At 66.2% G+C, this 56216-nt stretch carries 54 protein-coding genes and 2 tRNA genes (2 of these 56 running past the window's edge); 21 read left to right on the top strand and 35 right to left on the bottom strand.

Annotated features, from left to right (window positions below):
• The 4 genes from DWA33_RS15655 to DWA33_RS15640 all read left to right on the top strand — a co-directional run.
• Positions 1-728 carry the 3' portion of an SDR family NAD(P)-dependent oxidoreductase gene (locus DWA33_RS15655; protein ID WP_114358997.1) on the top strand. Its footprint begins 52 nt before the window's first position, so the window shows 728 of its 780 coding nt (coding positions 53-780); the start codon falls outside the window, past its left edge; it ends in the stop codon at positions 726-728.
• A gap of 134 nt (positions 729-862) precedes the next feature.
• Complete coding sequence (locus tag DWA33_RS15650) at positions 863-1660, top strand: glutamine amidotransferase (RefSeq protein WP_114358996.1); 798 nt, start codon at positions 863-865, stop codon at positions 1658-1660.
• 103 nt (positions 1661-1763) lie between these two features.
• On the top strand, positions 1764-2264 hold the full coding sequence (locus tag DWA33_RS15645; protein WP_114358995.1) for a nuclear transport factor 2 family protein: 501 nt from the start codon (positions 1764-1766) through the stop codon (positions 2262-2264).
• An 80-nt stretch (positions 2265-2344) separates the two neighbouring features.
• A complete protein-coding gene (locus DWA33_RS15640) occupies positions 2345-3157 on the top strand; it encodes an enoyl-CoA hydratase (protein WP_114359060.1) in 813 nt (270 codons plus the stop codon).
• A gap of 190 nt (positions 3158-3347) precedes the next feature.
• On the opposite strand, the gene DWA33_RS15635 is transcribed toward DWA33_RS15640, so the two are convergent.
• Positions 3348-3423 (bottom strand) — tRNA-Ala (locus DWA33_RS15635).
• 200 nt (positions 3424-3623) lie between these two features.
• Between DWA33_RS15635 and DWA33_RS15630 the strand changes: the two genes are divergently transcribed.
• The 3 genes from DWA33_RS15630 to folD all read left to right on the top strand — a co-directional run bounded on the left by DWA33_RS15630 (position 3624) and on the right by folD (position 5266).
• Positions 3624-3914 (top strand): YggT family protein, encoded by a 291-nt coding sequence (locus tag DWA33_RS15630; RefSeq protein ID WP_012494137.1) that lies wholly within the window; start codon positions 3624-3626, stop codon positions 3912-3914.
• A 31-nt stretch (positions 3915-3945) separates the two neighbouring features.
• Positions 3946-4272 carry a DUF167 domain-containing protein gene (locus DWA33_RS15625; protein ID WP_114358994.1) on the top strand — a complete coding sequence of 109 codons (327 nt, stop codon included), beginning with the start codon at positions 3946-3948 and terminating at the stop codon, positions 4270-4272.
• 106 nt (positions 4273-4378) lie between these two features.
• Positions 4379-5266: a bifunctional methylenetetrahydrofolate dehydrogenase/methenyltetrahydrofolate cyclohydrolase FolD gene (folD, locus tag DWA33_RS15620; RefSeq protein ID WP_114358993.1), complete on the top strand. Its 888-nt coding sequence runs from the start codon at positions 4379-4381 to the stop codon at positions 5264-5266.
• 371 nt (positions 5267-5637) lie between these two features.
• On the opposite strand, the gene DWA33_RS15615 is transcribed toward folD, so the two are convergent.
• From DWA33_RS15615 to murJ, 15 genes are all read right to left on the bottom strand, one after another.
• Complete coding sequence (locus DWA33_RS15615; protein ID WP_430707898.1) at positions 5638-6318, bottom strand: tRNA (guanine(46)-N(7))-methyltransferase TrmB; 681 nt, start codon at positions 6316-6318, stop codon at positions 5638-5640.
• 198 nt (positions 6319-6516) lie between these two features.
• On the bottom strand, positions 6517-6936 hold the full coding sequence (locus DWA33_RS15610; RefSeq protein WP_011156011.1) for a helix-turn-helix domain-containing protein: 420 nt from the start codon (positions 6934-6936) through the stop codon (positions 6517-6519).
• Between the two features lie 200 nt (positions 6937-7136).
• Complete coding sequence (lnt, locus tag DWA33_RS15605) at positions 7137-8747, bottom strand: apolipoprotein N-acyltransferase (protein ID WP_114358991.1); 1611 nt, start codon at positions 8745-8747, stop codon at positions 7137-7139.
• Positions 8744-9886 carry a hemolysin family protein gene (locus tag DWA33_RS15600; RefSeq protein ID WP_114358990.1) on the bottom strand — a complete coding sequence of 381 codons (1143 nt, stop codon included), beginning with the start codon at positions 9884-9886 and terminating at the stop codon, positions 8744-8746. The genes lnt and DWA33_RS15600 overlap by 4 nt, the downstream gene beginning before the upstream one ends.
• Before the next feature lies 1 nt (position 9887).
• On the bottom strand, positions 9888-10391 hold the full coding sequence (ybeY, locus tag DWA33_RS15595) for an rRNA maturation RNase YbeY (RefSeq protein ID WP_167443220.1): 504 nt from the start codon (positions 10389-10391) through the stop codon (positions 9888-9890).
• A gap of 68 nt (positions 10392-10459) precedes the next feature.
• Positions 10460-11518 (bottom strand): PhoH family protein, encoded by a 1059-nt coding sequence (locus tag DWA33_RS15590; RefSeq protein ID WP_114358988.1) that lies wholly within the window; start codon positions 11516-11518, stop codon positions 10460-10462.
• Between the two features lie 6 nt (positions 11519-11524).
• Positions 11525-12916 (bottom strand): tRNA (N6-isopentenyl adenosine(37)-C2)-methylthiotransferase MiaB, encoded by a 1392-nt coding sequence (gene miaB, locus DWA33_RS15585; protein ID WP_114358987.1) that lies wholly within the window; start codon positions 12914-12916, stop codon positions 11525-11527.
• 89 nt (positions 12917-13005) lie between these two features.
• Complete coding sequence (locus tag DWA33_RS15580; RefSeq protein ID WP_114359057.1) at positions 13006-13692, bottom strand: HAD family hydrolase; 687 nt, start codon at positions 13690-13692, stop codon at positions 13006-13008.
• Positions 13693-13777: 85 nt separating this feature from the next.
• On the bottom strand, positions 13778-14209 hold the full coding sequence (locus tag DWA33_RS15575) for a Fur family transcriptional regulator (protein ID WP_114358986.1): 432 nt from the start codon (positions 14207-14209) through the stop codon (positions 13778-13780).
• A gap of 62 nt (positions 14210-14271) precedes the next feature.
• Positions 14272-14757: a ribosomal protein S18-alanine N-acetyltransferase gene (gene rimI / locus DWA33_RS15570; protein ID WP_114358985.1), complete on the bottom strand. Its 486-nt coding sequence runs from the start codon at positions 14755-14757 to the stop codon at positions 14272-14274.
• A 22-nt stretch (positions 14758-14779) separates the two neighbouring features.
• The gene (gene tsaB, locus DWA33_RS15565; RefSeq protein ID WP_114358984.1) at positions 14780-15475 is read right to left on the bottom strand and encodes a tRNA (adenosine(37)-N6)-threonylcarbamoyltransferase complex dimerization subunit type 1 TsaB; all 696 of its coding nucleotides are present in this window, start codon (positions 15473-15475) and stop codon (positions 14780-14782) included.
• A gap of 133 nt (positions 15476-15608) precedes the next feature.
• A complete protein-coding gene (locus tag DWA33_RS15560; RefSeq protein WP_114358983.1) occupies positions 15609-16175 on the bottom strand; it encodes a NifU family protein in 567 nt (188 codons plus the stop codon).
• Positions 16176-16324: 149 nt separating this feature from the next.
• Positions 16325-16819: a universal stress protein gene (locus DWA33_RS15555; RefSeq protein WP_114358982.1), complete on the bottom strand. Its 495-nt coding sequence runs from the start codon at positions 16817-16819 to the stop codon at positions 16325-16327.
• A gap of 198 nt (positions 16820-17017) precedes the next feature.
• Positions 17018-18070 (bottom strand): tryptophan--tRNA ligase, encoded by a 1053-nt coding sequence (gene trpS, locus DWA33_RS15550; protein WP_114358981.1) that lies wholly within the window; start codon positions 18068-18070, stop codon positions 17018-17020.
• Positions 18071-18124: 54 nt separating this feature from the next.
• Positions 18125-19678 (bottom strand): murein biosynthesis integral membrane protein MurJ, encoded by a 1554-nt coding sequence (gene murJ / locus DWA33_RS15545; protein WP_114359056.1) that lies wholly within the window; start codon positions 19676-19678, stop codon positions 18125-18127.
• 279 nt (positions 19679-19957) lie between these two features.
• On the opposite strand from murJ, the gene DWA33_RS15540 reads away from it, so the two are divergent.
• Positions 19958-20959 (top strand): adenosine kinase, encoded by a 1002-nt coding sequence (locus tag DWA33_RS15540; protein WP_114358980.1) that lies wholly within the window; start codon positions 19958-19960, stop codon positions 20957-20959.
• 210 nt (positions 20960-21169) lie between these two features.
• On the opposite strand, the gene DWA33_RS15535 is transcribed toward DWA33_RS15540, so the two are convergent.
• Positions 21170-22864: an AMP-binding protein gene (locus DWA33_RS15535; RefSeq protein WP_114358979.1), complete on the bottom strand. Its 1695-nt coding sequence runs from the start codon at positions 22862-22864 to the stop codon at positions 21170-21172.
• Between the two features lie 133 nt (positions 22865-22997).
• Entirely contained in the window at positions 22998-24185 is a 1188-nt protein-coding gene (locus DWA33_RS15530; protein ID WP_114358978.1) for a serine hydrolase domain-containing protein, read from the bottom strand.
• 242 nt (positions 24186-24427) lie between these two features.
• Here DWA33_RS15530 and DWA33_RS15525 point away from each other — a divergent pair, with 242 nt between their 5' ends.
• Together DWA33_RS15525 and DWA33_RS15520 are read left to right on the top strand one after the other, a co-directional pair.
• Complete coding sequence (locus DWA33_RS15525) at positions 24428-24754, top strand: hypothetical protein (RefSeq protein WP_114358977.1); 327 nt, start codon at positions 24428-24430, stop codon at positions 24752-24754.
• 161 nt (positions 24755-24915) lie between these two features.
• A complete protein-coding gene (locus DWA33_RS15520) occupies positions 24916-26409 on the top strand; it encodes an NAD-dependent succinate-semialdehyde dehydrogenase (RefSeq protein WP_114358976.1) in 1494 nt (497 codons plus the stop codon).
• A gap of 55 nt (positions 26410-26464) precedes the next feature.
• On the opposite strand, the gene DWA33_RS15515 is transcribed toward DWA33_RS15520, so the two are convergent.
• The 6 genes from DWA33_RS15515 to DWA33_RS15490 form a co-directional block, all read right to left on the bottom strand.
• A complete protein-coding gene (locus DWA33_RS15515) occupies positions 26465-27895 on the bottom strand; it encodes a DUF1254 domain-containing protein (RefSeq protein ID WP_114358975.1) in 1431 nt (476 codons plus the stop codon).
• Positions 27896-28030: 135 nt separating this feature from the next.
• Positions 28031-28714: a protease inhibitor Inh/omp19 family protein gene (locus tag DWA33_RS15510; protein ID WP_114358974.1), complete on the bottom strand. Its 684-nt coding sequence runs from the start codon at positions 28712-28714 to the stop codon at positions 28031-28033.
• A gap of 2 nt (positions 28715-28716) precedes the next feature.
• On the bottom strand, positions 28717-29703 hold the full coding sequence (locus DWA33_RS15505; RefSeq protein WP_114358973.1) for a 2-hydroxyacid dehydrogenase: 987 nt from the start codon (positions 29701-29703) through the stop codon (positions 28717-28719).
• Positions 29703-30527, bottom strand: a complete 825-nt coding sequence (locus tag DWA33_RS15500) for an ABC transporter permease (RefSeq protein WP_114358972.1) — start codon at positions 30525-30527, stop codon at positions 29703-29705. The genes DWA33_RS15505 and DWA33_RS15500 overlap by 1 nt, the downstream gene beginning before the upstream one ends.
• The gene (locus DWA33_RS15495) at positions 30524-31348 is read right to left on the bottom strand and encodes an ABC transporter ATP-binding protein (protein ID WP_114358971.1); all 825 of its coding nucleotides are present in this window, start codon (positions 31346-31348) and stop codon (positions 30524-30526) included. The genes DWA33_RS15500 and DWA33_RS15495 overlap by 4 nt, the downstream gene beginning before the upstream one ends.
• A gap of 3 nt (positions 31349-31351) precedes the next feature.
• Positions 31352-32482, bottom strand: coding sequence for an ABC transporter substrate-binding protein (locus DWA33_RS15490; protein ID WP_114358970.1), 1131 nt, complete (start codon positions 32480-32482; stop codon positions 31352-31354).
• 130 nt (positions 32483-32612) lie between these two features.
• On the opposite strand from DWA33_RS15490, the gene DWA33_RS15485 reads away from it, so the two are divergent.
• Positions 32613-33425 carry a creatininase family protein gene (locus DWA33_RS15485; RefSeq protein WP_114358969.1) on the top strand — a complete coding sequence of 271 codons (813 nt, stop codon included), beginning with the start codon at positions 32613-32615 and terminating at the stop codon, positions 33423-33425.
• 86 nt (positions 33426-33511) lie between these two features.
• Here the strand turns inward: DWA33_RS15485 and DWA33_RS15480 are convergent, their stop codons facing one another.
• Positions 33512-35143 carry an FMN-binding glutamate synthase family protein gene (locus DWA33_RS15480; protein ID WP_114358968.1) on the bottom strand — a complete coding sequence of 544 codons (1632 nt, stop codon included), beginning with the start codon at positions 35141-35143 and terminating at the stop codon, positions 33512-33514.
• Between the two features lie 280 nt (positions 35144-35423).
• Here DWA33_RS15480 and DWA33_RS15475 point away from each other — a divergent pair, with 280 nt between their 5' ends.
• Positions 35424-36374 (top strand): ATP-grasp domain-containing protein, encoded by a 951-nt coding sequence (locus DWA33_RS15475; RefSeq protein ID WP_114358967.1) that lies wholly within the window; start codon positions 35424-35426, stop codon positions 36372-36374.
• 91 nt (positions 36375-36465) lie between these two features.
• Positions 36466-37467, top strand: a complete 1002-nt coding sequence (locus DWA33_RS15470; protein ID WP_114358966.1) for an NADP-dependent oxidoreductase — start codon at positions 36466-36468, stop codon at positions 37465-37467.
• A gap of 58 nt (positions 37468-37525) precedes the next feature.
• Here DWA33_RS15470 and DWA33_RS15465 read toward each other — a convergent pair.
• A tRNA-Arg gene (locus DWA33_RS15465) sits at positions 37526-37602 on the bottom strand.
• A gap of 209 nt (positions 37603-37811) precedes the next feature.
• Between DWA33_RS15465 and DWA33_RS15460 the strand changes: the two genes are divergently transcribed.
• The 3 genes from DWA33_RS15460 (at position 37812) to DWA33_RS15450 (ending at position 40203) form a co-directional block, all read left to right on the top strand.
• Positions 37812-39143, top strand: coding sequence for a TadE/TadG family type IV pilus assembly protein (locus DWA33_RS15460; RefSeq protein ID WP_114358965.1), 1332 nt, complete (start codon positions 37812-37814; stop codon positions 39141-39143).
• Between the two features lie 137 nt (positions 39144-39280).
• Positions 39281-39841, top strand: a complete 561-nt coding sequence (locus DWA33_RS15455) for a YidB family protein (RefSeq protein WP_114359054.1) — start codon at positions 39281-39283, stop codon at positions 39839-39841.
• A gap of 65 nt (positions 39842-39906) precedes the next feature.
• Positions 39907-40203 (top strand): GlsB/YeaQ/YmgE family stress response membrane protein, encoded by a 297-nt coding sequence (locus tag DWA33_RS15450; protein WP_114358964.1) that lies wholly within the window; start codon positions 39907-39909, stop codon positions 40201-40203.
• Positions 40204-40271: 68 nt separating this feature from the next.
• Here DWA33_RS15450 and DWA33_RS15445 read toward each other — a convergent pair whose 3' ends face one another.
• Positions 40272-41054, bottom strand: coding sequence for an SDR family NAD(P)-dependent oxidoreductase (locus DWA33_RS15445; protein WP_114358963.1), 783 nt, complete (start codon positions 41052-41054; stop codon positions 40272-40274).
• 260 nt (positions 41055-41314) lie between these two features.
• Here DWA33_RS15445 and DWA33_RS15435 point away from each other — a divergent pair, with 260 nt between their 5' ends.
• The 3 genes from DWA33_RS15435 to DWA33_RS15425 are packed head-to-tail and all read left to right on the top strand — an operon-like array spanning position 41315 to position 44406.
• The gene (locus DWA33_RS15435) at positions 41315-42379 is read left to right on the top strand and encodes an acyl-CoA dehydrogenase family protein (protein WP_114358961.1); all 1065 of its coding nucleotides are present in this window, start codon (positions 41315-41317) and stop codon (positions 42377-42379) included.
• Between the two features lie 26 nt (positions 42380-42405).
• Positions 42406-43566, top strand: a complete 1161-nt coding sequence (locus tag DWA33_RS15430) for an acyl-CoA dehydrogenase family protein (protein WP_114358960.1) — start codon at positions 42406-42408, stop codon at positions 43564-43566.
• Between the two features lie 33 nt (positions 43567-43599).
• A complete protein-coding gene (locus DWA33_RS15425) occupies positions 43600-44406 on the top strand; it encodes an enoyl-CoA hydratase/isomerase family protein (RefSeq protein WP_114358959.1) in 807 nt (268 codons plus the stop codon).
• A gap of 150 nt (positions 44407-44556) precedes the next feature.
• On the opposite strand, the gene DWA33_RS15420 is transcribed toward DWA33_RS15425, so the two are convergent.
• From DWA33_RS15420 to DWA33_RS15410, 3 genes are all read right to left on the bottom strand, one after another.
• Positions 44557-45321, bottom strand: a complete 765-nt coding sequence (locus DWA33_RS15420) for a VOC family protein (protein WP_114359052.1) — start codon at positions 45319-45321, stop codon at positions 44557-44559.
• A gap of 2 nt (positions 45322-45323) precedes the next feature.
• The gene (locus DWA33_RS15415) at positions 45324-46112 is read right to left on the bottom strand and encodes an enoyl-CoA hydratase (RefSeq protein ID WP_114358958.1); all 789 of its coding nucleotides are present in this window, start codon (positions 46110-46112) and stop codon (positions 45324-45326) included.
• A gap of 181 nt (positions 46113-46293) precedes the next feature.
• Positions 46294-47499, bottom strand: coding sequence for an ABC transporter substrate-binding protein (locus DWA33_RS15410; RefSeq protein ID WP_114358957.1), 1206 nt, complete (start codon positions 47497-47499; stop codon positions 46294-46296).
• Between the two features lie 389 nt (positions 47500-47888).
• On the opposite strand from DWA33_RS15410, the gene DWA33_RS15405 reads away from it, so the two are divergent.
• Together DWA33_RS15405 and DWA33_RS15400 are read left to right on the top strand one after the other, a co-directional pair.
• Positions 47889-48677: a thermonuclease family protein gene (locus DWA33_RS15405; RefSeq protein WP_244601313.1), complete on the top strand. Its 789-nt coding sequence runs from the start codon at positions 47889-47891 to the stop codon at positions 48675-48677.
• 70 nt (positions 48678-48747) lie between these two features.
• Positions 48748-50205 (top strand): M48 family metalloprotease, encoded by a 1458-nt coding sequence (locus DWA33_RS15400; RefSeq protein WP_114358955.1) that lies wholly within the window; start codon positions 48748-48750, stop codon positions 50203-50205.
• A 160-nt stretch (positions 50206-50365) separates the two neighbouring features.
• Here the strand turns inward: DWA33_RS15400 and DWA33_RS15395 are convergent, their stop codons facing one another.
• From DWA33_RS15395 to DWA33_RS15370, 5 genes are all read right to left on the bottom strand, one after another.
• Positions 50366-51478: a CarD family transcriptional regulator gene (locus tag DWA33_RS15395; RefSeq protein WP_430707897.1), complete on the bottom strand. Its 1113-nt coding sequence runs from the start codon at positions 51476-51478 to the stop codon at positions 50366-50368.
• A 229-nt stretch (positions 51479-51707) separates the two neighbouring features.
• Positions 51708-52046 carry a ferredoxin FdxA gene (gene fdxA / locus DWA33_RS15385; RefSeq protein WP_114358952.1) on the bottom strand — a complete coding sequence of 113 codons (339 nt, stop codon included), beginning with the start codon at positions 52044-52046 and terminating at the stop codon, positions 51708-51710.
• A 74-nt stretch (positions 52047-52120) separates the two neighbouring features.
• A complete protein-coding gene (locus DWA33_RS15380; protein WP_114358951.1) occupies positions 52121-52390 on the bottom strand; it encodes an RNA-binding S4 domain-containing protein in 270 nt (89 codons plus the stop codon).
• A 29-nt stretch (positions 52391-52419) separates the two neighbouring features.
• The gene (locus DWA33_RS15375; RefSeq protein ID WP_114358950.1) at positions 52420-55734 is read right to left on the bottom strand and encodes a helicase-related protein; all 3315 of its coding nucleotides are present in this window, start codon (positions 55732-55734) and stop codon (positions 52420-52422) included.
• A 292-nt stretch (positions 55735-56026) separates the two neighbouring features.
• A protein-coding gene (locus DWA33_RS15370; protein WP_430707900.1) for a DUF3108 domain-containing protein crosses the window boundary here: on the bottom strand, positions 56027-56216 show its 3' end. It continues 644 nt past the right edge of the window; the window shows 190 of its 834 coding nt (coding positions 645-834); the start codon falls outside the window, past its right edge; the stop codon is at positions 56027-56029.

The raw sequence follows: 56216 nt of genomic DNA, 5'->3' as shown, positions 1-56216 counted from the left end.
ATTTGGCGCGAATTTTTGCAGATAATGCCCATCGGGTAGCCTTGGTGGCGCGACGTGGCGAGAGGCTCGAGGCGTTGGCCGCCGAGATCCGCAGCAAGGGCGGTCGCGATCCGATCGTGATCGCCTGCGACCTCGGCAGGCCGGACGCCGCCGAGCAGATCGTCGCGGCCCTCGCCGAGGCCGGCGTGGAGGTCGAGTATCTCGTCAACAATGCCGGCTACGGACTGTTCGGCCGGGCGGCGGAGATGGACCGCGAGGGACAGCTCGGCATCATCGACGTCAACATCCGGGCTTTGACCGACCTGACACTGCGGTTCGCAGACAGCGTCGCCCGCCTGCGCGGCGGCATTCTGAACGTCGCCTCGATCGCCGGATTCCTGCCTGGACCGGGCATGGCGGTGTACTACGCCTCCAAGGCGTTCGTCCTGTCGTTCACCGAAGCGTTGCATCAGGAGCTCGGTGCCAAGGGCGTTCGTGTCACCGCGCTGTGCCCGGGACCGGTACCGACTGAATTCCAGGAGCGGGCTGGCTTCGAGCCGGGCTTCGATTCGGCGGTACTCAACGTCTCCCCGGCGGAGGTCGCACGGCAGGCCTATCAGGGACTGATGAACAACAAGCGGCTGGTGCTGCCGGGCGTGGGCGTCAAGATCGTGCCGTTCCTGCTGCGGCTGTTCCCGCGCGGGTTCATTGCCGCCGCGGTGGGTGGTTTTCAGCTGCGCCGCCGCTGAACCCTCGTGCGCCTGGTCGGCGCGGGGGCCACATTCTGGCCCGGAGCTTGCTTTACTGAATTGTCATCTTGTGTCGAACAACTTGTTCGGCGGTGTGACAATCCTGTTCGGCGTAGCTCTGGACTGACCCTTCCATGCATCTGCGACTGACCGATTTCGAACGGGTGGCCTCGCCCGCCCTTCAGCCCGCCAATACCAACGATCCGAGGCCGGTGCTGATCGTTCTGCACCAGGAAACTTCGACCCCCGGCCGGGTCGGCAATGCCCTCCGTTCGCTCGGCCATTCGCTGGACGTACGCCGCCCGCGGTTCGGCGACCCGCTTCCCGATTCGCTCGACGACCATGCCGGCGCAGTGCTGTTCGGCGGTCCGATGAGCGCCAACGATCCGGACGACTACATCCGGCGCGAAATCGACTGGATCGCCGTGCCGCTGAAGGAGCGGCGGCCGTTTCTCGGCATCTGCCTCGGCGCCCAGATGCTGGCGAAGCAGCTCGGCGCCCGGGTCGCGCCGCATGCCCACGGCCGCGCCGAAGTGGGTTATTACGACATCCATCCCACGGCCGCAGGCCGGGCGATGTGCGCGCAGTGGCCGCGCCAAGTCTATCACTGGCACGTCGAGGGCTTCGAGCTGCCGGCCGGCGCCGAACTGCTGGCGGAAGGCGGCGACTTCCCGGTCCAGGCGATCCGCAGCGACACCGCCTACGGCTTCCAGTTTCACCCCGACGTCACCTGGGCGATGATGCATCGCTGGACCACCAAGGGCCACGAGCGGCTGGAATTGCCCGGCGCACGGCCGCGGCGCGAGCATTTCGCCGACCGCGCGGTGCACGATCTGGCCGAGCGGATCTGGCTGGCGCATTTCCTCGACCACTGGCTGGCGCGCGCACCGCTCGGCGAGCCGGTCACGGCGTTGCGCGAGGCCGCCGAATAGCGGTTGCGGTCATGCCGCAAACCCGCTTCCCTCGCAGCCGATCCGATTGCTAATCTCGCCGTCAAGCTTCGGCAGCCACGACCGGAGCAGCAAGGGAGAGGGCATGACCAGCGAGGAATTCGCGCGGCTGCTGGAGAGTTTCACCCGCGCCGCGGAATCCGGCGACGGCGCACGGTTCGCCAGCCATTTCACCGAAGACGCGGTGTATCACGACTACATCTACGGCCCGCACACCGGCCGCGCAGCGATCGCCGAGATGATGCAGGAGCTGTTTCATCGCGACGCCGCCGATTATCGGTGGGAGATGTTCGATCCGGTCTGCAACGGCGACCTCGGCTACGCCTGGTCGCTGTCGAGCTTCACATCCACCGTTCCCGAGTTCAAAGGCCAGCGCGTGGTGATCGACGGCATGAGCCGTTTCGTGCTGCGCGGCGGGCTGATCGCGGAGTACCGCGAATCTGTCAATGGCGGCGTGGCGATGGCGCAGCTCGGCGTCGCGCCCGAGCGGATGGCCAAAGTGTTCCGCAAATGGAGCGGCTGGCTGCAGCAGCGACCCGAAACCCAGGACTATCTGGCCCGGCCCAGGGGCTCGGGCCGCACCTGAGATCGGTCGCCCACGGCGGGCGACAACGCGCCCGACGCTAGTCGCGCGCCAAACAACAATCAACAATGGGAGAAACGCCGTTGAGCTACCAGGACATCCTCTATGACGTCGCCGACCGGATCGCGACCATCACGCTGAACCGGCCGGACCGCATGAATGCATGGACGCCGGTGATGGAGCGCGAGGTCCGAGCCGCGATGCAGCAGGCGGCCGAGGACGGCGAGGTCCGCGTCATCGTGCTGACCGGCGCGGGCCGCGGATTCTGCGCCGGCGCCGACATGCAGGTGCTGCAGAACATCGATCCCTCCGACGTCCGCCGCGCCGCCGACCTGCCGCCGTTCGACATGAACCGCCGCGCCGACTGGCAGACCCGCTACGCGTTCTATCCGTCGATTCCCAAGCCGATCATCGGCATGCTCAACGGCGCCACCGCCGGCATCGGGCTGGTGCACGCGCTGTATTGCGACGTCCGCTTCGCCGCCGACTCCGCGGTGTTCACCACCGCCTTCGCGCGCCGCGGCCTGATCGCCGAGCACGGCATTTCCTGGATGCTGCCGCGGATCGTCGGCCATGCCAATGCGCTCGATCTATTGCTGTCGGCGCGACGGGTTTCGGCCGACGAAGCACTGCGGATGGGGCTGGTGAACCGGCTGTATCCGGCCGATCAGCTCCGCGAGCAGACCTACGCTTACGCCCGCGACCTCGCCGACAATGTCGCGCCGAAGTCGATGCAGGTGATCAAGCGGCAGCTCTACGAGGTGCCGTTCCAGACCCTGGCGGAAGCGACGATCGAGGCCAATCGCGAGATGGCGATTTCGCTCGCCAGCGCCGATTTCAAGGAAGGCGTCGCCAGCTTCGTCGAAAAGCGCCCGCCGCGTTTCAGCAGCGTGTGATCGTCAGGAAAGGCCGGGCGTCCCCAGGGGCGCTCGGCAGCCAACCTCATATGGCGGGCGTCTGACCAAAGACGAGGCGCAGAAAATCAGCAGCGGTCCTCGCGAAGACCGCTTGTTCGTCCGAATTTCTTGGAAAACTACTGGGACCGTGTCGCGAAGGTCGCCAACTTCCGTCTTGGTTTCGGGAAGTTGGTGGAGCCAGGCGGGATCGAACCGCCGACCTCATCATTGCGAACGATGCGCTCTCCCAGCTGAGCTATGGCCCCTTGCGCGGTCAGGACAAGTCGTCCCGGCCAGCGAACGCCGCCATTTACAGTGCAGGTTGTGGCCAAGTCAAGAACGACAGGACGGATCGAAATCGGCCCGCCGCGGCTTTATTGCCGCCGAGTTCCCTTGTTTGGACGGGGGTGAACCGATATCTACGGCTCGAGCCTTCCGCGACCGAAACCGCGAGTTTTCCCCCGTCATGCGCGCCATTCTCGACATCGTTCTCATCATCCTCGATCTCTACATCTGGCTGCTGATCGCCTCCGCGATCCTGTCCTGGCTGATCGCCTTCAACGTTGTGAACACGCGCAACCAGTTCGTCGGCGCGGTGTCCGAGTTCCTGTACCGAATCACCGAGCCGCTTCTGGCGCCGATCCGCAATCTGCTGCCGTCGCTCGGCGGCCTCGATATCTCGCCGATCATCCTGATCCTGCTGATCATGTTCCTGCAGCGGGTGATCACCTATTACATCTACCCGGCGGTGTTCTGACTGCGCTGACGCAGCGGCGGGGGCGCCCGGCATGGCGGAGGCTTGGCGGTATTCGGCTCAGGGCGTCGCGGTGGCGGTGCGGGTCACCCCACGCGGCGGCCGTGACGACATTGATGGGCTGGAAACGCTGTCGGACGGCCGGCCGGTGGTCAAAGTGCGGGTTCGGGCCATCGCCGATGGCGGCGAGGCCAACCGGGCGGTGACGGAGCTGCTGGCCAGGGCGGTCGGCGTGCCGAAGCGCAATGTGAGGCTGCTGTCGGGCGCGACCTCGCGGCAGAAGCAGATCGCGATCGACGGCGATCCAAAACAGCTCGGCGAAACATTGCGCCGCCTGGTTGCGGCCAAACCCGCCGAATGAACAAGCAGGGAGGCCCGCGAGGGCGATCCACCATTCGCCTCTCCGTTCGGGGAGGCGTTGTCATTTCGATGCGGACGCATCGGCTGGGACAGGCAAAGAGGACGACATGACAGCCCGGATCATCGATGGAAAAATCATCTCGGCCGAGCTACGCGCCCGCGTCGCCGCGGAAGTCGCGCGGCTGAAGACCGAGCACGGCATCACGCCGGGCCTGGCGGTGGTGCTGGTCGGCAACGACCCCGCCTCCGAGGTCTATGTCCGCAGTAAGCACAAGCAGACCCAGGAGGCCGGCATGGCCTCGTTCGAGCACCGGCTGCCCGCCGACGTGCCGCAGGCCGAGCTGATGGCGTTGATCGCAAAGCTCAATGCCGATCCGGCGGTGCACGGCATTCTGGTGCAATTGCCGCTGCCCAAGGGCCTCGACAGCAACGCGGTGATCGACGCCATCGATCCAGCCAAGGATGTCGACGGCCTCAACCCGACCAATGCGGGCCGGCTCGCCTCCGGCCTGTTCGCGCTGACGCCGTGCACCCCGCTCGGCAGCATCATCATGGCCAAAACCGTGCACGCCTCGCTCGAGGGCATGAACGCGCTGGTGATCGGCCGGTCCAATCTGGTCGGCAAGCCGCTGGTGCAGTTGCTGCTGAACGAGAACGCCACGGTGACGATCGCGCATTCGCGCACCCGCGACCTGCCGGCGCTGTGCCGCCAGGCCGATCTGGTGTTCGCCGCGGTCGGCAAGGCCGAGATGGTGAAGGGCGACTGGATCAAGCCGGGCGCCACAGTGATCGACGTCGGCATCAACCGGACCCCGGGCAAGGACGGCGGCAAGGACAAGCTGCTCGGCGACGTCGCGTTCGCCGAGGCCAAGGAGGTCGCCGGCGCGATTACGCCGGTCCCCGGCGGCGTCGGCCTGATGACGGTCGCCTGCCTTTTGGTCAACACCGTCCGCGCCGCCTGCGCGATCCACGGCCTGCCCAAGCCGGCGGTTTAATTCACCACCGTCGTCATGCTGAGGTGCTCGCCCGAAGGGCGAGCCTCGAAGGATGACGTCGCGCGGGTGGTTAGTCGTCCGTGAGTTTTCGCGGCTCGGATTGACTTAGGCATATTGGGCCGCGCCGATGCCGCGACAGCATCACCAGCAGGGCATCACCAGCAGGGCATCGCCGTTGCCGAAGCGGCTGATCGCCGGGCTTGCCGCACCGTTGCCGATGCGGCCCAATCTAACCGACTCGTTCAGTTCTCACGCAGCCTGCTCGCGCCGGCCTTCCCGCAAAATCGAATACTTGCCCGTGACTGATCTAATCGCAAATCATGGGCTTCCGAACGGTTCACGGACGACTGGGTTAGTCTAATCGTCGCCGTTCACAGTCGTTCGAAACGCAGATAGTTGGCGCGCCGTCCCTCGCGCTCGGCTTTGCGGCCGTAGCGCGTCATCGTGTAGTTCGGCCACGGCTTGCGCCAATCGTCGGCCCGCTCGGCCAACCAGTCGAAACCGGGCGCGCGGAGCAGATGCGCCAGGGTCCATGCGTTGTAGCCGTCGATGTCGCTGACGAAACGGAATTCGCCGTGTGGCGCCAACGCGCGGGCCATCGCCGAAACGGTGGCGTCCTGGACGAAGCGGCGCTTCCAGTGCCGTCGCTTCGGCCATGGATCGGGATGGATCAGATCGATCCGCGCCAGCGAGCCGGCCGGCACCCAGGCCAGCAGTTCGGATGCGTCGCCGGCGAACAGACGGATGTTGCCGATGTTCTCCGCCTCGATCCGTGCCAGGATCTTGGCCATCCCGTTGACGTAAGGTTCGGCGCCGATGAACCCGGTGTTCGGATGCGCCAGGGCTTCGGCAAGCAGATGCTCGCCGCCGCCGAACCCGATTTCGAGACGAACGAGCTCGACCGCCGAGTCAAACAGCGTAGTAAGCGAGTCGGGAGCCGGACCGTCGATCCGCAGCGACAGATGCGGCAGCAGGTGCTCGATCAGGTCGGCCTGATGAGCACGCAGCTTGTGGCCCTTGCGACGGCCGAAGAACGATCCTTGGCGGTGCATCGCGACGTCACCATCGCGATCATCGGAATCCGGCGCAGAGTCAGGGTGATCAATATTGAACATCAAGCGACGGCGCTCATGCTTCCTCGGCCGGTGTCCTGCCGAAGACAGGACTGCCATTGTCAGACCGTGAACGAAAAACCGGCCTCGCCTCGAGAAGCTATCACAGCGGAAGCCGGCGCGACGAAGGCCGATCGATCAGTTGGTCTCGTCCGCTTCGCGTGCGGCGATCCGTTCGACGAGATCGACGATGCTGCGACGGAGCTTGGCATCGGTGATCTTGGTGAAGGCGCGGGTAAGCGCCAGACCTTCGGAAGTCGCGAGGAAGTCGGACACGTATGAGGGCGACGGCGCCTCACTGAAGCCGTTGCCGTTGGCGAGGCCGCCGCTCGGGCCGCCTTCGAACAAGAAGGACACCGGGACCTGCAGGACTTCAGCGATCTGCTGAATGCGGCTGGCGCCGACGCGGTTGGTGCCCTTTTCGTATTTCTGCACTTGCTGAAAAGTCAGACCCAGCGCTTCGCCGAGTTTTTCCTGACTCATGCCCAGCATGATGCGTCGCATGCGCACACGGCTGCCGACGTATTTGTCAACAGGATTGGGCGCTTTAGTCGACATCTCACTCACTCCTCAGGCACGTGCATACGCCAACAGTTAGCGTATGAGGGTTGGAATACGCCTCAAATATCGGAGTCGTCAAATGTCTTTGGAATCCGACGCGGATTCGGCGTTAATTTACGCCGAGAGAAATTCGCCGGCTCTACGAGTGCGAATTTTCTCCAACTTAATCTCTGGTTGCGTCGCTGAGTCGCGTATTATCACGAGCCCGGCTGGCGCTTTCGTAATAGTACAAGCATCATCACTAACGCAACCAGCACGGCCGCGGGAAGCTCGCCGACCCGCGCATAGACGGTCGGCGAGACCGGCGTCGGCAGCCCCGAATCCAGCACCCCTTCGACACCGAGCCCGAGCTCCGCAACCACGCGACCGAGCGGGTCGATGACCGCCGAAATGCCGGTGTTCGCTGCGCGAACGAGGGGCAGGCCCTGCTCGACCGCGCGCATCCGCGCCTGCTGCAGATGTTGGTACGGACCGCTGGATATGCCGAACCAGCCGTCGTTTGTGAGATTCAGCATCCAGCCGGGACGGTTGTTGCCGATCGCGATCTCGTCGGGAAAGATCGCCTCGTAGCAGATCAGCGGCAGCACCGGGGGCGCATTGGGAAGGTCCAGATTGCGGCGTGCGACGCCGGACAAAAATCCGCCCTGCACCTTGGTGAGCTGGACGAAGCCGAGCTTCTCCATCAGATTCTGGTACGGCAGAAATTCGCCGAATGGGACCAGATGCAGTTTGTCGTAGACCGCCAGAATGCTGCCATCATCGTCGATCGCATAGATCGAATTGTAGGCGCGGGTAATTCGGCGGCCGGGCGGTAACTCCGGAGGCCGGACTGCTCCGGTCAGAAGAATCGTACCCTTCGGAAGCAGATCGGCGATCTGCGCCATCGCGTCCGCTTCACGCGTCAGGAAGAACGGAAACGCCGATTCCGGCCAGATCAGCAGCGATACGTCGCGCACACCGGTCGACTTCGGTCCGGTCGAGCGGTCCGACAACGACAGGTATTTCTGCATCACGTCCGCTTTGGCGGAATAGTTGAAGCGGGCGTCCTGCGGCAGGTTGGGCTGCATGATCCGCAGCCGGACATTGTCGACCAGCTTGGTCGGCGACAATTTGAGTCGAATGCCGCCATAAACCGCCATGACGGCCAGGACTGCCAGCGCGGCCACAGGCGCGGCCCACCGCTGACGCGCCTCGATGCCGCCATCGGCCAGCACCGCGGGTGAGGCGAAGATCGCCACCGCCAGCAGCGTCAGGCCCCAGATCCCGATCAGCGAGATGCTCTGCGCCAGCGCCAGCGGTTCAGTCAGCGCGTAGCCGAAGGCATTCCAGGGGAAGCCGGTCAGCAAATGACCCCGCAGCCATTCACTGATCGTCAGGCCGAGGGCGAGCGACAGCACGCGCAGACTGTCGGGGCGCCACAGCAGCCGCGCCAATGCGAAACCGAGCGCGGTGAACAGTGCCAGATAGGCCGGCAGCCCACATACCGCGACCGGCAGCAGCCAGCCGAAGGTGTCGGCGTCGACCAGAAATGCGTAGCCGATCCAATACAGGCCGGGGACGAAATAGCCGAAGCCGAACCACCAGCCGGCCATCGCAGCAGCCGGCACGCCGCGCCGCTTGCCGGCCGCCGCGCCGTCGATCAGCCATACCGCGACCGGGAAGGTGACGAACAGGATGGGCCAGACGTTGAACGGCGCCATCGCCAGCGAGGACAGCGCGCCGGCCACCAGCGCGATCGCCGCACGCTTCCAGCCCCACGCCAGGATGATGCCCGAGGCGATCCGGTTCAGAACACCCCGACGGTTCACGGCGAACCGGTCCCGTCGCCGGCCGATGAAGGAGGATTGGAGCCGGTTCCATCCACCGCGGAGGCGGCCGAATCCGGCGACGGTTCGCGGCGCCGGCTGTCGCGCGTGCGCGGCGCCGGGCGCTCCTTGCGCGGGCCGATCCGGAGCCGCTTCACGCGCCGTGGATCGGCGTCGAGCACTTCGAATTCGAACGTACCGGGTCCGGCGATCACTTCACCGCGCACCGGCAGCCGGCCGACGTGGTTGACGAGATAGCCGCCGAGCGTCTCGACGTCTTCGCCGGCCTCGCCGGTGACGAATTGATCACCGATCATCGCCCGGACGTCCTCAAGGCTGGCCTTCGCGTCGGCGATGAACGAGCCGTCGGCCTGGCGGACGATCGCCGGTGGTTCGGTGGAGTCGTGTTCGTCGTCGATCTCGCCGACGATCTGTTCGACGATGTCCTCGATCGATACCAGCCCGTCGGTGCCGCCGTACTCGTCGACCACCAGCGCCAGATGGATACGCGCCGCCTGCATCTGCGCGAGCAGATCGATGGCGCGCATCGACGGTGGCACGTACAGCAGCTTGCGGATGATGCCGGTTTCGGTCAGCGGCATCTTCAGATCGATGGCGCGTAGATCGAGCCCGGCCGGCAACGCCTTCTTGCGCTTGGCGACGGTGGCCGGCGGCACCTTGGCCTTGGCGGTCATGAACGCCACGAGATCGCGGATGTGGACGATGCCGACCGGATCATCGAGCGTCTCGTTGTAGACGACCAGCCGCGAATGCGCCGCGTCCTGAAACAGGCTGAGCAGTTCGCCGAGCTGAATGTCCTGCTTGATCGCGACGATGTCGGCGCGGTGCACCATCACGTCGGCGATGCGGCGATCGTGCAGCCCGAGGATGTTGCGCAGCATCGTGCGCTCGAGCGTCGAGAAGCCGGTATCGTCGGGCCGGCTGGTGTCGAGCACGACCTGCAGATCGTCGCGTACCGAGCCGGGCTTCCAGCCGAACAGCGAACGGATCGCGCGGATCAGCCAGTTGGTGCCGTGCGGCTGCAGCACTTCGCCCTGATGCACGACCGCGGGCAATTGGTTGCGCGCGGAGTCCGGCAACGAGGCTTGCGAACCGGTCTGCGATCTGTCGCCGTCGGGCATGTCAGCTCACCCGATCCTGGCCGGCATACGGATCCGGAATCCCGAGCCGCGCCAGAATTGCGCGCTCGGCGTCTTCCATCTCGTCGGCTTCCTGATCGGTTTCGTGGTCGTAGCCGACCAGATGCAGGAAGCCGTGTACGGCGAGGTGACTGAGGTGGTGATCGAACGATTTGCCTTCGTCGTCGGCCTCGCGGCGGACGGTCTGGTACGCGATCGCGATGTCGCCGAGCATCTTCGGCGCGCCAGCCGCCTGCGCCTCGGGTTGTGCGGCCGGAAACGACAGCACGTTGGTCGGCTTGTCCTTGCCGCGGAACGAGGCATTCAGCAGACGGATGTGATCGTCGTCGGTCAGCATCACCGCCAGCTCGGCGCCGCCGGTATCGGCATCGATCGCATCGGCGGCGGTTTCGATCGCGCGCAGCACGGTTGCTTCGGCCGATGCCTCGGCCTGCCAGCAATCGGCTTCGATAACGACTTCGGTGAAGGGACGAGCGGTGCGGGTCATCGGAGCAAAATTACTTCCTGGGGCCGCCCCGTTGCAATCAGGGCGACGCCCAGGGCGGGGCTGCGACATCACGACTTACCATTCGCCGGCGGTTGCGGCGCTCCTTCGTAGGCGGCGACGATCCGCGCAACCAGTTCGTGGCGGATCACATCCTCGGCTCTGAACTGTACCTGGGCAATGCCTTCGACCCCGGACAACAGCCGGACCGCTTCGGACAGCCCGGAAGTCTGGCCGTTCGGCAGGTCGACCTGGCTGGGATCGCCGGTGATGATCATCCGGCTGTTCTCGCCGAGCCTGGTGAGAAACATTTTCATCTGCATCGACGTGGTGTTCTGCGCCTCGTCGAGGATGATCGCCGCATTGGTCAGGGTGCGGCCGCGCATGAACGCCAGCGGCGCGATCTCGATTTCGCCGGACTGCAGCGCGCGTTCGACGATTCGCGCATCCATCAGATCGTACAGCGCGTCGTAGATCGGCCGTAAGTAAGGATCGACCTTCTCGCGCAGATCGCCGGGCAGAAAGCCGAGCCGTTCGCCGGCTTCGACCGCGGGCCGCGACAGGATGATGCGGTCGACTTCCTTGCGCTCGAACAGCTGCGCCGCATGCGCCACCGCCAGCCAGGTCTTGCCGGTGCCGGCCGGGCCGACGCCAAACACCAGCTCGTGGCGCTTCAGCGCGCGGATGTAGGAGTCCTGCGCGGCGGTGCGGGCGCGGACCGGGCGCTTGCGCAGGTTGATCGCCTCGAACGCGGTGGCAGACGGCTGCTTGGTGTCGAATTCGAACAGCGAGCCCTGGGCGATCACGGCGCGGATCGCGCCTTCGACGTCGCCCTGCACCAGATCGTGGCCCGACACTGCCTGGGCATACAGCGTTTCCAGCACGCGCCGCGCTGCGTCGCAGCCCTCGCGCGAGCCGCCGATGGTGATGTGGTTGCCGCGCGAATCCACCACCACGCTGAGCCTGCGCTCGATCTGAGCGAGGTTCTGGCCGTAGGGACCGACCAGAGCGGAGGCGGCACGGTTGTCGTCGAAATCGATGACGACCTGGGTTTCAGGCGGGTTCAAGCTGTCGCGATCGGGTTTGCGGCGGGAAACGAACGAAGACGATTCCGGTGCGCTTTTGACCAAGGGGGCTCAGGCTCCTGTGGCGGCCATCGCATCGGCCGGCCGGGAGGTTGCGGATGCGAGTTCGCCGAGCAGGCTGTAGCGTTCGAGGCTGTCGACGCGGACCGGCAGCACCTGTCCGATGATGCTGTCGGGCGCCATCACATGGGCGGGCTGCAGATAAGCGGTGCGGCCGACGATCTGGCCGGGCTTGCGGCCGGCGCGCTCGAACAGGACCTCCACGGTCCGGCCGATCGCGGCCTTGTTGAAGGCCGATTGCTGCTGGTCGATCAATTGCTGGAGCCGCTCCAACCGCTCGTCCATGACCGCTGCAGGCACCATCTCCGGCATGTCCGCCGCGGGCGTGCCGGGCCGCGGGGAGTATTTGAACGAATACGCCCCAGCGTAGCCGATTTGTGCGACAAGCGCGAGAGTCGCGGAAAAATCGCGTTCGGTTTCACCCGGGAAACCGACGATGAAGTCCGACGAGAAAGCGATCACTGCGGAAGCAGACCGGAACCGGTCGATCACGCGGCGATAATCGTCGGCGGTGTGCTTGCGGTTCATCGCCGCCAGGATCCGGTCCGAGCCGGACTGCACCGGCAGATGCACGAACGGCATCAGTGCCGGCAGATCCCGGTGCGCGGCGAGCAGGTCCTCGTCGACGTCGTTCGGATGGCTGGTCGAGTAGCGCAGCCGGACGATCCCCGGAATCTCGGCCAGTCGCCGCACCAGGCGCCCGAGCGACCAGGCGCGCCCGTCCGGCCCGTCGCCGTGATAAGCATTGACGTTCTGACCGATCAGCGTGATTTCGCGGACGCCGTTCTCGGCGAGCCGTTTGACGTCCTCGACGATCGCCGCCACCGGACGCGACATCTCGGCGCCGCGGGTGTAGGGCACCACGCAGAAGGTGCAGAATTTGTCGCAGCCTTCCTGGGCAGTGACGAATGCCGAAATTCCGCGGGCGCGGATGGCGTCCGGTGCCGGTTGCGGCAGCACGCCGAATTTGTCGTCGATCGGGAACTCGGTCTCCAGCGCGCGGCCGTCGCGGTCCGCCCGCGCCAGCAATTGCGGCAGGTTATGATAGCTCTGCGGGCCCACCACGACGTCGACTACCGGCGCACGGCGGATGATCTCCTCGCCCTCCGCCTGCGCCACGCAGCCCGCGACCGCAATCTGCATCCGCCGGCCGTGGCTGGCAGCCTCGTCGCGGGCGACGCGCAGCCGGCCGAGCTCGGAATAGACCTTCTCGGACGCCTTTTCGCGAATGTGGCAGGTGTTCAGGATCACCAGATCGGCATCGTCCACGTTCGCCGTCTCGACGAAGCCTTCCGGCGTCAGCGCATCCACCATGCGCTGGGCATCGTAGACATTCATCTGACAGCCGTATGACTTGATGTGCAGCTTGCGCGGCGGAGACATCGTGTGCGGGAGCCCGGAACAAAAAATGCGCGTCTGGCGCGCGCTGCTGACTTATAGGCGAAACCCGCCGAAATCCAGCCGGCGCCCGGTCAACTCTCTGGTGACGCCGTCGATTCATGTATTTCGCCAATGATTTCAGTTAATTGCCGCATATCGGCGAAGCACCGGAGGGCGCCGGCGCTGCGCAGCCGCGTGGCGACCTGAGGATCGCAATGGCTGCCGCCGTGAAAACCGAGCACGGTCATTCCCGCCGCCACCGCCCCCGTCACTCCCGGCACGCTGTCTTCGATCACGATGCAGCGCTCCGGTGCAGTGCCCATCCGTGCTGCAGCGTACAGAAAAAGGTCGGGGGCCGGTTTTCCGTGAGCGACCTGCTCGGCCGAGAACAGATTCGGTGCGAACCGGTCGAGCAGCCCGGCATGAGTCAGCGCCACCCTGATACGGTCCAGCGTGCCGCTCGACGCGACGCAGAATGGCCGATTCAACGAGTCGAGCGCATCGGCCACGAATGGAATCGGCTGCAGCGTGCCGGCGAAGCTGCGCAGCAGATCTTCGAGCAATTGGGTTTCGAGATCGTCGGCGAACCGCCGGCCGAGCTCGGCTTCGATTTCGCGTCGCGCCTCGCGGCCCGAGCGGCCCAGAAAGCGCGCGGCGACCTGCTCGGTGGTGATCGGATAGCCGAAGCGCGTCAGTGTCTCGGCATGGACGCGGCAGGAAATCAGTTCGCTGTCGACCAGAACGCCGTCGCAATCGAAGATGACGAGCTCGAAGGTCACATCCGCGGCCGGCTTGGAGTCCAACTAACAACGCCGCGAGCGGGACGGCTCGCGGCGGATCGGTGGCGGCAGGAGCGGCTGCGGCTCAGGACTTTTCGTCTTCGAGCGGTACGCAATACAACTCGAGCCGATGATCGACCAGCTTGTAGCCGAGCCGGCGGGCGATCTCCGCCTGCAGCTTCTCGATCTCTTCGTTGGTGAATTCGATCACCTTGCCGTCGCGCAGGTTGATCAGATGGTCGTGGTGGCTGTCGCGCATCTGCTCGTAGCGGGCGCGGCCTTCACGGAAGTCGTGGCGCTCGATGATGCCGGCGTCCTCAAACAGCTTCACGGTTCGGTACACCGTCGAGATCGAGATCTTGTCATCGATCGCGACGCAGCGCGTGTACAGCTCCTCGACGTCGGGGTGATCCTGCGACTCCGCGAGAACACGTGCGATGACGCGGCGCTGCTCCGTCATGCGCATGCCGGTGGCGGCACAGCGGGCTTCGATTTCGGTTGCCTTGGGTTCTGACATCGGCGTCAACGCGTTTGCTGGTGAATGACATTCTTAGGCATTGTTCTGCCACCGCGGGACGATCAGGACAAGTCGCGACGCATTATCAATGCGTTCAATTGTTCCCCGTTCGGCTGTCGGTAGTAGCGCTCGCGCCGCCCCACCACCTGAAAGCCGGTACGATCGTAGAGTCGTCGGGCCGGCTGGTTGTTCTCTTCCACTTCGAGAAACGCCGTGGCGACACCACGGCCGGCGAGATGGCCGAGGTGAGTGAGCAGCATTTCACGTGACAGACCGCGACCGCGATACGAGGCGGCGACCGCAATAGACAGGATTTCGGCTTCGTCCGCGCCGATCCGCGACGCAACAAAGCCGATGATTCGCCTGCCGACCCTTAGTCGGTGCACCAGGGTGTTACGCTCGCTGAGCAGGTCGGCGAGTTCCTGCTCGTCCCAGCCGCGATGAAACGACGCGGCATGCAACTCGGCGAGCTTCGGGGCGTCGCGCAGCGTCGCCGGCTCGACCACGGCGTCGGCGTAGCCCCAGAATTCGGCCAGCCAAGTCATCATTGATGGCACATACGGCAGCGCATCATGCGGCGGGCTGCGCCGATTGAGCGATCGGATCGATCTTGGGCTTGGCATCCGGCGGCCGCAGATAGAACGGTTTGGCGGGCGCGGCCTCCGGCGTTGCCGCTGCCCCGAGCCAGGCCAACCAGCCGATATCCGGGGCGGGCCGCTGATCGACCGCGAGCGGGGGCGGCGTCATAGCTGGCCAGCGCTCGGCGACGAGCTGCGCCGCGTTGCCGACCAGACGCAGCGCGCCATAGCGCGCAGCTTCCAGCGCTTCGGCGATCGGCGCCACCCGCGGCCGCACGATCATCGTGCCGTTGCCGCTGACGAGCTGATAGTAGACGTGGTCGTGACGCGCATCGATCGCCGACAGGATCGGTGTCTCGTCGGTTTCGCTGACCAGCGGCGCCGCGAAGGCCGACAGCGTGGTCAGCCCGACGACCGGCTTGGCGGCGGCGAGCGCAATGCCGCGGGCGGCCGATAGCCCGACCCGCAGCCCCGTGAAACTACCAGGGCCGGTGGTTACTGCGATGCGGTCGATGTCGAGGAAGCCGATTCCGGAGGCATCCATCACCCGGCCGAGCAGCGGCATCAGGGCTTCGGCATGGCCGCGCTGCATCGCCTGCGATTCGCCGGCGAGCAGCCGGTTGGCGTCGGTGTCCAGCACCGCCGCAGCGCAGGCATCGAGGGCGGTGTCGATGGCGAGGATCAGCATCTTGATAGCATATCAGCAGTGCGGTGCTTGCGTCATGTCCCGGCGAACCGGTCGACGGCTGTTCGAAGGAGGCGGCGTGGCGCGTGCGCCATGCCTAGTTTCGATGCGTGCCTGGCAGAGAGGCAGTCGCGCCTCAGGTCACCGGGCGAACCTCGACCACCTCGGGCACGAAGTGCTTCAACAGGTTCTGGATGCCGTGCTGCAACGTGGCGGTCGATGACGGGCAGCCGGCGCAGGCGCCGCGCATGTTGAGATAGACGATGCCGTCCTTGAAGCCGCGGAAGGTGATATCGCCGCCGTCATTGGCGACCGCCGGGCGCACCCGCGTCTCGATCAGATCCTTGATGATCTCGACCGTCTCGGCATCGTCGTCGGCGAAGAACTCGTCATCGTCGCCGTCGTCGCCGTCCGACTTGCCGTCGGCCAGGATCGGCGCCCCCGACATGTAGTGCTCCATGATGGCGCCGAGGATCGCGGGCTTAAGATGTTGCCACTCGCCCTTGTCCTTGGTGACGGTGACGAAGTCGGTGCCGTAGAACACCCCGCTGACGCCGTCGATATCGAACAGCCGCGCCGCGAGCGGCGAGCGCGCCGCTTCGGCCGGGCCGGTGAATTCCAGCGTCCCGCTGTCGAGCACGGTGCGGCCGGGAATGAACTTCAACGTGGCCGGATTGGGGGTCGGTTCGGTCTGAATGAACATCGAATATCTCCATCGTCGCCGGTTCAAGGCCGGTGCGCAGGGTGTCTCCTAGCAAATAGCCCCCGAAAACGCACGGTCAACCCGCGGCGTCTTCCGGAGGACGCCGAAGGTCTCTGACAACGCTCACGTTTTCGAGGGCGGCGGCTCGCTCATGCGAGCGCGTCGATGTCGTCGTCGGTCAGGTTGGACGCCACCATCATCACCGGCACCGGAAACGTGCCGAGATGGCGCACCATCGCCGACACGATCGGACCGGGGCCTTCGGGCCCGTCGCTGGCGGCGAGCACCAGCATGACGATGTCGACGTCCTGCTCGATCACTTTACGCACCTGGGCAATGGTGTCGCCCTCGCGGATCACCCGCTCCGGCGTGATCCCGGCGACGCCGTTGGCGCGGCCCGAGGCCCGGTCGAGCGCAAGCTCGGCGGTCTCGATCGCTTCGGCGCGCATCACGTCGGCGACGCCGAGCCATTGCTGATTCTTGTCGAGGATCTCGATCACCCGCAGCATCACCACGCCGCCGCCGACCCGCACCGCCCAGCGGCTGCCGTAATACACCGCGCGATCCCATTCGGCGGTGTCGTCGACGATCACCAGACATTTCGGCTTGTGGCCGGATTCGTAGCTCCGTCGCTGGCTGCTCAATGGTGCCCCCGGGTTCCCACGCGCGCGCCCGCGCCAACACGTCATGCTGCCATGGCGACAGCGGGGAGGACAAGGTGCCGCCACAGGCAAAGCCGTCATGCGCGGGCTTGACCCGCGCATCCATCCAATCTTGCAAGAGTCCTTTGAAGAAGATGGATGGCCGGGTCGAGCCCGGCCATGACGGGAGCGTGCGAAGCCTCAGCCCTTCTTGCGCACCATGCCCATGATGTCCTTCACGGCCATCATGGTTTCGGCGGCGATCGCGCGGGCGCGGTCGCTGCCGTCGGCGAGCACGGAATCCACGTAAGCGTGGTCGGCGGAGAGCCGCTTCATCTCGCCGGCGATCGGCGACAGCTTGGCGACGGCGAGATCGACCAGGCTGGATTTGAAAGACGAGAACTGCGCACCGCCGAACTCGGTCAGTATGTCGCCCTTGGGCTTACCGGCGAGCGCTGCGTAGATGCCGACCAGGTTATCGGCTTCGGGCCGGGCCTCCAGGCCCTTTTCTTCGCTCGGCAGCGGCTCCGGATCGGTCTTGGCCTTCTTGATCTTCTGCGCGATCGCGTCGGCATCGTCGGTCAGGTTGATGCGCGAGTAGTCCGACGGATCCGACTTCGACATCTTCTTGGTGCCGTCGCGCAGACTCATCACCCGGGTCGCCGGGCCGGTGATCACCGGCTCGGGCAGCGGGAAGTAACCATCGCCAAAGCCCTGCGCCGCGATCGAGGCCGCGAAGTCGTTGTTGAACTTCTGGGCGATGTCACGGGTCAGTTCGACGTGCTGCTTCTGATCCTCGCCGACCGGAACGTGGGTGGCGCGATACACCAGAATGTCCGCCGCCATCAGCACCGGATAGTCGTAAAGCCCGACCGAGACGTTCTCACGATCCTTGCCGGCCTTTTCTTTGAACTGGGTCATGCGGTTCAGCCAGCCGAGCCGCGCGATGCAGTTCAGCACCCAGGCCAGTTCCGAATGTTCCGCGACCTGGCTCTGGTTGAAGATGATCTGCTTCTTCGGGTCGATGCCGGACGCGATGAACGCCGCCGTCACCTCGCGGATGTTCTTGCGCAGTTCGTCCGGTCCGCCCCAGACCGCGACTGGGACGGTGATGGCGTGCAGGTCGACGACGCAGTAAACGCAATTGTGCGTCTCCTGCATCTTCACGAAGTTCACGATCGCGCCGAGGTAGTTGCCGAGATGCAGATTGCCGGTCGGCTGGATGCCGGAGAATACCCGCTGCGTGATGGCCATGATCGTGATTCCCGCACTTGGTCTGGAAAGGCGCCGTGAAGTGGCACAGCTCCGCTAGTCGCGCAAGCCGCGTGGCCGCCGCAGTGCGCGGAGCGCCCCGGCAGGGCGAATGACGCCCGCCAGCATCAAAATTGCGCCATAGACGATCAGGCCGCCGGCGATCAGCACAGCCAGCGCCGCGGCTTGGACCAAAGTGGCGCCTGCTGCCGTCGTCAGCACCAGACCGGCCGTCAGCCACAGCAGGGCGCCCATCGTTCCGGCGGCGAGCACGATCAGCACCAGTCGGCGCCGCGCCGGCGCATCGATGCTGATACCGAACCGCTGCGTGCCGCGCCCCAGCAGCAGAGCTGCGTTGCTCCAGGCGCCGAGGCTGATCGCAGCCGCCACGCCGGCGGCGCCGAACAGTCGGCCGAGCAGCACCGCGGTGGCAAGCGCGACCGCGATCGAGATCAGAGTCGCCATCAGTGGGGTACGGGTGTCCTCGCGGGCGAAGAACGCGGCCGACCAGTTCTTTGCCAGCACCTGCGCCGGCAGGCCGGCCGCCAGCACCGCCAGCGCCTGGGCGGTCGCGGCTGAATCCGCGGCGCTGAACGCGCCATGCTCGAACAACAGCCGCACGATCGGTTCTGCGAGCACGATCAGTCCGAAAGTCGCAGGCAGCGCCACCCCGACCGCCAGTTCCAGTCCGCGCGAGGCGGCGTCCGACAGCGCCGCGGCGTCGCCGCCGCGCACCGCGCGCGACAGTTCCGGCACCAGCACCGCGCCCATCGCGACGCCGACGATGCCGAGCGGCAGTTCGATCAGGCGGTTGGCGAAATACAGCCACGACACCGCCGCCGGCTGCGCGGAGGCGATGATCGCGCCGGCGACGATCAATAGTTGCGGGCCGGAATTGGCGACCATGCCGGGGATCGCCTTGGCAAGGAATGCCCGCATCGCGGCGTCGAACCCCGCCCGCAGCGGTGTCGCCAGCCGTTCGCCGCGGCCGTTGATCGCCAGGATCGAAAGCTGCAGCAGCCCGGCAACGCCGACCGTGGCCGACAGGATCAGGGCTGCGGTGGTGGGGTTGTCATGGCCGAGCAGCAGCACCGCGGTGACCACGATCAGCGACACGTTGAAGAGCAGCGGCGAGAACGCGGTGAGGCCGACTTTGCCCTGCGCGTTGAACAACCCCATCATCACCGCGACCGGCCCGGCGAACGCCAGATACGGCAGCATCAGCCGGGCGTCGCGCGTTGCCATCAGCAGCGCCGGCTGACCGACGAAACCCGGCGCCAGCATGGCGATCAGCAGCGGCATGAACACGCCGAGCAGGATCGCCAGCGCCAGTGTCGCCAGCGTGATGGTGCCGAGCAGCCGCCCGGCGAACGCTGCGGCCGCGGCAGCACCGTTGTGTTCGCGCACTTTCAGCCAGGCCGGCACCAGCGCGGCGTTGAGCGCGCCTTCGGTGAGCAGCCGCCGCGTCACATTGACGAGCTGAAACGCCAGCAGGAACGCATCCGCCACCACGCCGGCGCCGAGCAACGCCGCGACCAGCGCGTCGCGAACGAATCCCAACAAGCGTGACGACAGAGTCCCTGCGGAGACGGTGAGCAGCGGGCGGATCATCCCGGCCTTATAGCCGGATTGCCGGCGCAACGGCCTGGTGCGGCTCGGTTTAGTGGCCGATTGGTAAAAGGGGTGGCCCTGTTGGCCGGGAAGCGTCCTTACTCCCGCCGTCATGGCCGGGTCGAGCCGGCGCATGACGGCCTTGGGAACCGCCCTCGCTTGCCGCATCGCCGCCGAACGTGATAGGCCGGCGCGCCTTTCGCGCGGCCGGCGATGCACCGGCCCGACCCGCACAATCGCGGGATTTTTCTCATTTCTCCCCGCTATGGATCGAACTCGATGAGCTCAGCCCAATACGACGTCCTCGCCATCGGCAACGCGATCTTCGACGTGCTGGTCCGCACCGAAGAGGACTTCCTGGTCAAGCACGGCATGGCCAAGGGCGGCATGGCGCTGATCGACGAAGCCCGCGCCGCGGCGATCTACGCCGACATGGGCCAGGCCACCGAAATGTCCGGCGGCTCGGCCGCCAACACCATCGTCGGGCTGGCCTCGTTCGGAGCCCGCACTGCCTATCTCGGCAAGGTCAAGGACGACCAGATCGGCAAGCTGTACAGCCACGACATCCGCGCCGCGGGCGTCAGCTTCGACACCAAGCCGGCGACCGACGGCCCCGCGACCGGCTGCTCCTACATCCTGGTGACGCCGGACGGCCAGCGCACCATGAACACTTACCTCGGCGCCGCGCAGGATCTGTCGCCGGCCGATATCGACGAGGCCAAGATCGCCGCCTCGGCCATCACCTATCTGGAAGGCTATCTGTGGGATCCGCCGCAGGCCAAGGAAGCGTTCCTGAAGGCTTCGAAGATCGCCCACGGTGCCGGCCGCAAGGTGGCGCTGACGCTGTCGGATGCGTTCTGCGTCGACCGCTATCGCGGTGAATTCCTCGAGCTGATGCGCTCCAAGACCGTCGACCTGATCTTCGCCAACGAGGCCGAGCTGCATTCGCTGTATCAGACCTCGGATTTCGATGCGGCGCTGACCCAGCTCGCCCAGGACGTCGCGCTCGGCGTCGTCACCCGCAGCGAAAAGGGCTGCGCGGTGGTCGACAAGGACGGCGTCACCCTGGTGCCGGCGGCGTCGATCGAAAAGCTGGTCGACACCACCGGCGCCGGCGACCTGTTCGCCGCGGGCTTCCTGTTCGGCCTGGTCCGCAATCTCGGTTATGAAAACGCAGGCCGCCTCGGCGCGCTGGCAGCAGCCGAAGTGATCCAGCATATCGGTGCCCGGCCGCAGGTGTCGCTGAAGGAGCTGGCGCAGCAGCACGGGCTGGCGGTGTAAGTAAGTAGCGAGGCGTCGCCTCGCTAACCTCTCCCCGCGCGCGGGGAGAGGTCGGATCGACGCGAAGCGACGATCCGGGTGAGGGGGCGTTTCAACGCAGCCGAGACTCTGTGCTCGTGGCACCCCTCACCCCACCCCTCTCCCCGCAAGAGCGGGGCGAGGGAGCAGTCAGCATGCGCGGCGGCGCCGTGCGTTTTCAATCATGCCAGCTCACGCCGTCTTCGCCGCCTTCAGGCCGAGCTTGGCCTCGACCTTCTCGCGCATGATGAACTTCTGGATCTTGCCGGTCACCGTCATCGGGAATTCGTCGACGAACTCGATGTAGCGCGGGATCTTGTTGTGGGCGATCTGGCCCTGGCAGAACGCGCGGACGTCGTCGGCGGTCAGGGTTTCGCCGGGACGCGGGCGGACCCAGGCGCAGAGTTCTTCGCCGTAGCGGTCGTCGGCGACGCCGAAGATCTGGACGTCCTGGATCTTCGGGTGGCGATACAGGAATTCCTCGATCTCGCGCGGATACAGGTTCTCGCCGCCGCGGATCACCATGTCCTTGATCCGGCCCACGATGTTGCAAAAGCCTTCGTCATCGATCACCGCAAGATCGCCGGTGTGCATCCAGCCGGCGGCATCGAGCACGTCGGCGGTCTTTTCCGGCTCGTCCCAATAGCCCAGCATCACGCTGTAGCCGCGGGTGCAGAGTTCGCCGCGCTGGCCGCGCGGCACGATCTTGCCGTCGAGATCGACCACTTTCACCTCGACATGCGGATGGATGCGGCCGACGGTCGACACCCGCCGGTCCTCCGGATCGTCGACCGCGCTCTGGAAGCTGACCGGGCTGGTCTCGGTCATGCCATAGGCGATCGTCACTTCGCGCATGTTCATCGCATCGTTGACCCGGCGCATCACCTCGACCGGGCACGGCGCGCCGGCCATGATGCCGGTGCGCAGCGACGACAGGTCGAAGCCGGTGAAGTCCGGATGATCGAGTTCGGCGATGAACATCGTCGGCACGCCGTACAGCGCGGTGCACTTCTCACGCGACGCGGTCTGCAGCGTCACCAGCGGGTCGAAGCCTTCGCCGGGATACACCATGGCGGCACCGCAGGTGACCGAGGCGAGATTGCCCATCACCATGCCGAAGCAATGATACAGCGGCACCGGAATGCAGATGCGGTCCTGCTCGGTCAGCTTCATCGCGCGGCCGACGAAGTAACCGTTGTTGAGGATGTTGTGATGCGTCAGCGTCACGCCCTTGGGCGAACCGGTGGTGCCGCTGGTGAACTGAATGTTGACCGCGTCGTCGAACTGCAGCTCGCTCGTGAACGCGGCGATCTGATCGCGGTGCCGAGCGCCGCCCATGGCCGCGACTTCGTCGAATGCGATCGTCCCCGGCGCCTTCGGTCCGCCGATCTGGATCACGGTGCGCAGCTTCGGCAGCCTCGCGGATTGCAGCGCGCCGGGCGGTGAGGTCGCCAGTTCCGGGATCAGCGTGTTCAGCATCTCCATGTAGTGCGAGGTCTTGAACGCGGTGGCGGTGACCAGCGCCGCGCAGCCGACCTTGGCGAGCGCGAATTCCAGCTCGCTCAACCGATAAGCCGGATTGATGGTGACCAGGATCAGTCCTGCTTTGGCGGCGGCGAACTGCGTCAGCGTCCATTCCGGCCGGTTCATCGACCAGATGCCGATGCGGGCGCCCCGTTCCAGCCCGAGCGCAAGGAAGCCTGCCGCCAGCGCATCCACCCGTGCGGCGAATTCGCGCCAGGTCCAGCGGGTGTCGTGGCTGGGTGAGACCAGGGCCTCGCGATCCGGCCACAGCGCGGCGGCGCGATCGAGCGCCTGACCGATGGTGATGCCGAGAAGCGGCGCGTCGGAGACGCCGCAGACATAGCTGGGGGTCGATGGGGTCACGTCCTTGGTCCTCGCCTGTATCGCCCGGACGATGTCGAGCGCCGGGTCGTCGTCGTGTGGGCATATCGCCTCTTTTCACGAAGCATAGCGCCGCCGGCGGGGCTTTGCGACTCCGCCGGCGGCGCCAGAGATATCAGGCCGCCTGTTGGCCGGCACCGAGGCCGGCATAGATGCCGCGCTCGAAGGCGGCGAACGCCTCCAGGCACTTGGCATCGGCGAACGGCAACACCTGCATCAGGATCACGCCGCAGACGTCGCGTGCCGGATCGATCCAGTAATAGGTGTTGGCGAGGCCGGCCCAGGCCAGGCTGCCGGCGCTGCGGCCTTCGGGCGTGGCCTCGGTGTTGATCAGGAAGCTGAGGCCCCACTTCTTGTCCATCCCCGGATAGAGATCGACGTCGTTGGTGGCGAACGGGATCGCCGCGTTCAGCTTGGTGACGTTGAGATCGCCGATATGGTTCTGACCCATCAGCGCCACCGTCTCCGGCTTCAACACCTGATTGCCGCCGGCGCGGCCCTTGTCGAGGATCATCTGGGTGAACTTGAGATAGTCCGCCGCCGTGCCGTAAAGGCCGCCGCCGCCCATGTGGAATTCCGGCTCCTGCGCCACCTCGAACGGGATCGGCGACAGCGAGCCGTCCTCGCCGCGGGCGTGCACCGCAACCAGCCGCTGGCGCTGGGCGCCGCTGATCTTGAAGCCGGTGTCGGTCATGCCGAGCGGCGCAAACAGATGATCGCGCAAGTAAGCGTCGAGCTTGACGCCGCTCGCCGCCTCCACCGCCTTGCCGGCGAAATCGATGTTGATGCCGTATTCCCAGCGGGTGCCCGGATCGGAAGCGAGCGGGGTCTTCAGCGCCGCTTCCTGGCAGCCGATGATGCCGGGAATGCCGTGCCGCTCCATGTACTTCACCATGTCGGCATTCCACATGTCGTAGCAGAATCCGGCGGTGTGGGTGAGCAGGCGCCGCAGCGTGATCGGCGTTTTGGCGGGCCGCGTCTTCGGCGTGCCGTCGGCGTCGAAGCCGTCGAGCACCAGGGGCTCGGCGAGGTCGGGCAGCACTTTACCGATCGGCTCGTCGAGCGACAGCTTGCCCTGCTCGACCAGTTGCATCGCGGCCGCGGCGGTGATCGCCTTGGTCATCGACGCGATCCAGAACACGCTGTCGGCGGTCATCGCCGGCGGTTTCGACAGGTCGCGCTTGCCGAACGCACCCTGGTACAACACCTCGTGCGAATTGCCGGCGATCGCCACGACGCCCGGGATGTCCCCGTGCTCGCTCATCTGCCGCAAGCTCTGATCGATCTGGCTGCTGCTCTGCATCGTCGTCCTCCCTTGTCTGGTTGGCAGTTTTTGAAAGCGGCCGGATTGTTCACCCGGCGGCCCCGCGCGGCAAGCGGTATGGCCGGCCGTCGACAAAGTCTCGCAATTGCGAGCGGATGCCGGGAGGGTCGCTCGGAACGAACCGGGGCGCGTCGCGTTCACAAAGTCGCCGCAGTGTTGAACCTCTCGGCAATCACCATCGTCCAACTCGAAGTTGCGAAGCCTTCGCCCGGAGCACCGAGATGATCCCGACCTGGAGTGACTGGAAGCGCTATCCGCAGCCCGGCCGCAGCGACAACATCGAGGCGCCGATCAGTCCTGGGATCTACGAGGTGCGCTACGCGCAGACCGGCGCGCTCTATGGGTTCGAGGCCGTCGACAACCTCGCCGTGGCGCTGGCGCAGCTTCCCGTGAGATCGCGTGTGGGATCGTGGTTCGGCCGCCGCGCCGCACAGCCGTTTCCGGAGCTCGAATACCGCGTCTGCGCCACCACTTCCCGGGCGCATGCCCGGACCGCCGCCGAACGGATGATCAATCTGCGCAGCACCTGGATCGCCGGCGCGGCCTGACAATGTTGCGGCGCGGTCATTGTCCGCCGCGAGGCTGCGCCATGATGCGAAGGGCGATGCCGGCGTTGCGCTGTGTTGCGCGAGATCTGCGCCTATATTGACCGGCGACAGGGACCGTTCTGGGTCCCGCCTGCGATCCACCTGCAACGCCGGAGCATTCGATGTCCCCCACCGCCACCGCCCGCACCGCCGCTCAAGCCGCATCGCTGCGCGATCGTTTGAAGGACCCGTCGCTGCTGCGCGAGCAGTGCTACATCGACGGCGCCTGGACCGGCAGCGGGTCGATTGCGGTGACCAATCCGGCGACGGGCGGCGAAATCGGCCGGATTCCGAGCCTCGGAGCCACCGAGGCGACGGCGGCGATCGAAGCCGCCGAGCATGCGTTTCCGGCCTGGGCCAAGCTCACCGCCAAGCAGCGTTCCAACATTTTACGCAAATGGTTCGAGCTGATCGTCGCCAATCGCGAGGATCTGGCGCTGATCCTCACCAGCGAACAGGGCAAGCCGCTCACGGAAGCGCTCGGTGAAGTCGATATCGGCGCCGCCTATATCGAGTTCTTCGCCGAGGAGGCGCGTCGGGTGTATGGCGAGACCATTCCGACCCAGCGCCCCGACGCGCGGCTGATCGCGATCAAGCAGCCGATCGGGGTCTGCGCCGCGATCACGCCGTGGAATTTTCCGAACTCGATGATCACCCGCAAGGTCTCGCCGGCGCTGGCGGCCGGCTGCACCGTGGTGCTGAAACCGGCCGAAGAGACGCCGTTCTCGGCGCTGGCGCTGGCGGCGCTGGCCGAGAAGGCCGGCCTTCCGAAGGGCGTGTTCAACATCGTCACCGGCGATGCGCCGCCGATCGGCAAAGTGTTCTGCGAGCATCCGGCGGTGCGGTTCGTCGGCTTCACCGGGTCCACCGAAGTCGGCAAAATTCTCTACAAGCAGTCCGCCGTCGGGGTGAAGAAGCTCGGCCTCGAACTCGGCGGTAACGCTCCGTTCATCGTGTTCGACGATGCCGATATCGACGCCGCGGTCGAAGGCGCGATGGTGTCGAAATATCGCAACATGGGCCAGACCTGCGTCTGCGCCAATCGGCTCTACGTGCAGGACGGCGTCTACGATGCCTTCGTCGAGAAGCTCGCCGCCAAGGTCAAGGCGATGAAGGTCGGCAACGGCACCGAGCAGGGCGTGACCCAAGGGCCGCTGATCAACGATGCCGCGGTCGAGAAGACCGAGCGGCACATTGCAGACGCGCTGGCGAACGGCGCCAAGGTGATCACCGGCGGCAAACGCCACGCGCTCGGCGGCACCTTCTTCGAGCCGACCGTGCTGGCGGATGTCCGGCCCGACGCGCTGGTGGCCCATGAAGAAACCTTCGGGCCGCTGGCGCCGGTGTTCCGCTTCAAGGACGAGGCCGAAGTCGTCAAGCTCGCCAACGCCTCGCCGTTCGGCCTCGCCAGCTACTTCTACGCCCGCGATTTGGGGCGCGTCTGGCGGGTCGCCGAGGCGCTGGAGAGCGGCATGGTCGGCGTCAACACCGGACTGATCACCACCGAAGTCGCCCCGTTCGGCGGCGTCAAGGAGAGCGGCCTCGGCCGCGAAGGCTCGCATCACGGCATCGAAGAATATGTCGAGATCAAATACGTGATGATGGCCGGGATCTGAGAGGCGGCTTGGTCGGACGACGGCGCGCCGGATCACGCGCCGTCATCCGGCCTCGCTACTGGCCGAGCGGGATCGGCGGCTGCACCCGCGTCACCGCCGGCGGCGCCCAGCGGCCGGTCAGGGCTTCCTGCTTGGGCGCGTACATCCGCATCGTCAGGGTGAACGGTCCCTTCGGGGCCGGCAGCCAGTTGGATTCGTAGTCGGTGCCGGGGCTGGCGTTCTGGATCAAGAGGTCGAGCGAGCCGTCGGCATTGTGCTTCAGCGGCATCCAGCTACTCAGCGCCTGGCGCTGCAGCGGGTTGGGCACGGGGAAGCCGTCGGGATCGTACAGCGTCAGCGACCAGAACGCATCGACCGGCGGCGTCGCGCCTTTGCCGAAATGCAGCACGTAGTTGCTGGTGCCGTCGAGCGGCTTGCCGGCGTCGTCGACGAAGTTGACCGGATAGATCGCATCCTCCGGCACGTTGGCGCCGAGCCCGAACTGGGCGACGATGGCGCGCTTCAGGTAGTAATTGCCGTACACCCCCATGGTGTCGATGTTCATGCTCCAGCCATTGGTCACGCGGGCCATGGTCGGCATTTTCCAGCTCATCAGCTTCAAGGCTTCGGCCGGCGCCGCGGCGAACGCCTTGCGCACATGGGGATCGGCCTTGCCGAGATCGAAGCTCTTGCCCGGCTCCAGCCCGATCCGGCGCAGCCGCGCGATGATCGGCTGGTCGGTGATATGCGGCGGGTTCTGTTTCAGGAGCTCGGCCGCGTAGGCGAAAAACGGGCCGGCCGGCATGGCGTCGACCTGCTGCTTCGGCGGGGTCTTCATGTCGACCGCGGGATCGGGCACGAAGGCAGGCGGCGGCACCGGCGGCTTGCCCCACTGCGACAGCGGGGTCGCAGTGTAGCCGGCCTGGATCTGGTGCACCGCTGCGTAGTCCGCCGGCCCGTCGGTCTTGGTGCGGCCGATGATCCAGACGATCGGCGTCGGCGCCTCGATCCGCTGCATCCCGGCCGGCACCGTGCCGGTCCAGCCGGGTGGGGTGACGAGGAAATTCTGCGCGGCCGTTCCGGTCGTGCGCCAGCCGGGCGAGGCGAACACGTCGGTCCACATGTCCAGCATCGGCAGCAGATAGTAGCGGCCGTTCGTGTCGGGCGCCGTCACCACCATCGGCTCGCGCGACAGATCCAGCCAGGCGATCGAATACAGCGTGTCGAAATTCGGCCGGACCACCGTCTTGAAATCGGCCGGCGGATAGGCCGGCACGTTGACGAAGCTGTTCATCGGGCCTTTGCCGAATTCCTTGCCGGGCTCGATGTTGGTCGACTGCTTACGGGTGATATCCATCGTCAGCAGCGGATAGAAGTACAGATAGGCCTGCACGCCGATGGCATGGGCCTCCTCCTCGGTCACCGGTGCCTGCTGGGATCGCGCCGGAGCCACCGTCATCAGCAGCGCCGTCACGACGGCGAGCGCCGCCCGTGCATGCCGTGTCATGTCCTGATCCTCCCTCGTCGTCTTGCGAGTGGGGAAGGATGCTTGCGGAAGCGGTGCGTGTTCCTTGACTCACGTCAAGCGCAGCCGCGGCGGAGTACCGCTGCGCCGCGGTCCACGTAGTACTACGAGGGACGATTACTGCCGCAGCATGATCAGCGGATCGGCGCTGTCGGGCATCTTGCGCCATTGCGCGTTGTCGTCGGCTTCGAACCGCCAGGTCTCGCCGCTCGGCGCGACCAGCAGCATCGCGCCGTGATCCAGCCGCCACATCGTCGGGCCGAAGCCGGCGATCTGCGGGTCGCAGCGCGGTTTGAGGAAGGCCTGGAAGTTGTCGGCAGTCGCCTCGGTGTTGGTCAGCGTCAGGCCGCAGACCTGACGTCCGTTGCCGCGCACCATCGCCCAGTCGCCGATCATCTGGTCCATCGATTTGGCGAGCGAGCGGGCGGCGACCAGGTTCTGCAGGATGTAAATGCCCTCGCCGTCGCGGTGGCCTTCGAAAATCCCGCTCTCGACTTCGGTGAAATCGATCACCGGTTCGCCGTCGGCGGTCTCCAGCCGGACGATGTCCAGGCCCCTGACGTCCCAGGCGGCGATGTCCTTGGTGAACGGCAGGGTCTTGGCGCAATCCGGCTCCAGCGCCAGCTTATGCCCTTTGGCGGCGGGCTCTGACGACAGCGTGACGACGCAGGTCTTGCTGCGCTCGGTGGTCGCCAGCTCCCACTGGCCGACCATGTCCTTCTTCATCGTCGCCGCGTCCTGCGCCGCGGCGGCGGACGCGAGCAGCGCCGTGAAGATCGCCGTGCCGAACGCGCGCCACATCGTCAGCGGCCTTTCACCGGCGTTTCGGCCACCGGCGTCAGCGGCGGACGGCCCGAGAACCAGGCTTTCAGATTGTCGACCACGAGCTGGTTCATGGCGTTGCGGGTTACGATCGAAGCCGAACCGACATGCGGCAGCAGCACCACGTTGTCCATTGAGCGCAGCTCCTCGGGCACGTTCGGCTCGGCCGCGAACACGTCGAGCCCGGCCGCCAGGATCCTGCCGGATTTCAGCGCGGCGATCAGCGCGTCTTCGTCGATCACCGAGCCCCGCGCGACGTTGATCACCACGCCGCGCGGCCCCAGCGCGTCGAGCACCTCGGCATTGATCAGCTTGGCGGTGGCCGGGCCGCCCGGGGTGATCACCACCAGCGTGTCGACCTCCTTGGCCATCTCGATCAGGTTCGGATAGTGCTGATAGGCGACGCCGAGCGCCGGATTGCGCGAGTGATACACCACCGGCACCAGCGAGGCGTCGAGCCGGCGGGCGATCGCCTGGCCGATCCGTCCCATCCCGACCATGCCGACCTTGCGGTCGCGCAGCGAGCCGGTGCTGAGCGGATAGTCCTGGGTCTGCCACAGGCCGGCGCGGACATATTTGTCGGCGCGGATGAATTCGCGCAAGGTCGCGATCAGCAGCCCGAGCGCGGTATCGGCAACCTCCTCGGTGAGCACGTCGGGGGTGTTGGTGACGACGACGCCGTGCTGCGCCGCCCAGGCGGAATCGACGTGGTCGTAGCCGACCCCGAAACTCGCCACGATCTCCAGCTTCGGAAAACCCGCCAGCATCGCGGCGCCGGTCGGCACCAGTCCAGTGACCGCGATCCCGCGGATGCGGCCGCGGACCTCCTCGCTCACGCCGTCGAGTTCGTCCGCGCGCTCGCATTTGTGCAGCACATAGCCGTCGGGGAATCCCTGCTCGATTACCTCTTTGCGCGGACCGTAGATCAATAGATCGATCGGCTCCGACGCGCCCGTTTCCCCCGGCATCAATTATCCTTTCCCAGCGCGCTTTCGTGCCAGCGCCGCAGCAGCAGATGCGACAGCAGCGCCAGCAGCAGATAGATCACAATGCCTGCCGACGACAGCAACAGCAATGCCGCGAACATGCGCGGAATGTTGAGCCGGTATCCGGATTCGGCAATCCGGTAGGCGAGTCCGGAGCCGGCACCCGCCGAGCCCGCGGCGATCTCGGCCACCACGGCGCCGATCAGCGACAGCCCGCCCGCGATCCGCAGGCCGCCGAGAATATAGGGCAGCGCCGCCGGCAGCTTCAGCCGCAGCAGCGTCTGCCAGCGCGAGGCGCCGTACAGCCGGAACAGCCCGGCCAGATTGCGGTCGACCGAGTTCAGTCCCAGCGTGGTGTTGGCCAGCACCGGGAAGAACGCCACGATCCAGGCGCAGACGATCACCGCGGTTTCCTGCGGCAGATAGATCAGCAGCAGCGGCGCGATCGCGATCACCGGCGTCACCTGCAGCACCACCGCGTAGGGAAACAGCGAGTATTCCAGCAGCCGCGACTGGTTGAACAAGAGCGCCAGCACGATGCCGCCGACCGCGGCGGCGACGAAGCCTTCCAGCGTGGTCAGCAGCGTGGTCAGCAGCGAGCCGAACAGTACCGGCCAGTCCTGTATCAGCGTCGAGGCGACCAAGAGCGGCCCCGGCAGCACGTAAGCCGGGATCTGGTTGAGCCGCACCACCAGATCCCACGCCACAATCGTGAGGACCAGCACCACCATCGGTAGCGCAACGCGCAGACCGCCCCGGCTGCCGAGCGGCAACGACTCGTCGGGCGGCACCGGCGGGTCGCTCATGCGCGCGCCTCGGCGGCGATCGGCACGGCTTCGCTCGCCGATGCCAGCGCGCGCGACACGTCGCGGCAGCGCGCTGCATAGCCCGTGGAGAGTCGGAATTCTTCGCCGCGCGCCACCGGCGCATCGATCTCGAACGCGGCGGCGATCCGGCCCGGGCGGGGGGTCATCACCACCACGCGCTGCGACAGATAGACCGACTCGAACACCGAATGGGTGACGAACACCACGGTCATCTGCAAGTCGCGCCACAGCGCCAGCAGGTCGTCGTTGAGCCGGAACCGGGTGATCTCGTCGAGCGCGGCGAACGGCTCGTCCATCAGCAGCACCTCCGGCCGCGTCACCAGCGCCCGCGCCAGCGATGCCCGCATCTTCATGCCGCCGGACAGTTCGCGCGGAAACGCGTCGGCGAATTCGGCGAGGTCGACCCGCGCCAGTGCCTCGTCGACCCGTCGGTCGGCCTCGGCGCTCGCGACATGCGCCAGCTTCAGCGGCAGGGCGATGTTGCGGCGGACGCTGGCCCACGGCATCAGCGTCGGCTCCTGAAACACGAAACCGATCGGGTGCTCACCGGTCGCACGGCCGTCTGCAGCGGCGACCTCGACCCGGCCTGAAGACGGAGCGGCGAGGCCTGCGATTATCCGCAACGCCGTCGACTTGCCGCAGCCCGACGGCCCGAGCAGCGAGACGAATTCGCCGCGGCCGATCTCCAGATCGATCGGCCCGAGCGCGGTGGTGCCGCTACGATAAGTCTTGGTGACCGCGCGCAACCCGATCGCCGCCGTGCCGCGGCCGGAGACCGATGATGCGGTCGGCGGCGCCATCGGCTACTTCTGCTTCGGGCGCAGATCGACGCCGACGCCTTTGTTGATGAACTGCAGCGTGTAGGCTTTGCGGAAGTCCAGATTGCGCGGCACCACCCCGGCCCGCGCCATCTTGTCGAAGAACGAGGCGTAGCGCACGTCGTTCATCGCGCCGATGCCGCTCCTGATGGCGTCGCCGGAATCGACGATGCCGTATTCCTTCATCTTCTCGATCGAGTACGCCAGCATCTCGTCGGTCATTTCCGGATTGAGCTGCTTGATCATCGCATTGCCGGCGGCATTGTCGCCATACAGATAGTGATACCAGCCGACGATCGAGGCGTCGACGAAGCGCTGGATCATGTCGGGATTCTTGTCGATCAGGTCGCGGCGCGTTTCGATCAGCGTCGAGTAGCCGTTCAGCCCGTAGTCGGCGAGCAGCAGCACGTTGGGCTTGAACTTGGCGGCCTGCTCGACGGTGAACGGTTCGGAGGTGACGTAGCCCTGCATCGCGCTGCGGCGGTCGATGATGAACGGCTGCGGGTTGAAGGTGTAGGGCTTCACCCTGGCTTCGCTGAAGCCGTATTCGGACTTGAGCCATTGGAAGTAGCTGGCGATGCCTTCCTTGGAGACGAACAGCGTCAGCGGCTTCAGGTCGGCGATGGTCTCGACCCGCGACTCCGGGTGCGACACAAACACCTGCGGATCTTTCTGGAAGATCGCGGCGATCGCCACCACCGGCACGTTGTTGGCCACGGCGTCGAACGATTGCAGCGTATTCGCCGTCATGAAGAAATCGAGCTTGCCGGCGATCAGCAGCGTGCGGTTGTTGACGTTGGGGCCGCCCGGCACGATCGTCACATCGAGGCCGTAGGCCTTGTAGGTGCCGTCGGCGACCGCCTGGAAGAAGCCGCCGTGCTCGGCCTCGGCGACCCAGTTGGTGCCGAACGAGATCTTGTCGAAGCCGCCCTCGGGCACTTTGCGGACCGGCTGCACTTTCGGCGGCGCCGGCTTCTTAGGCGGCGGCGGAGGCGGCGGTTCGGGCTTCTCGACCGGCTTGGCGGGGGCCGGCGGCGGCGAGGCGATGGCCGGAAACGCCAGCGTGGCGGCCAACAGAATCCCGATTAACGCTCGCGGCAGGAAATCGGGGCTCATGGTTGGACTCCGTCGTTCATTTTGGCCCAAGATGCCGGCATCATGGGTGGCGCGGATTCGAGCGTTTCAGGATTGATAGCGAAACAATGCCGACATTTGAACCACTCCCTGTCCGGGTCACGTCCCGCCGATGACCGCGCTGCCGCCTCGTGACTGGTGCGCGATCCGCTGGCCGGAGATCGCCGATTCGCAACCCGAGCGCTGGATCGCGGTGCTGCCGCTGGCGGCGACCGAGCAGCACGGGCCGCATCTGCCGCTGTCGACCGACGTCGATATCGCCGAAGCCTATCTGGCGCGGGTGCACGAATTGTTGCCGGCGGAGCTCCCGGCGAGCTTCCTGCCGCTGCAGGCGATCGGACTGTCGACGGAACATCTGGCGTTTCCCGGCACGCTGACGCTGTCGGCGGAGACCGCGCTCCGCGTCTGGACCGAGATCGGTGACAGTATCGCCCGCGCCGGCGTGCGCAAGCTGGTGATGGTGACCAGCCATGGCGGCAACAGCGCGGCGATGGGTCTGGTGGCGCAGGAGCTGCGGGCGCGGCACCGGATGCTGGTGGTGACCACCGGCTGGGCGCGGTTCGGCGTGCCGGACGGACTGTTTGCCGCCGACGAGCTGCACCACGGCATTCACGGCGGCGCGGTCGAGACCTCGATCATGCTGGCGCACGCGCCGGCCCTGGTCCGCACCGACAGGCTCGCGGAGTTTCGTCCGGCCAGCCTCGCGATGGAGCAGCAGTATCGCTGGTTGTCGGCGCAACGGCCGGCGCCGTTCGCCTGGGCGGCCGAGGACCTGCACCCGGGCGGCGCGATCGGCGACGCCACCGCCGCGACCGCCGAGAAGGGGCGGCAGTTGCTCGATCACGGCGCCCGCGCGTTCTGCGAGCTGCTGGATGACGTCCACCGTTTCGATCTGGCCGCGCTCAACAACACGCCGCGCGTTTGAGCAGCGGTGCGAGCGACGCAAAGTCATCCAGAGCCGCATGCCGCGTCTGTGGCTTCGCTCCGCGCGATGACGGAGAACGAGCCTGGTCAGCAAACCGGCGCGAAGCTGTCGGCCCGGGCCATCGCCCAGGCCTGTTTGAAACGGGCATCGTCGGTGCCGTCCAGCAATTCGCCCGAACGCAGCGCCGGAAAGAGCTGCGCCAGCGACACCACGTCGGACGACGAGGTCCGCTGCGAGAAGTGATACGGGCGGATGTCGCGCGGATGGTCGAGACCGGCGGCCGCGACCAGCTCGCCCAGCGCCTGCAGCGTCGCATGGTGATAATTGTAAACCCGCTCCAGCTTGTGCGGCACCACCAGCGCGCGGTAGCGCGTCGGCTCCTGGGTGGTCACCCCGGTCGGGCAGCGGTCGGTGTGGCAGCTCAGCGACTGGATGCAGCCGAGCGCAAACATGAAGCCGCGCGCCGAGTTGCACCAGTCGGCGCCGAGCGCCATGGCGCGGGCCATGTCGAAGCCGGTGGCGATCTTGCCGGAGGCGCCGAGCTTGACGCGATCGCGTGCGCCGATCCCGATCAGCGCATTGTGCACGAAGCTGACGCCGTCGCGCATCGGCATGCCGAGGTGGTCCATGAACTCCAGCGGGGCGGCGCCGGTGCCGCCTTCCTTGCCGTCGACCACGATGAAATCCGGGTAGATCCCGGTGGCGAGCATCGCCTTGCAGATCGCCAGAAACTCCCAGGGATGGCCGACACAGAGCTTGAAGCCGGTCGGCTTGCCGCCGGCGAGGCGGCGCATCTCGGCGATGAACCGCATCATCTCGATCGGGGTCGAGAACGCCTTGTGGTAAGGCGGCGAGACACAGTCCTCGTCCATGCCGACGCCGCGGATCTGTGAGATCTCCTCGGAGATCTTGGCCATCGGCAGCACGCCGCCATGGCCCGGCTTGGCACCCTGGCTGACCTTCAGTTCGACCATCTTGATCTGATCGTCGGCGGCGACGCGGGCGAACGCCTCGGGATCGAAATTTCCGTCGCGGGTGCGGCAGCCGAAATAGCCGGAGCCGATCTCCCAGATCAGATCGCCGCCGGCCTCGCGGTGATAAGGGCTGACGCCGCCTTCTCCGGTGTCGTGCGCGAAGCCGCCCTTCCTGGCGCCGGCGTTGAGGGCGCGGATCGCGTTGGGACTCAACGCGCCGTAGCTCATCGCAGAGATGTTGAACACGGAGGCGGAATACGGCTTGGTGCAGTCCGGCCCGCCGATCGTGATCCGGAACGGCTCGGTGACGTGCGGTCGCGGCGCCATCGAATGGTGCAGCCATTCGTAGCCGTCGCCATAGACGTCCTTCTGGGTGCCGAACGGCCGCTTGTCGAGCTCCATCTTGGCCCGCTGATACACCAGCGCTCGGGTGTCGCGGCTGAACGGCTTGCCGTCCTTCTCGCTCTCGAAGAAGTACTGCCGCATCTCCGGGCGCATCTCTTCGAGCAGGAAGCGCAAATGCGCGGCGATCGGATAGTTGCGCAGCACCGCGTGGCTGGTCTGCAACAGATCATGAATGCCGAGCAGCGTCAGCGCGCCGAACACCAGGAGCGGCACCAGCACCACGCCGAACAGCGGCGTGTGAAAATCGATCGCCGCGATCGCGGCGAACAGCGCGGTGAGCACGGCGCAGACGGTGAGCACGATGTAGCGCGGCGAGAGCGGAAGTAGCAGCGTTTCCATGGAATCCCCGCGGGACCTGCAGGAGGGTGTCCGACCGGCCAAGCAGTAGGCAATCCGGTGCGGCGCACCGTGATCGGGCGCGCTGTATAGCACGGGCGCTGTGACGCGATAACCGGGACAGTCCCTTGGACGCGGTCATGATGGCGTCGCAATTGCCCATGGAGCCGGTGCGAAAGCCGCCTTTGGGTCCTGCTTGACATTTTCCTGCCCCAAAGCGATCCCCAGCGCGCCCGGCGGCCCCGCCGCGCGTGTCGATCACAGCCTGTTGACGAGAATTCCGATGCAATACGCCGATCGCGCGATCGTCCGGATCGTCAAAGCCTATTGCGACGCGCACCGCGTCGACGTCACGCTCGGGCTCGACGGCTGGCTGATCGTGCTGAGCAAAGGCGACGCCAGGCACTTCATCTATGGTTACGATTTCGGGCTGAACAGCTCGGTGACGCATCGCCTGGCCAACGACAAGGCGGCGACTGCCGACATCCTCGCCGCGGCGGGCATCGCCTGCGTTCCGCATCGGCTGTTCATGAATCACGAACACTTCAAATACGTGCCGAGCGGCGGCCATTGGTCGGCGATGCTGGAGATGCTGCGGGCCGATCCGGCGGGGCTGGTGCTGAAGCCGAACGAAGGCACCTGCGGCCATCTGGTGTTCAAGGCGACCGCCGAGCTGGAGCTCGAGCGCGCCGCGACCGCGATTTTCGCCGCCAACCAGAATCTGGCGATCGCGCCGTATTTCGACATCGCCCGCGAGGTGCGCGTGATCCTGCTCGATCGGGTGCCGCTGGTGGTTTACGAGAAGAAGCGCCCGGCGATCACTGGCGATGGCGTGCGCAGCGCATTGCAGCTTCTGCTCGACGCGGTGCCGGCGGACCGGCTCGGCGCCGTGCTGGCGAATCTGCCGGCGGGCCACGCCGCGCTGGATGCGGTGGTGCCGGCCGGCGCACAGTTCCCGCTCGACTGGCGCCACAATCTGGAATTCGGCGCCGAGCCCGAACTGATCGGCGATGGAGAGCTGCGCACCGCGTGCGTGGCGATCGCCGCCGAGGCCGCCGACGCGATCGGCCTCGGCTTCGGCGCCGTCGATGTGGTGTGGACCGCGCAAGGACCGCGCGTGCTGGAGATCAACTCCGGCGTGATGATCGAATCGCTCAGCCGCCGATTTCCGGACCTTGCCGAGCAGGTCTACACCCGGGCGCTCGACCGCGTGATGCAGGCATTGCCGGCTTAAAGGCGCAGCCTGCGCGCGCCGATTTCCTTTCGGCGCGGATCAACTAAGATCGCGTCGCGTCCGCATTCCCATCAAACAAACAAGGAAGCTCATGACCGCGACCGTCAACCGCCAGATCCTGCTGATCGAGAAGCCGAAGGAGAAACTCGGCCCGGAGCATTTCCGTCTGGCGGAATCGCCGATTCCCGAGCCGAAGGACGGCGAGGCGCTGGTCAAGGTCCGCTACATCTCGCTCGACGCCGCCAACCGTGCCTGGATGCAGGGCGCGACCTATCGGGCCGCGGTCGAGACCGACAGCGTGATGCCGGGCGGCAGCGTCGCCGAAGTGGTGAGTTCGAAGGCGCCGGGACTGGCGCCGGGCGATCTCGTGTTCGCCGACACCGGCTGGCAGGACTACGCGGCGCTGCCGGCCAAGCATCTTGCCAAGCTGCCCAAGGTCGAGCCGATGACGCATCTGCTCAGCGTCTACGGCATCGCCGGCCTGACCGCTTACTTCGGGCTGCTCGACATCGGCAAGCCGCGCGCCGGCGAGACCGTGGTGGTGTCGGCTGCGGCAGGATCAGTGGGCTCGATCGTCGGGCAAATCGCCAAGATCAAGGGCTGCCGCGTCGTCGGCATCGCCGGCGGCAAGCAGAAGTGCGACTGGCTGGTGAGCGAGCTCGGCTTCGACGCCGCGGTCGACTACAAGGACGGCGCGCTGTTCAAGGCGCTGCGCGCGGCGGCGCCGAACGGCATCGACGTGTATTTCGACAATGTCGGCGGTGACATTCTCGAAGCCTGCCTGCCGCAGATGAACCTGAAGGGCCGGATCGCCTGCTGCGGCGCCGTCTCGCAATACGACCGCACCCCCTCGGCCACCGGTCCGCGCGGCATCCCCGGGCTGATCGTGGTGAAGCGGCTGATCATGCAGGGCTTCATCGTGATGGACTACATGGATCAGCGCGACGAGGCGGTTGCCAGGCTGCAGGAGTGGGTCTCCAGCGGCAAGCTCAAGGTCCAGGAGGACGTCATCGACGGCCTGGAGAACACCCCCGCCGCGCTGATCGGCCTGCTGGCCGGCGAAAATCGTGGCAAGCGGATGGTGCGGGTGTAATCGTCCGGTTGTCTGCAGAGGTCGACATGGCGCTCACCGGCCGGTTTGGCGGGTGAGCTGGCGATCCCGGGATGACTCGAACATCCGACCTACGGTTTAGGAAACCGCCGCTCTATCCGGCTGAGCTACGGGACCGTCCGGCTGCGGGCAAGGCCGCAAGCAGGAGCCTCCCATAGCAGAGCGGCGGCCCGATCGCTACCCGGAAGTCGGACGGCGGCGGTGTCGCATTTCCGGCGCGGGTCCGGACCGAACCGGCCGCTCGTCTGGGATTTCGGGTTCCCGCTTAAGTCTTGCTTAGGCAGCTCGGGCTAGGCTCCGGCCATTGTGTCAGCCGGGCGCTTCCCATGGCGTTTGCAAAATCCGTTGCCCGTTTCGGCCGCAATTGCCGCGGCAACGTCGCGATCATGTTCGCGATCGTGCTGGCCCCGCTGATCGCGGCGGTCGGTTCTGCGGTCGACTACAGCCGCGCCAATGCCCTGCGCAGCAAGCTGCAGGCGGCTGCGGACGCCGCCTCGGTCGGTGCCGTGTCGCGGACGTCGCCGGCCTATATCGCTGCGGGCTCGATGTCCGGCGACGGCGTGATCACCTCCGGTACCGAGGACGCGCTGCGGATCTTCAACGGAAATCTCGCGAACCTGACCGGCTACACGCTCGGCAGCGTGGTTGCGACAGTCAGCAAGAGCGGAGAAGCCGTGACGTCGAAGGTGACGTTCTCGGCGCAGGTCTCCACCATGTTCATGAAGGCGGCCGGCATCTCGAATATGACGGTCGGCGGTGTCTCGACCGCCACCGCCAGCATGCCGAAATACATCGATTTCTATCTGCTGCTCGACAATTCGCCGTCGATGGGCGTCGGCGCCACACCGACCGACGTCGCCGCGATGGTGGCCGCGACCGCCAACAAATCGTCGGACGACCATTGCGCCTTCGCCTGCCACGACCTCAACAACAGCAACAACTACTACAAGCTCGCCAAGACGCTGGGCATTACCACCCGGATCGACGTGCTGCGCAGCGCCACCGAGCAGTTGATGGACACCGCCGCCGCCACTGCGACCTATTCCAATCAGTTCCGGATGGCGATTTACGATTTCGGCGCCTCGGCGCAGACCGCGGGTCTGCGCAATCTGTTCTCGCTGTCGGCCAGCCTGTCGAGCGCCAAGACCGCCGCCGGGGCGATCGATCTGATGACCGTGAAGGGGCAGAACGACAACAACGATCAGGACACCCAGTACACCACGATCCTGCCGGCGATCGACAAACTGATCACCAATCCTGGAACCGGGGCGGCGGGTTCGCCGTTGAAATACCTGTTCTTCGTCTCGGACGGCGTCGCTGACGAATACAATCCGAGTTGCCTCAAGCCCAAGACCGGCAACCGCTGCCAGTCGCCGATCAATCCGAAGTTGTGCAAGACCTTGAAGGACCGTGGCGTCAAGGTCGCGGTGCTGTACACCACCTATCTCAACCTGCCGAGCAACGACTGGTACAAGAAGTGGATCGCGCCGTTCAACGCCGGTCCCTACGGTCCGTCGCCGAACAGCGAGATCGCGCAGAACATGGAAACCTGCGCGTCGCCGGGCTTCTACTTCGAAGTCAGCCCCACCCAGGGCATCGCCGATGCGATGAACGCGCTGTTCAAGAAAGCCGTCGCCGACGCGCGCATCACCAGCTGAGCGACCGGTACGGTTTTCGGATTCGGTGCGACCGCCGGGTCCGCCTTGGAAACTCCATCAGCCCTTCCTACGTTGTGTTGCCGACCGAGAGCACCGCGCCGCAGCGGCGCCGCGCCGGCACCACATGGGAGGCCTCGATGGGTTTGCTCGACATCCTCAACGGCATGCAGAACGGCCCGCGCGGTCCCGCCGATCCGCAGGACAAAAGCGGCGGCATGTCCAAGTTCACCATGGCGATTCTCGCGCTGCTGGCGTGGAAGGCGTATAAGCACATGACCAGCGGGCAGCCGCAGACCGCGCCTGCCAATCAGACGCGTCCGATGCCTGCGCCCCCTCCGGAAAACACCGGTGGTGGCTGGGGCGATTTCCTCAAAGGCGGCCTCGGCGGTCTCGTGCTCGGCGGCGCGGCCGGCAGCGTGCTGTCGGGCGGGCTCGGCGATCTGCTGCGGCAGCTTCAGAACAATGGGCTCGGCGACGCCGCCGACTCCTGGGTCGGCCGTGGCCCGAACCAAGAGATCGGACCGAACGACCTCGCCAGCGCGCTGGGCGCCGATCAGATCGACGCGATGACCCGCCAGACCGGGATGTCGCGCGACGAGTTGCTCGACGGTCTCAGCCGCTATCTGCCGGACGTGGTCGATCGGCTCACGCCGGACGGGCGGCTGCCGACCGACGACGAAGCCTCGCGCTGGATCTGATCGGCGACGATCGAATTGTCCGCATGCACGTTCGATGAAGCCTGCTGGTCGGAAAGGACCCTGACATGAGCGGATTGATCTGGATCCTGGTGGTCGGCTTCGTCGCCGGCATCATCGCACGGGTGCTGTCGCCTGGGCCGAACAACCCGCAAGGGTTCGTTCTCACAACGGTGCTCGGCATCGCCGGCGCTTTTCTCGCCACCGCGGTCGGGCAGATGATCGGGCATTACGGCCCCAATCAGGGCGCCGGCTTCATCACCGCGACGATCGGCGCGGTGGCGGTGCTGTTCATCTGGAACAGGCTGGTGGCCCGGCGGATGATCTCCGATCCCGGCAACCGCTACCCGTCCGATCCGCGCTGATGTTTGATCCTTGCTGATGCGAAGCGGCCCGGCATTCCGGGCCGCCGTGGTTTCGTGTCGCGGCGGTCTCACCCGGCCAGATGCATGCCGGCATCCATTCGCACCAGTTCGCCGGTCATGCTGGCCGATTTCGGGGTCGCCAGGAAGCATACCAGTTCGGCGATGTCTTCGGCGGTCGAGGCGATCTTCAGCGGCACGCGCGACACCACCATGTCACGCACCTGCTTGGCTTCCTCGGCGCCGCGGCCCTTGGTGAACCAGGGCGTGTCGATGTAGCCGGGACAGATCGCGTTGACCCGGATGTTCGGCGCCAGCGCGCGCGACAGCGACAGCGTCATGGTGTTGAGCGCGCCCTTGCTGGCCGCATAGGCGATCGACGAGCCGATGCCGCTGATGCCGGCGACCGACGAGACGTTGACCACGGCCGAAGCGCGGCCGGCCGCCTTGGCGCCGGCGACGAGCAGCTCGCGCGCGGCGCGGACCATCTGGTACGGGCCGATGGCGTTGATCGCGTAGATGCGCTGGAAATCGTCGGCCGACAATTGATCGAGCAGATGATGCGCGACGTGCTTGGTGGTGCCGGCATTGTTGACCAGCGCGTCGAGCCTGCCCCAAGGCGCCGCGGCCTCGACGATGCGCTTGCAGTCGTCGTCCTTGGAAACGTCTCCCTGCACCACGATCACGTCGGCTGCGCCGAGCTTGCGGCAGTCCTCGGCCGTCGCCTCGGCGTCGTCCTTGCTCGATGCGTAGTTGATCACCAGCCGTGCACCGTCCTTCGCCAGGATCTTGGCGGTGGCGGCGCCCAGGCCGGAGGCCGACCCGGTGACGATCACGTTCAGTCCGTCTGACATCTTCACTCCCTCTGCATCGAACCGGCTTCGCCGCGTTGCCGCCACCATATCGGTTGCGCCATCGAGGGCAACCCGGCAAAGCCCGCGATGTGGAATAAGCCTGTTGTCACAGGAGGTTCGACCATGTCAGGCGCGCAGTCCGCCCCGTGCCGGCCGCGCTTGTGTTCGTTTCCGCTTTTCCGCATCATGCCGCGCAACAACAAGACCAGCACGCATGCGAGGCGATCCGCCGGGAGCTGAGTGCGCAACCGGGAAACGCCGTGACGGAGACCGACAACATCGTCGTCGAGACCGCGGAGAAGATCTTCGCCGACCTCGCCGATGCGCGAACCATCAACGCCGACAAAGCCGAGACCTGGAAGGCGCCGCTGTGGCAGGCGCTGAGTGAATCCGGGCTGCCACTGTCCTGGGTGCCGGATGAGTTCGGCGGCTCCGGCGCCAGCCTCGCCGAAGGATTCGGCGTGCTCAACGCCGCCGGCCGTGCTGGCCTCGCCGTGCCGCTCGCTGAAACCATGCTGGCCGGCTGGCTGCTGGCGCAGGGCAAGATTTTAGCGCCCGAAGGCGCGATGACGATCGCGCCGGCTCATCCGAAAGATCGCATCACGCTGGACGCCGACGGCAGGTTGTCCGGCCGTGCGCGCGGCGTGCCGTTCGCGCAAGCCGCGCAGCACATCGCGGTGCTGGCGCAGAGCGCCGCCGGCGCGACGATCGCGCTGGTGCAGGCGCCGGCCTGCCGGATCGACAGAGGTCTCGGCGTCGGCGGCGATGCGTCGGACGTCGTCACCTTCGACAAGGTCACGCCGATCGCCACGGCGTCCGCGCCTGAAGGCCTCGATCAGACCTCGTTGATGCTGATGGGCGCCGTTGCGCGCAGCCTGCAGATCGCCGGCGCGCTGGAAACGCTGCTCGACCGCAGCGTGACTTACGCCAACGAGCGCGTCGCGTTCGAAAAGAAGATCGGCAAATTCCAGGCGGTGCAGCATAATCTGGCGAAGCTCGCCGGTGAGACTTCCGCCGCGCTGGCGGCGGCGACCTCCGCCGCCGACGCGATCAGCAGCGCGGAAGCGTTCGACGACGCGGTGTTGCTCGAAGCTGCGGCTGCAAAAATCCGCTGCGCCGAAGCGGCCGAGAAAGGCGCGGCGATCGCCCATCAGGTGCACGGCGCGATCGGCTTCACCGCCGAGCACGTCCTGCATCGGTTCAGCCTGCGTGCGCTCGCCTGGCGCGACGATTTCGGCAATGAGAGCCATTGGGCGGTCGAGCTCGGCCGTATGGTGGCCAAGCGCGGCGCCGACGATTTGTGGCCGCTGGTCGCCTCGCGCTGACCGCATCAACGTAGCGAGATTATGCGATGACCGCCGCCCTCCGTTTCGATCCGATCCGCCTGCCGCCCGTCTGCGAAGAACTGCGCAAGGAAGTCCGCGCTTTCCTCGCCGAAGAGATCGCCGCCGGCACCTTCGATCCGCACAAGCCGCAGCGCGAAGATTCCGACGCGCCTGAATTCTCCCGCCGTGTCGGCGAGCGTGGCTGGCTCGGCATGACCTGGCCCAAAAAATACGGCGGCCACGAGCGCACCTTCCTGGAACGCTACGTCGTCACCGAAGAAATGCGCATCGCCAATGCGCCGACCCGGCGGTTCTTCGTGGCCGACCGCCAGAGCGGCCCGGTGCTGCTGAAATACGCGCCCGAGCACATCAAGATGGACATTCTCCCGCGGATCTGCCGTGGGGAGTTGTGCTTCGCGATCGGCATGAGCGAGCCGAATTCCGGCTCCGACCTGTTCGCCGCCAAGACCAAGGCGACCAAGACCGACGGCGGCTATCTGATCAACGGCTCGAAGATCTGGACGACTTCGGCGCACATCGCCGACTACATGATCGCGATCTTCCGCACTTCGCCGCCGACCAAGGAAAATCGCCGTCACGGCCTGACCCAGTTCCTGGTCGACATGAAGTCGCCCGGCATCAAGGTGAACCCGATCGCGCAGATCACCGGACAATACGAATTCAACGAGGTGGTGTTCACCGACGTGTTCGTACCGGACGATCATCTGCTCGGCGAGGTCGACGGCGCCTGGAAGCAGGCGACGTCCGAACTCGCCTACGAGCGGTCGGGGCCGGAGCGCTTTCTCGAGACCTACTACGTGCTCACCGAACTGGTGCGCGCACTCGGCCCCGATCCGGATACGCGCGGCGCCGAGGGCATCGGCCGGCTGGTGGCGCAGCTGCACACCATGCGGCGGATGTCGGTGTCTGTCGCCGGCATGCTGCAGGCCGGCAAGGAGCCGGTGGTGGAAGCCTCGATCGTCAAGGACATCGGCACGATCTGGGAGCAACAATTACCGCACCGAGTTCGCGAACTCGCCGCCTTCGTCGACGGCGAAGCCTCGAATCATGCCACACTCGACGAGCTCACGGCTTTTGCCACCAAGCTGGCGCCGAAGCTCACCATCCAGGGCGGCACCACCGAGGTGCTGCGCGGCATCATCGCCCGCGGGCTCGGCCTGCGCTGACGCCGGCGCGCATCGAACGATCGAGGATCAATCATGAGCAGCTACACCGATATCGCGGTCGAAAAGACCGGCCACGTCGCCACCATCGAGATTCAGCGGCCGCCGCTGAACTTCTTCGACATCTCGCTGATTCGGCAGATCGCCGATGCGCTGGACGAGATCGATGCCGATCCGCAGCTACGCGCCACCGTGCTGGCGGCGCAGGGCAAGGCGTTCTGCGCCGGCGCCAATTTCGGCGATCCGGCGCGGCAGGAAGCCGACCCGGCGGCTGCGAAGGGCGATCCGGCCGACAGCCTCGGCGAGATCGGCCATCTGTATTACGAGGCGGTGCGGATCTTCCGTGCCAAGAAGCCGATCGTCGCCGCCGTACATGGTGCCGCGATCGGCGGCGGACTCGGCCTCGCGGTGTCGGCGGATTTCCGCGTCACCTGCGCGGAGGCGCGGTTCTCGGCGAACTTCACCAAACTCGGCTTTCATCCCGGCTTCGGCCTCACCGTGACGCTGCCGGAGCTGATCGGCAAGAACAATGCCGAACTGATGTTCTACACCTCGCGCCGCGTCACCGGCGAAGAGGCGGTGCAGATGGGTCTCGCCAACGTGCTGGTGCCGATCAACGAAGTGCGCAGCGGTGCGCTGAAGCTGGCGCGCGAGATCGCCGAATGCTCGCCGCTCGGCCTGCTCTCGACCCGCGCCACCATGCGCGCCGGCCTGGCCGACCGGGTGATGCAGGCGACCAAGCACGAGCTCGCCGAACAGACCCGCCTGCGCGCCACCGAAGACTTCAAGGAAGGCGTCAAAGCCACCGAGGAACGCCGCGCGGCGCATTTCAAGGGGCGGTGAGCCACAACTCATCACCTCTGCGTTCGTCATTCCGGGGCACGCGCGCAGCGCGTGAACCCGGAATCCCGGAGTGTTCTGCGACTCCATCGTTTCCACAACTGCGAGATTCCGGGTTCGCTCGCTACGCGAGCGCCCCGGAATGACTCGCGGTTAGCTCGTGAGCTTGAACGTGACGCCGGCGAGGCTGAACCCGTCGGCAGTGCAGCTCACACCCTGCGCCTTCGCCGCCTCGCGGACCTTCTCCGCGTCCATCACCTTGAACGTCAGCGCGGTCATCGCTTCGTTGACACCCTGCACGAATCGGAAGCTCGCGTTCGGCAGCTTCAGCTCCGACGCGCCGTCTGCAGCAGAGCTCACCGGCAGTTCGAGAATCCGTCCCCAATGCGTGGCGAGATCGGCCGGATCCGGGCTCTGCATCTCGACAGCAACGAGCGCCTGCGTGGTGTCGGTGCGGATCGCCTTGGCCCAGTCGGGGCCCGCAGGCGGGTAGGGGCCGCGAATGTTGTCGCTGCCTGCAGTGTGGTTGAGCTCGATGAAGGCACCGCGGCAGTCGCGCGGGTGGAGTTGCACGCCGTGATACGGCGCATGGTCGATCACATTGGCGGTGCGCACGCCGAGCGTGGCGGCGTGGCGGCCGCGGGCGTCCGGATCGTCGCAACAAAAGATCGCCATGTAGCCGCCGCGGCCGCCGGTCTTCTCCAGGAAACGCCCGGCTGCGGTGCCCGGCTGGGTCGGCGCGACGATTTCGAGCAGCGTGGTGTCGACTGGCAGCAGCACGTTCTCCAGGCCGTATTTGCCGACATGGGGATCGCGGTAACAGATGTTCAATCCGAGAATCGCGGCGATCTGCGACGCTGCGGGTTCGATCGGCTCGGTGACGAGGCAGATCTGGCGCAGGCGAAGAAACGGCGCCATCATCAGCGTCCCTGGAACGCCGGCGCGCGCTTCTCGACGAAGGCGCTTGCGGCTTCCTTGTGGTCGGCGGTCTCGGCGCAGCGCGAGTGATGCAGCGCTTCGGCATCGAAGCAGGCTTCGAGCGACAGGCTCTCGGCGTTGTTGATGTTGGTCTTGATGTAGCCGAGCGTCACAGTCGGGCCCTGCGCCAGCGACAGCGCAAGCTCGCGAGTGGCGGACTCGACCTCGGCGTCGGGCACCACGCGGCTGACGATGCCGAGCGCCTGCGCCTGTTCGGCGGTCAGCACCGGCGAGGTGAGATACAGCTCCCGCGCCTTCGCGGCGCCGATCAGCTGCGTCAGGAAATACGTGCCGCCGAAATCGCCGGACAGGCCGACCTTGGCGAAGGCGGTGGTGATCTTGGCGGACGCGCCCGCCACCCGCAGATCGCAGGCCAGCGCCATCGACAGGCCTGCTCCGGCCGCCGCGCCGTCGATCTGCGCCACCACCGGCTTCGGCATCTGATGCAGGATGCGCGACACTTCCATGCCGCGGCGCAGGTTCGCGACCTTCTGCTCCAGCGGCGGCGGGTCGCCGGCCGCGGCCATCGACTTGACGTCGCCGCCGACGCAGAACGTGCCGCCGGCGCCCTTGAGCAGCACCGCGCGGACCTCCGGATCGTCCTTGGCGCGATGCGCCGCCTCGACCAGGCCGCGGATCATGTCCTGATTGAGCGCGTTGCGCCGCTCGGGACGGTTCATCGTGATGGTCAGCAGCCCGCGGTCGAGATCTTGCAGGACGATGTCGATCATTGAACGTTTCCCTGTTGTTGTTCTTTTGGTCATCGAACCCGAGCCGACCACCCGCACCCTCATGGTGAGGAGGCGCGTAGCGCCGTCTCGAACCATGAGGATGAACATCCCTCGCCCTTCGAGACGCCTGGCTGCCCTTCGGGCTACGCCGGGCTCCTCAGGGTGAGAGCGCTGTCGTGTGTTACTTCTTCACCAGCGGGCAGCGCGATTCCGACAGCGGCTGGAACGCCTGATCGCCCGGCACGGTCGCGAGCAGCTTGTAGTAATCCCAGCGGCCTTTGGATTCCGACGGCTTCTTGACCTCGAACAGGTACATGTCGTGCACCATCCGGCCGTCCTCACGGATCTTGCCGTTCTTGGCGAAGAAGTCGTTGATCGGCATCTCTTTCATCTTCTTGGTCACCGCAGCCGCATCGGTGGTGCCGGCCGCCTTGACCGCCTGCAGATAGTGCATCGTTTCGGAGTACAGGCCCGCCTGCGCCGAGGTCGGCATCCGCTTGGTACGCTCCATGAAGCGCTTGGAGAAGGCGCGGGTCTCGTCGTTGAGATCCCAATAGAACGCTTCCGCCAGGATCAGGCCTTGCGAGGTTTCCAGCCCCACGCTGTCGATGTCGGAGATGAAGGCGAGCAGCGGCGAGATCTTCTGGCCGCCCTTGGTAATGCCGAATTCGGCTGCCTGCTTGATCGCGTTGATGGTGTCGCCGCCGGCATTGGCGAGGCCAATCACCTTGGCCTTCGAGCTTTGCGCCTGCAGCAGGAACGAGGAGAAGTCGGAGGTGTTGAGCGGATGCTTGACGCTGCCCAGCACCTTGCCGCCCGACGCCTTGATGACGTTGGTGGTGTCGCGCTCGAGATCCTGTCCGAACGCATAGTCGGCCGACAGGAAGAACCAGGTGTCGAGGCCCTGCTTCACCGCGGCAAGACCGGTGGTGTTGGCCTGGGCGAAGGTGTCGAACACGTAGTGCACCGTGTAGGGGCCGCAGGCTTCGTTGCTGAGCCGGATAGAACCCGGGCCGGAGAACATGATGATCTTGTTGCGTGCCTTGGCGATCTCGGCGGCCGCCAGCGCGGTCGCCGAGGCGGCGACGTCGATGATCGCTTCGACGCCCTGATTGTCGAGCATGTCGCGGGCGATGTTGGCGGACAGATCGGCCTTGTTGAGATGGTCGGCGGCGATGATCTCGACCTTACGCCCCAGCACCGTGCCGCCGAAATCCTCCACCGCCATCTTGGCCGCCGTCTCGCTGCCCGTTCCGGTGATGTCGGCATACAGGCCCGACATGTCGAGGATCGCGCCGAGTTTGAGCGGCGGCTGTGATTGCGCGTTCGCGGCGGTGATTGCGGCGATCGACAGACATGCAAGCAGCGTTGTGCGGAATGGCTTCAAGACATCCTCCCTGGCGAGCGCCGATTCTGATCGCGGCGCTTCTGATGATTGCGCGCGATCATGCCGCATCGCCCGCTGTGCGGCAAGCCAAGCGGTTTTTCCGGCGAGTGGAATGAACTGCTGGCGTACGGCAAGTCGTTACTACACGTCGCAACGATCTGTCGCGAACGGGTAGTTGATGTTCGAAACGCGCGCGATGCTGCGCGATGTGCGGCGTGTTGCTACGGCACGACCTGCCGCCGTCGCCGCGGCGGCAGGTCGATCGGGGGCGTTTCGGAACACCGACGTTCGGAATTGCCGAGCCGTGCCGTCGTTTTCGGTGCCGTCGCTCTCCCGGGTCGCGCTACGCTCGCGGATCTGCGGCGACGCGAATCAGCGCGGAGGTCTCGGTGGCGTCATCTCCACGAAACAGCAGGTGGTCGCTCGCGGCGATCAGCGCGGGCGCGATCGTGATGACGCCCATTCCGGCAGATGCCGGCGAATGTGCCGACCTGCCGGTGCAGGGCGACGGTGTGGTGACCGAGGTGGTCGACGCCAGAACGCTGCGGCTGGCGGACGGTCGTGAGGTTCGGCTCGCCGGCCTCGAGCCGGTCGCCGAGCAGCGCGAGGCCGGGGCCGCGTACCTCCGGGCTGCCGCACTCGGGCACCGCGTCGTGCTGCACGGTGCCGACGACATGCCCGATCGTTACGGCCGCCAGCCGGCCTACGTGGTGCTGAAGCAAGGCGGAGAGCTGGTGCAGGCCCGTTTGCTGGCTGGCGGCCACGCATTGGTCGGCATCGGAGCCACAAGTGCCGAATGTCTTCAGCAGTTGCGTGCCGCGGAGGAGGCTGGACGGATGGCCGCTGCCGGCGTCTGGGTGGCGCTGGACGTCATAAAAAACGCCGCAAATTCCGGCGATATCTTGTCCCGGATCGGGCGGTTCACCATCGTGGAGGGCAAGGTCACATCGGTGCGGGAGGTCGGTTCGACGGTCTATCTCAACCTTGCCGGTCGCTGGACTCGCGGCTTTGCGGTGACTATTTCAAGGCGCATGGTGGGGGTCTTCGAAGCCGCTGGGCTTTCGCCCAAGTCACTGACTGGGCAGCGGATTCGGGTTCGCGGCTGGATCGAGAGGCGGGCCGGGGCGAGCATCGCGGCGCGCGCGGTGGGGCAGATCGAACGAACGGGCGGGGATTGAGGGCCCGGAAGAGAGCATCGGCGTGAATTGGGGTGCAGCACGGCGCAACTTCCGACAGGGCCGCCGCCCGATGGTGGCGTGGCTGCTGCTGGGCGCTGCGCTGACGTTGGCCGGGTGCGGCGATCCGAGCAGGTTCGAGACCGGCGCGATCGCCACCGGCACCCCGGCCAAGCCGCCCCGTCCCGCAGTGCAGTCGCCAGCAGCGGAGCGCGAGCACGAGCGCATCCTGGCGACCTATGGGGGCGCTTATGACGATCCCAAACTGGAGGGACTGATCTCCGGCATCGTCGGCCGGCTGGTCGCTGCATCCGATCGGCCGGATTTGACCTACAAGGTGACGATCCTCAATTCCGGCGCGGTCAATGCCTTCGCGCTGCCGACCGGTCAGCTCTATGTCACCCGCGGCCTGATCGCACTCGCCACCGACACCTCCGAATTGTCGTCGGTGCTGTCGCACGAAATGGCCCATGTGCTCGCCAAGCACGCCGCCATCCGAGAGGATCAGGCGCGGCAGGCCGCGCTGGTCGCCCGCGTCGTCACCGACATGGGCAACGATCCTGGGTTGACCGCGCTGGCTCTGGCCAAGACCAAGCTGTCGATGGCGAGCTTCTCGCGGCAGCAGGAGCTGGAAGCCGACGGCATCGGCATCGGGATTTCGGCGCGGGCGCAGTTCGATCCCTACGGCTCGGCCCGGTTCCTCACGGCGATGGAGCGCAACGCGGCTCTGAAAGCCAACCGCGGCGCCAGCGACGGCCGCAGCGACTTCCTGTCGTCGCACCCGGCGACCCCGGAGCGGGTGACCAATGCACAGAACAACGCGCGGCAATACACCGCGCCGCAAGGCGGCTGGCGCGGCGAACGCGGCGAGCGCGACCGCGAAGCCTATCTCAATGCGATCGACAACATCGTCTATGGCGAGGATCCCAGCGAAGGCTTCGTCCGCGGCCGGCGGTTCCTGCATCCGAAGCTCGGCTTCACCTTCCAGGTGCCGGACTCGTTCACGCTCGACAACACCGCGCAGGCGGTGATCGGGCTGCGTGAGGGCGGCAACCAGGCGATGCGGTTCGACGTGGTCCGGGTGCCGGCGGAGCAATCGCTTGCCGACTATCTCAATTCGGGCTGGATGGAGAACGTCGACAAGAGCTCGACCGAGGAATCCAGCGTCAACGGCTTCCCGGTCGCATCGGTGACGGCGCGGGGCGAGCAGTGGCAGTTCCGGGTGTATGCGCTGCGGTTCGGCAGCGACGTCTATCGCTTCATCTTCGCGACCCGGCAGCGCACGGCGGAAAGCGACCGCAATGCGCGCGACACGGTGAATTCGTTCAGGCGATTGTCGCTCGACGAAATCCAGGCGGCGCGGCCGCTGCGCATCAAGGTGATCACCGTGCAGCCCGGTGACACCGTGGAATCGCTGTCACACCGGATGTCCGGGGTCGACCGCCCGCTGGAGCGATTCCGGGTACTGAACGGCCTGGATGCGCAGGCCCAGGTCAAGCCGCGCGAGCTGGTGAAAATCGTCGTCGACTGAGGCTTACTCGCTTTCGGCTGCCGCCTGGCGATGACCGCGCCGAGGACGTCGGGCGAGGTGAAGCCTTGTCCGGGGAAGCTCATCTTCGAGATCACAGGCAGCAAAAAAGGCCCGGCTGATCACAGCCGGGCCTTTTAACAGATTGTGTGCCGGGCGGCGCTTACGCGGCCTCGTCGGTGACCGCCTCGTCGTCGGAATCGCCGTCGAGATCGGACTCGGTCTCGGCGTCGCTCTCCGCTTCGGCCTTGGCGCCGCGGCGCGGGCTCTTGGCGAGCTGGCTCTCGACCTCCTTGACGGCTTCGGTCTCAGTGATGTGCTGCACCACCGCGATCTCACGCGACAGCCGGTCGAGCGCGGCCTCATAGAGCTGCCGTTCGCTGTAGGACTGCTCCGGCTGCGATTCCGAACGGTACAGGTCGCGGACCACCTCGGCGATCGCGACGATGTCGCCGGAGTTGATCTTCGCTTCGTATTCCTGAGCACGGCGCGACCACATCGTGCGCTTGACGCGGGCGCGGCCCTTCAGCGTCTCCAGCGCTTTCTTCACCAGCGCCGGATCGGACAGCTTGCGCATGCCGACATTGCCGACCTTCGCGGTGGGCACCCGCAGCGTCATCTTGTCCTTGATGAAGTTGATGACGAACAGCTCGAGCTTGGCTCCCGCGATCTCCTGTTCCTCTATCGCCAGGATCTGGCCGACACCGTGCGCCGGATAGACCACGAACTCGTTGGCCTTGAACCCCTGCCGTTGAGTCACGGCCTTCTTCGGCTCCTCGACCCGAGCCTGCACCGGGGCCGCCGGCTGCTTGACCTCCGGTTTGGCCGGCGCCTTGGCGACCACCGGCGTCTTCACCTCGGTCTTCACCTCGGCCTTGGGCGTGACCGCAGCCTTGGGCGCGACGGCAGCCTTGGCCGGCTTTGCCGCCGGCTTGGTTGCGGCGGGCTTGGAGGCAGTCGGCTTCGCGGCAGTTTTCGCAGACTTGGTTGGCATTTCACTTCTTTTGGTTTTCGAGGACTTGAAGGCCCGAGCTTTGGAGGCCGAAGCCTTCGCAGCAGACCCCTTGGCGGTAGCGTGTTTGGCGGCGCTGGCCTTGCTGGCGCTTGCCTTGGTCTGGGTCTTGGAAACAGAAGCCTTTGCGGCGGTCGCTTTGGCGGCTGTCCGGGTGTCCTTGACAGGAGCCTTGGATCGGCTCTTTGTGGCTCCGCGGCTGGCCGCGGATGCACGCTTCGCACCCTTGGAAGAAACACTCGTTTTACGCGTTTTCTGTGACACAGCCTGCGCGTGGAACCGCCACGCCCCTGTTCGTTGCTTTTGACGGGGAACCCTTCCCGGCTGCAAAACGGCACGCCGGAGTTGACGAATGTGCTAAATATAGCACATTTCCCGCAAAAATCAATGATTTATGACGATTCCAACCCAAGCGGGCCTGTCGCCCGGGGTGCAAGTCGTCAACAGGGTTAAGCTGACTGGCCGGCAGGGCCGGCCCCGCGCGGCCTTCGGCTCAGTCGCCCGAACCCGGCTCCGACGAGAAGTACTTGTCGAACTTGCCGGCCTGACCGTCGAATTCCTTGGCGTCCGCAGGCGCGTCCTTCTTCTGCGTCAGGTTGGGCCAAGTCTTGGCGTATTCTGAGTTCAGTTCGAGCCACTTTTCGAGGCCCGGCTCGGTATCCGGCTTGATCGCTTCCGCCGGGCATTCCGGCTCGCACACGCCGCAGTCGATGCATTCGTCCGGATGGATGACCAGCATGTTCTCGCCCTCGTAGAAACAATCCACGGGGCAGACTTCAACGCAGTCGGTGTATTTGCACTTGATGCAGTTTTCAGTGACGACGTAAGTCATCCCAACGCTCCGGAACGGTTCTAATTTTGAGTGTTTGCGTACCGCAGGAGCCCCGCAGCCGCAAGTGAAGATGCCTATTCGCGGGGCACTCCGAGATCGGCATAAAGTCCAGTGACCGACTCGGCGTTGCCGCGGCGCTCAACGAATCCAACCACCTTCAGCACTCTCACGCCACGATCCAGCGCAATCGTCAGTACGTCGCCGGTTTTGATGCCGTGTCCCGGGGAGGTCTCGCGCACGCCGTTGATGCGCACGTGACCGCGTTCGATCAGGGCCGCGGCGCTGCTGCGCGCACGCACCACGCGGGCATGCCACAGCCATTTGTCGAGACGCTGACGCTCCAAGCCTGAACCATCGGCTGTACCGGCGGACGTTAGTCCTTGCGGCCGGCGGTGAGTTGTTCCTTCAGCGCGGCGAGCTTGGCGAACGGCGAATTCGGATCCATCGGCCGGTCGCGCTCGCGCGGCGCGCTGGAATGGACCTGCCGGTGCGAGCCGCCGCCCTGATTGTCACGGCCCCCCTTCTGCCCGCCCGGAGGCCTGTCCTGGAATTTGTCGCGGCCCTTGAATCGCTCTCGCGGCGGCCGGCCTTCACCGGCGGCTTCGCGACGTCCGCCGTCGCCCTCTTCGCGGCCGCGCCGGAAATCGCCCTTGCCACGACGCCCGCCACCGCGGTCGCCCTTGGCTTCGGGGGGCTCTCCTTCGGTCGCGCCGGCGGGAGCGCTGTGCTGCGGGCGATTGCGATGCCGGTTACGATCGTGACGCGGCCGATGCTCGTCGGAGCGCCCGCCCGGACGCCAGACTTCGATCAGTGCCGGTTCAGCCTTCGCGGCCGGCTCCGCTTCTGCGCCTGGAGTTTCGGAGACGGCCTCGGCGACCGTGGCATCGGCCGCTTCCGTCACCGGGGCTTCAGTCGCCGGGGCTTCAGTCGCCGCGACTTCGCGCACGGCATCCGCGTCTGCGGCGGGTTGCTGCTCGGGCGTCTCCGCCGTCGAACTGTCGCCGGCCGACTCGGATACCGCAGCCACGGGCACCTCGACAGACGGAGATTCGTCGACGACCGGAGCTGGTTCGGCGATCTCGTCGGCCTCGGCAGCGGGCCCCGGCTCGAACGCGATCGCGCCGGCCAGGATCGCCTGATCCTCGGCGGACATTTCGGTCGCGGCGGCGGTTTGCGCGGGTTCGGAAGCGGCCGGCATCGGAGCCTTGGGGGCAGCGGCCAGCGGCGGACGCTTTTCCATCCGATAGCCCAGCGCCCGCAGGATCGACGCAAAGTCCTCACCGGCAGAGCCGGTCAGCGAGGTCATCGCCTGGGTCACCACGAAGCTGCGGCCGTCGAACGCGCCGGCCGGCTTCTCGCCGGGGGCGCCTTCGCGCCACGCCAAAGCGGGGCGGATCAGGTCGGCGAGACGCTCGAGAATGTCGACCCGCACGGCCCGTTCGCCGCACAGCCGGTAGCCGAGCGTGCGATAGGCGTCACGATCCAGCGCCTTGTCGGCCGGAAACGAGGTACGGCCGCTGCCGGCCAGATGCTGCGCGCTGGAGAGCGCGGCCAGATCGACATTGTCCTGCTTCTGCGCCCACAGCAGCGAGGCCAGCGCGCGGGCCGCCGGCTTCAGCAGCGACGGGAAATAGATGTGGTAGGCGCCGAACCGCACGCCGTATTTGCGCAGGGTCGCGCGTGACGGCTGGTCCAGATCCTTCATTTCGGCGGCGATCTTTGCGCGCTCGATCACACCGAGGGATTCGATGAGCTGGAAAGCGATGCCGCGGGCGATGCCGCTGACGTCCTCGGCCTTGGCGAGTTCGAACAGCGGGCCGAGAATTTTCTCGACGTGAGTCTTGAGCCACAGATCGAGGCGGGTCTGCACCGCCTCGCGCGGCGCCCCGGCGAGCCGGTCGTCCGCAATGATCCGCAGTCGCGGTCGCAGCACGTCGTCGGAGCCGACCAGCCGCGCCACCGCATCGCCGGTCCAGCGAATGGTCCCGTCGGAGGTGAGGATGAACTGATCGTCCGGCGCGTTCGACAGCTTCTCGGCGCGCGCGTCGATTTCGCCGGCCAGCGCCTTCTGCGCCGTCGCCTGCAACGCCTTCGCATCCGAGCCGGCCTCGGCCGCGTCGGGCGCAAAGGTGAAGCCGTCGAGCCGGCCAATCACGTGGCCCTCGACGATCACCTCACCAGTCTTGCCAATTTCCGTATTCAACATCGTGTTTTCCCGCAGGCGGCGCATCAATACACTGGTCCGGCGATCGACGAAACGTTCCGTGAGCCGTTCGTGCAACGCATCTGACAATTTATTTTCGACGTCGCGCGATAACTCTTGCCAATGCTCGGGGTCGGTGAGCCAGTCGGGGCGGTTGGCCACGAAGGTCCAGGTGCGGATTTGTGCAATTCGCGCAGACAGGGTGTCGATACCGCCGTCGGTGCGATCCGCCTGATCGACCTGGGCGGCGAACCAGCTATCTGGAATCCGCCCCTTTTGCATCAGAAACCGGTACAGCGTGATCACCAGTTCGGCGTGAGCCGCCGGTGCGATCTTACGGTAGTCGGGGACCTGACAGACTTCCCATAGCCGCTCGACCGCGCCTTTGCCCTGCGCGATTCCGCGCACCTCGCCGTCGCGGGCAACGTGGTCGAGCACGCGGAGATCCTCAGCGACCGGTGCGCGGGTCAGAGCCTCGTGTCGCGGCGCCTCGGCCAGCGACACCTGCAGCGCCCCGAGCGAGGCGAAATCCAGCTCGGCGTTGCGCCATTGCAGCATCTTCACCGGCTCGAAGCTGTGGTTTTGCAAGGCGTTGACCAGTTCGGGCTCGAACGGCGCGCAGCGCCCAGTGGTGCCGAAGGTGCCGTCCCGGGTGGCGCGCCCGGCGCGCCCGGCGATCTGCGCGAATTCCGAAGGGGTGAGGCGGCGAAACTGATAGCCGTCGAACTTGCGGTCGGAGGCGAAGGCGACGTGGTCGACGTCGAGATTGAGTCCCATCCCGACCGCATCGGTCGCAACCAGGTAATCGACGTCGCCGGACTGAAACATCGCCACCTGGGCGTTGCGGGTCCGCGGGCTGAGCGAGCCCAACACCACCGCGGCGCCGCCATGCTGGCGCTTGATCAGTTCGGCGATCGCATAGACCTCGTCGGCCGAGAACGCCACGATCGCGGTCCGGCGCGGTTGCCGGGTCAGCTTGCGGTCGCCGGCATATTCGAGCTGTGACAGCCGTGGCCGCGTGACGATGCTGGCTCCGGGCAGCAGCCGCTCGATCATCGGCCGCATCGTCGCGGCGCCGAGCAGCAGCGTCTCATCGCGACCGCGTCGGCGCAGGATGCGGTCGGTGAAGACGTGGCCGCGCTCGAGATCGGCGGCGATCTGGATTTCATCGACAGCCAGAAACGACACGTCGAGGTCGCGCGGCATCGCCTCGACGGTCGACACCCAATAGCGCGGCTTTGCAGGCTTGATCTTTTCCTCGCCGGTCACCAGCGCCACCGCCTGGGGCCCGACCTTGTCGACGATCTTGTTGTAGACCTCGCGCGCAAGCAGCCGAAGGGGCAGCCCGATCAGCCCGGACGGATGCGCCACCATCCGCTCGATCGCCAGATGGGTCTTGCCGGTGTTGGTCGGCCCGAGCACCGCCGTGACGCCGGCGCCGGGTGCGCGGCCATTCGTAAACGACTCAGAGTACAGATTCGGCATTTCAACTGGATTTCTGCGTTGCTGCGGTCAGGTTTGTGTCAGATTGCGACGCCGCAGCAGCCGCCGATTAAAGGCTGGAACGAGTCCGGAACGAAACGCGGCCGAATCGCTGACTCGTCCGACAGTTCGCGCTTTGGACGCAATATGTCGTGCCGGTGGTCGTTCTGCTCTCAAGATCAGGTGAAAAGTCAGGCCGAAATCCTCTCGGGCAGGGTTGCTCTGTCGCGGCTCATGCGTTCCGCGATTCCGGCCGGAGTCAACATGATTCAATTAGCGGGCGGGCAGCGACGCGCTATTGGCCCCGGGAGGCCGATTTCGGTGGTGTCGCCTCGGTAACGAACTGGGTTGCTTCCAGCACCGCATTGCCGAGCGGCGTCGGGATCTTCAGCTTGTAGGGCGCCAGGACACGGGTGCCGGCGATAGGCGCCAGCCAGACTTCCATGTCGCGCTGCTTGATCAGGTATTTGATCGCAGCGCGATCC

The sequence above is a fragment of the Rhodopseudomonas pentothenatexigens genome, from assembly GCF_900218015.1.
In the GTDB taxonomy this organism is placed as follows: domain Bacteria; phylum Pseudomonadota; class Alphaproteobacteria; order Rhizobiales; family Xanthobacteraceae; genus Rhodopseudomonas; species Rhodopseudomonas pentothenatexigens.
The sequence above is the reverse complement of the archived record's forward strand: the minus strand, read 5'-3'. Positions and strand labels throughout refer to the sequence as shown.

Excerpts from the sequence above, each read along its gene's own strand:
- DWA33_RS15650 (WP_114358996.1), top strand. The coding sequence starts at position 863 with ATGCATCTGCGACTGACCGATTTCGAACGGGTGGCCTCGCCCGCCCTT.
- DWA33_RS15645 (WP_114358995.1), top strand. The coding sequence starts at position 1,764 with ATGACCAGCGAGGAATTCGCGCGGCTGCTGGAGAGTTTCACCCGCGCC.
- DWA33_RS15630 (WP_012494137.1), top strand. The coding sequence starts at position 3,624 with ATGCGCGCCATTCTCGACATCGTTCTCATCATCCTCGATCTCTACATC.
- DWA33_RS15625 (WP_114358994.1), top strand. The coding sequence starts at position 3,946 with ATGGCGGAGGCTTGGCGGTATTCGGCTCAGGGCGTCGCGGTGGCGGTG.
- folD (WP_114358993.1), top strand. The coding sequence starts at position 4,379 with ATGACAGCCCGGATCATCGATGGAAAAATCATCTCGGCCGAGCTACGC.
- DWA33_RS15615 (WP_430707898.1), bottom strand. The coding sequence starts at position 6,318 with ATGCACCGCCAAGGATCGTTCTTCGGCCGTCGCAAGGGCCACAAGCTG.
- DWA33_RS15610 (WP_011156011.1), bottom strand. The coding sequence starts at position 6,936 with ATGTCGACTAAAGCGCCCAATCCTGTTGACAAATACGTCGGCAGCCGT.
- DWA33_RS15600 (WP_114358990.1), bottom strand. The coding sequence starts at position 9,886 with ATGCCCGACGGCGACAGATCGCAGACCGGTTCGCAAGCCTCGTTGCCG.
- ybeY (WP_167443220.1), bottom strand. The coding sequence starts at position 10,391 with ATGACCCGCACCGCTCGTCCCTTCACCGAAGTCGTTATCGAAGCCGAT.
- miaB (WP_114358987.1), bottom strand. The coding sequence starts at position 12,916 with ATGTCTCCGCCGCGCAAGCTGCACATCAAGTCATACGGCTGTCAGATG.
- DWA33_RS15575 (WP_114358986.1), bottom strand. The coding sequence starts at position 14,209 with ATGTCAGAACCCAAGGCAACCGAAATCGAAGCCCGCTGTGCCGCCACC.
- rimI (WP_114358985.1), bottom strand. The coding sequence starts at position 14,757 with ATGATGACTTGGCTGGCCGAATTCTGGGGCTACGCCGACGCCGTGGTC.
- tsaB (WP_114358984.1), bottom strand. The coding sequence starts at position 15,475 with ATGCTGATCCTCGCCATCGACACCGCCCTCGATGCCTGCGCTGCGGCG.
- DWA33_RS15560 (WP_114358983.1), bottom strand. The coding sequence starts at position 16,175 with ATGTTCATTCAGACCGAACCGACCCCCAATCCGGCCACGTTGAAGTTC.
- trpS (WP_114358981.1), bottom strand. The coding sequence starts at position 18,070 with ATGGCCATCACGCAGCGGGTATTCTCCGGCATCCAGCCGACCGGCAAT.
- murJ (WP_114359056.1), bottom strand. The coding sequence starts at position 19,678 with ATGATCCGCCCGCTGCTCACCGTCTCCGCAGGGACTCTGTCGTCACGC.
- DWA33_RS15540 (WP_114358980.1), top strand. The coding sequence starts at position 19,958 with ATGAGCTCAGCCCAATACGACGTCCTCGCCATCGGCAACGCGATCTTC.
- DWA33_RS15530 (WP_114358978.1), bottom strand. The coding sequence starts at position 24,185 with ATGCAGAGCAGCAGCCAGATCGATCAGAGCTTGCGGCAGATGAGCGAG.
- DWA33_RS15525 (WP_114358977.1), top strand. The coding sequence starts at position 24,428 with ATGATCCCGACCTGGAGTGACTGGAAGCGCTATCCGCAGCCCGGCCGC.
- DWA33_RS15520 (WP_114358976.1), top strand. The coding sequence starts at position 24,916 with ATGTCCCCCACCGCCACCGCCCGCACCGCCGCTCAAGCCGCATCGCTG.
- DWA33_RS15515 (WP_114358975.1), bottom strand. The coding sequence starts at position 27,895 with ATGACACGGCATGCACGGGCGGCGCTCGCCGTCGTGACGGCGCTGCTG.
- DWA33_RS15510 (WP_114358974.1), bottom strand. The coding sequence starts at position 28,714 with ATGTGGCGCGCGTTCGGCACGGCGATCTTCACGGCGCTGCTCGCGTCC.
- DWA33_RS15505 (WP_114358973.1), bottom strand. The coding sequence starts at position 29,703 with ATGCCGGGGGAAACGGGCGCGTCGGAGCCGATCGATCTATTGATCTAC.
- DWA33_RS15500 (WP_114358972.1), bottom strand. The coding sequence starts at position 30,527 with ATGAGCGACCCGCCGGTGCCGCCCGACGAGTCGTTGCCGCTCGGCAGC.
- DWA33_RS15495 (WP_114358971.1), bottom strand. The coding sequence starts at position 31,348 with ATGGCGCCGCCGACCGCATCATCGGTCTCCGGCCGCGGCACGGCGGCG.
- DWA33_RS15490 (WP_114358970.1), bottom strand. The coding sequence starts at position 32,482 with ATGAGCCCCGATTTCCTGCCGCGAGCGTTAATCGGGATTCTGTTGGCC.
- DWA33_RS15485 (WP_114358969.1), top strand. The coding sequence starts at position 32,613 with ATGACCGCGCTGCCGCCTCGTGACTGGTGCGCGATCCGCTGGCCGGAG.
- DWA33_RS15480 (WP_114358968.1), bottom strand. The coding sequence starts at position 35,143 with ATGGAAACGCTGCTACTTCCGCTCTCGCCGCGCTACATCGTGCTCACC.
- DWA33_RS15475 (WP_114358967.1), top strand. The coding sequence starts at position 35,424 with ATGCAATACGCCGATCGCGCGATCGTCCGGATCGTCAAAGCCTATTGC.
- DWA33_RS15470 (WP_114358966.1), top strand. The coding sequence starts at position 36,466 with ATGACCGCGACCGTCAACCGCCAGATCCTGCTGATCGAGAAGCCGAAG.
- DWA33_RS15460 (WP_114358965.1), top strand. The coding sequence starts at position 37,812 with ATGGCGTTTGCAAAATCCGTTGCCCGTTTCGGCCGCAATTGCCGCGGC.
- DWA33_RS15455 (WP_114359054.1), top strand. The coding sequence starts at position 39,281 with ATGGGTTTGCTCGACATCCTCAACGGCATGCAGAACGGCCCGCGCGGT.
- DWA33_RS15450 (WP_114358964.1), top strand. The coding sequence starts at position 39,907 with ATGAGCGGATTGATCTGGATCCTGGTGGTCGGCTTCGTCGCCGGCATC.
- DWA33_RS15445 (WP_114358963.1), bottom strand. The coding sequence starts at position 41,054 with ATGTCAGACGGACTGAACGTGATCGTCACCGGGTCGGCCTCCGGCCTG.
- DWA33_RS15430 (WP_114358960.1), top strand. The coding sequence starts at position 42,406 with ATGACCGCCGCCCTCCGTTTCGATCCGATCCGCCTGCCGCCCGTCTGC.
- DWA33_RS15425 (WP_114358959.1), top strand. The coding sequence starts at position 43,600 with ATGAGCAGCTACACCGATATCGCGGTCGAAAAGACCGGCCACGTCGCC.
- DWA33_RS15420 (WP_114359052.1), bottom strand. The coding sequence starts at position 45,321 with ATGGCGCCGTTTCTTCGCCTGCGCCAGATCTGCCTCGTCACCGAGCCG.
- DWA33_RS15415 (WP_114358958.1), bottom strand. The coding sequence starts at position 46,112 with ATGATCGACATCGTCCTGCAAGATCTCGACCGCGGGCTGCTGACCATC.
- DWA33_RS15400 (WP_114358955.1), top strand. The coding sequence starts at position 48,748 with ATGGTGGCGTGGCTGCTGCTGGGCGCTGCGCTGACGTTGGCCGGGTGC.
- fdxA (WP_114358952.1), bottom strand. The coding sequence starts at position 52,046 with ATGACTTACGTCGTCACTGAAAACTGCATCAAGTGCAAATACACCGAC.
- DWA33_RS15375 (WP_114358950.1), bottom strand. The coding sequence starts at position 55,734 with ATGCCGAATCTGTACTCTGAGTCGTTTACGAATGGCCGCGCACCCGGC.